Source organism: Pseudomonas sp. Irchel s3b5, assembly GCF_900187435.1.
Classification (GTDB): Bacteria; Pseudomonadota; Gammaproteobacteria; order Pseudomonadales; family Pseudomonadaceae; genus Aquipseudomonas.
The window spans coordinates 1-56691 of record NZ_FYDY01000028.1 but is presented as its reverse complement, the minus strand read 5'-3'; the positions used below and the strand labels follow the sequence as shown (position 1 = coordinate 56691).

54 protein-coding genes and 3 pseudogenes (1 of these 57 only partly in view) are annotated in these 56691 nt (G+C 59.7%); 25 read left to right on the top strand and 32 right to left on the bottom strand.

Annotation, left to right across the window (positions count from 1 at the left end; genetic code table 11):
• A protein-coding gene (locus CKW15_RS23100; RefSeq protein WP_095058777.1) for a potassium transporter Kup crosses the window boundary here: on the bottom strand, positions 1–668 show its 5' end (the start). The gene continues 1234 nt to the left of window position 1, outside the view; the window shows 668 of its 1902 coding nt (coding positions 1–668); the start codon lies at positions 666–668; its stop codon lies beyond the left edge, outside the window.
• A 291-nt stretch (positions 669–959) separates the two neighbouring features.
• On the opposite strand from CKW15_RS23100, the gene rimO reads away from it, so the two are divergent.
• The 5 genes from rimO to CKW15_RS23070 all read left to right on the top strand — a co-directional run bounded on the left by rimO (position 960) and on the right by CKW15_RS23070 (position 5183).
• The gene (gene rimO / locus CKW15_RS23090) at positions 960–2297 is read left to right on the top strand and encodes a 30S ribosomal protein S12 methylthiotransferase RimO (protein ID WP_095058778.1); all 1338 of its coding nucleotides are present in this window, start codon (positions 960–962) and stop codon (positions 2295–2297) included.
• A gap of 111 nt (positions 2298–2408) precedes the next feature.
• Positions 2409–2882, top strand: a complete 474-nt coding sequence (locus CKW15_RS23085) for a GNAT family N-acetyltransferase (RefSeq protein ID WP_095058779.1) — start codon at positions 2409–2411, stop codon at positions 2880–2882.
• A gap of 96 nt (positions 2883–2978) precedes the next feature.
• On the top strand, positions 2979–3689 hold the full coding sequence (locus CKW15_RS23080) for an rRNA pseudouridine synthase (RefSeq protein ID WP_095058780.1): 711 nt from the start codon (positions 2979–2981) through the stop codon (positions 3687–3689).
• 75 nt (positions 3690–3764) lie between these two features.
• Positions 3765–4235, top strand: coding sequence for a DUF1456 family protein (locus tag CKW15_RS23075; RefSeq protein WP_095058781.1), 471 nt, complete (start codon positions 3765–3767; stop codon positions 4233–4235).
• A gap of 177 nt (positions 4236–4412) precedes the next feature.
• Positions 4413–5183 carry an SDR family oxidoreductase gene (locus CKW15_RS23070; RefSeq protein ID WP_095058782.1) on the top strand — a complete coding sequence of 257 codons (771 nt, stop codon included), beginning with the start codon at positions 4413–4415 and terminating at the stop codon, positions 5181–5183.
• A gap of 25 nt (positions 5184–5208) precedes the next feature.
• Here the strand turns inward: CKW15_RS23070 and CKW15_RS23065 are convergent, their stop codons facing one another.
• From CKW15_RS23065 to CKW15_RS23055, 3 genes are all read right to left on the bottom strand, one after another.
• Complete coding sequence (locus tag CKW15_RS23065) at positions 5209–6444, bottom strand: RNA polymerase sigma factor (protein WP_095058783.1); 1236 nt, start codon at positions 6442–6444, stop codon at positions 5209–5211.
• A 1-nt stretch (position 6445) separates the two neighbouring features.
• Entirely contained in the window at positions 6446–6790 is a 345-nt protein-coding gene (locus CKW15_RS23060; protein ID WP_057713581.1) for a YciI family protein, read from the bottom strand.
• Between the two features lie 78 nt (positions 6791–6868).
• A complete protein-coding gene (locus CKW15_RS23055; RefSeq protein ID WP_095058784.1) occupies positions 6869–7294 on the bottom strand; it encodes a nuclear transport factor 2 family protein in 426 nt (141 codons plus the stop codon).
• Positions 7295–7435: 141 nt separating this feature from the next.
• On the opposite strand from CKW15_RS23055, the gene CKW15_RS23050 reads away from it, so the two are divergent.
• Positions 7436–7921, top strand: coding sequence for a GNAT family N-acetyltransferase (locus tag CKW15_RS23050; protein WP_095058785.1), 486 nt, complete (start codon positions 7436–7438; stop codon positions 7919–7921).
• A 28-nt stretch (positions 7922–7949) separates the two neighbouring features.
• Here the strand turns inward: CKW15_RS23050 and CKW15_RS23045 are convergent, their stop codons facing one another.
• From CKW15_RS23045 to CKW15_RS23035, 3 genes are all read right to left on the bottom strand, one after another.
• The gene (locus CKW15_RS23045; protein WP_095058786.1) at positions 7950–8438 is read right to left on the bottom strand and encodes a GNAT family N-acetyltransferase; all 489 of its coding nucleotides are present in this window, start codon (positions 8436–8438) and stop codon (positions 7950–7952) included.
• A gap of 97 nt (positions 8439–8535) precedes the next feature.
• A complete protein-coding gene (locus tag CKW15_RS23040; protein WP_095058787.1) occupies positions 8536–9021 on the bottom strand; it encodes a GyrI-like domain-containing protein in 486 nt (161 codons plus the stop codon).
• A 66-nt stretch (positions 9022–9087) separates the two neighbouring features.
• On the bottom strand, positions 9088–9750 hold the full coding sequence (locus CKW15_RS23035) for a LysE family translocator (RefSeq protein WP_095058788.1): 663 nt from the start codon (positions 9748–9750) through the stop codon (positions 9088–9090).
• Positions 9751–9889: 139 nt separating this feature from the next.
• Here CKW15_RS23035 and alaC point away from each other — a divergent pair, with 139 nt between their 5' ends.
• Entirely contained in the window at positions 9890–11107 is a 1218-nt protein-coding gene (gene alaC, locus CKW15_RS23030) for an alanine transaminase (protein ID WP_095058789.1), read from the top strand.
• Positions 11108–11262: 155 nt separating this feature from the next.
• Here alaC and CKW15_RS23025 read toward each other — a convergent pair whose 3' ends face one another.
• Both CKW15_RS23025 and CKW15_RS23020 read right to left on the bottom strand, forming a co-directional pair.
• Complete coding sequence (locus CKW15_RS23025) at positions 11263–12615, bottom strand: GntP family permease (RefSeq protein ID WP_053155456.1); 1353 nt, start codon at positions 12613–12615, stop codon at positions 11263–11265.
• A gap of 81 nt (positions 12616–12696) precedes the next feature.
• Entirely contained in the window at positions 12697–13230 is a 534-nt protein-coding gene (locus CKW15_RS23020) for a gluconokinase (RefSeq protein WP_095058790.1), read from the bottom strand.
• A 214-nt stretch (positions 13231–13444) separates the two neighbouring features.
• On the opposite strand from CKW15_RS23020, the gene CKW15_RS23015 reads away from it, so the two are divergent.
• Complete coding sequence (locus CKW15_RS23015; RefSeq protein WP_095058791.1) at positions 13445–14476, top strand: LacI family DNA-binding transcriptional regulator; 1032 nt, start codon at positions 13445–13447, stop codon at positions 14474–14476.
• A gap of 56 nt (positions 14477–14532) precedes the next feature.
• Positions 14533–15168, top strand: coding sequence for a glutathione S-transferase family protein (locus CKW15_RS23010; protein WP_095058792.1), 636 nt, complete (start codon positions 14533–14535; stop codon positions 15166–15168).
• Positions 15169–15291: 123 nt separating this feature from the next.
• Here CKW15_RS23010 and CKW15_RS29180 read toward each other — a convergent pair.
• A pseudogene (locus CKW15_RS29180) lies at positions 15292–15705 on the bottom strand (methyl-accepting chemotaxis protein); the annotation flags it as partial.
• Positions 15706–15837: 132 nt separating this feature from the next.
• A pseudogene (locus CKW15_RS29175) lies at positions 15838–16506 on the bottom strand (PAS domain-containing protein); the annotation flags it as partial.
• Positions 16507–17368: 862 nt separating this feature from the next.
• On the opposite strand from CKW15_RS29175, the gene CKW15_RS23000 reads away from it, so the two are divergent.
• A complete protein-coding gene (locus tag CKW15_RS23000) occupies positions 17369–17779 on the top strand; it encodes a GNAT family N-acetyltransferase (protein WP_095058828.1) in 411 nt (136 codons plus the stop codon).
• 48 nt (positions 17780–17827) lie between these two features.
• Here CKW15_RS23000 and def read toward each other — a convergent pair whose 3' ends face one another.
• The 3 genes from def to CKW15_RS22985 form a co-directional block, all read right to left on the bottom strand.
• A complete protein-coding gene (def, locus tag CKW15_RS22995; protein WP_095058794.1) occupies positions 17828–18367 on the bottom strand; it encodes a peptide deformylase in 540 nt (179 codons plus the stop codon).
• Positions 18364–19326 (bottom strand): YihY/virulence factor BrkB family protein, encoded by a 963-nt coding sequence (locus CKW15_RS22990; RefSeq protein ID WP_095058795.1) that lies wholly within the window; start codon positions 19324–19326, stop codon positions 18364–18366. Before CKW15_RS22990 ends, def begins: the two co-directional genes overlap by 4 nt.
• A gap of 177 nt (positions 19327–19503) precedes the next feature.
• Positions 19504–19695, bottom strand: coding sequence for a CsbD family protein (locus tag CKW15_RS22985; RefSeq protein ID WP_095058796.1), 192 nt, complete (start codon positions 19693–19695; stop codon positions 19504–19506).
• Positions 19696–19893: 198 nt separating this feature from the next.
• Here CKW15_RS22985 and CKW15_RS22980 point away from each other — a divergent pair, with 198 nt between their 5' ends.
• Positions 19894–20271, top strand: a complete 378-nt coding sequence (locus CKW15_RS22980) for a hypothetical protein (protein ID WP_095058797.1) — start codon at positions 19894–19896, stop codon at positions 20269–20271.
• Positions 20272–20479: 208 nt separating this feature from the next.
• Here the strand turns inward: CKW15_RS22980 and fadD1 are convergent, their stop codons facing one another.
• Together fadD1 and fadD2 are read right to left on the bottom strand one after the other, a co-directional pair.
• Positions 20480–22180, bottom strand: coding sequence for a long-chain-fatty-acid--CoA ligase FadD1 (gene fadD1, locus CKW15_RS22975; RefSeq protein ID WP_095058798.1), 1701 nt, complete (start codon positions 22178–22180; stop codon positions 20480–20482).
• A 281-nt stretch (positions 22181–22461) separates the two neighbouring features.
• Positions 22462–24150: a long-chain-fatty-acid--CoA ligase FadD2 gene (gene fadD2 / locus CKW15_RS22970; protein WP_095058799.1), complete on the bottom strand. Its 1689-nt coding sequence runs from the start codon at positions 24148–24150 to the stop codon at positions 22462–22464.
• Positions 24151–24395: 245 nt separating this feature from the next.
• Here fadD2 and CKW15_RS22965 point away from each other — a divergent pair, with 245 nt between their 5' ends.
• Positions 24396–25340 (top strand): alpha/beta hydrolase, encoded by a 945-nt coding sequence (locus CKW15_RS22965; protein ID WP_095058800.1) that lies wholly within the window; start codon positions 24396–24398, stop codon positions 25338–25340.
• Positions 25341–25381: 41 nt separating this feature from the next.
• Positions 25382–25852, top strand: a complete 471-nt coding sequence (locus tag CKW15_RS22960) for a MaoC family dehydratase (protein WP_007974451.1) — start codon at positions 25382–25384, stop codon at positions 25850–25852.
• A 72-nt stretch (positions 25853–25924) separates the two neighbouring features.
• On the opposite strand, the gene CKW15_RS22955 is transcribed toward CKW15_RS22960, so the two are convergent.
• The gene (locus CKW15_RS22955; RefSeq protein ID WP_095058801.1) at positions 25925–26392 is read right to left on the bottom strand and encodes a PA2169 family four-helix-bundle protein; all 468 of its coding nucleotides are present in this window, start codon (positions 26390–26392) and stop codon (positions 25925–25927) included.
• 202 nt (positions 26393–26594) lie between these two features.
• On the opposite strand from CKW15_RS22955, the gene CKW15_RS22950 reads away from it, so the two are divergent.
• Positions 26595–26831 (top strand): DUF3820 family protein, encoded by a 237-nt coding sequence (locus CKW15_RS22950; RefSeq protein ID WP_003227425.1) that lies wholly within the window; start codon positions 26595–26597, stop codon positions 26829–26831.
• A gap of 28 nt (positions 26832–26859) precedes the next feature.
• Positions 26860–28041 carry an aminotransferase class V-fold PLP-dependent enzyme gene (locus tag CKW15_RS22945; protein ID WP_095058802.1) on the top strand — a complete coding sequence of 394 codons (1182 nt, stop codon included), beginning with the start codon at positions 26860–26862 and terminating at the stop codon, positions 28039–28041.
• 2 nt (positions 28042–28043) lie between these two features.
• On the opposite strand, the gene CKW15_RS22940 is transcribed toward CKW15_RS22945, so the two are convergent.
• The 4 genes from CKW15_RS22940 to zwf form a co-directional block, all read right to left on the bottom strand.
• Positions 28044–28769, bottom strand: coding sequence for an intradiol ring-cleavage dioxygenase (locus tag CKW15_RS22940; RefSeq protein WP_095058803.1), 726 nt, complete (start codon positions 28767–28769; stop codon positions 28044–28046).
• A gap of 265 nt (positions 28770–29034) precedes the next feature.
• Positions 29035–29700, bottom strand: a complete 666-nt coding sequence (locus CKW15_RS22935; RefSeq protein ID WP_095058804.1) for a bifunctional 4-hydroxy-2-oxoglutarate aldolase/2-dehydro-3-deoxy-phosphogluconate aldolase — start codon at positions 29698–29700, stop codon at positions 29035–29037.
• Between the two features lie 17 nt (positions 29701–29717).
• On the bottom strand, positions 29718–30431 hold the full coding sequence (gene pgl, locus CKW15_RS22930) for a 6-phosphogluconolactonase (protein ID WP_095058805.1): 714 nt from the start codon (positions 30429–30431) through the stop codon (positions 29718–29720).
• Positions 30418–31887, bottom strand: a complete 1470-nt coding sequence (gene zwf, locus CKW15_RS22925) for a glucose-6-phosphate dehydrogenase (protein WP_095058806.1) — start codon at positions 31885–31887, stop codon at positions 30418–30420. The genes pgl and zwf overlap by 14 nt, the downstream gene beginning before the upstream one ends.
• 228 nt (positions 31888–32115) lie before the next feature.
• On the opposite strand from zwf, the gene CKW15_RS22920 reads away from it, so the two are divergent.
• Positions 32116–32976 (top strand): MurR/RpiR family transcriptional regulator, encoded by an 861-nt coding sequence (locus tag CKW15_RS22920; protein WP_177408821.1) that lies wholly within the window; start codon positions 32116–32118, stop codon positions 32974–32976.
• A gap of 151 nt (positions 32977–33127) precedes the next feature.
• Here CKW15_RS22920 and CKW15_RS22915 read toward each other — a convergent pair whose 3' ends face one another.
• From CKW15_RS22915 to edd, 11 genes are all read right to left on the bottom strand, one after another.
• A complete protein-coding gene (locus CKW15_RS22915; protein ID WP_095058807.1) occupies positions 33128–33982 on the bottom strand; it encodes a D-hexose-6-phosphate mutarotase in 855 nt (284 codons plus the stop codon).
• A 125-nt stretch (positions 33983–34107) separates the two neighbouring features.
• Positions 34108–35454, bottom strand: coding sequence for a carbohydrate porin (locus tag CKW15_RS22910; RefSeq protein ID WP_095058808.1), 1347 nt, complete (start codon positions 35452–35454; stop codon positions 34108–34110).
• A 195-nt stretch (positions 35455–35649) separates the two neighbouring features.
• The gene (locus CKW15_RS22905) at positions 35650–36810 is read right to left on the bottom strand and encodes an ABC transporter ATP-binding protein (RefSeq protein ID WP_095058809.1); all 1161 of its coding nucleotides are present in this window, start codon (positions 36808–36810) and stop codon (positions 35650–35652) included.
• Between the two features lie 3 nt (positions 36811–36813).
• A complete protein-coding gene (locus tag CKW15_RS22900) occupies positions 36814–37659 on the bottom strand; it encodes a carbohydrate ABC transporter permease (RefSeq protein WP_095058810.1) in 846 nt (281 codons plus the stop codon).
• The gene (locus CKW15_RS22895) at positions 37652–38560 is read right to left on the bottom strand and encodes a carbohydrate ABC transporter permease (RefSeq protein WP_008032969.1); all 909 of its coding nucleotides are present in this window, start codon (positions 38558–38560) and stop codon (positions 37652–37654) included. The genes CKW15_RS22900 and CKW15_RS22895 overlap by 8 nt, the downstream gene beginning before the upstream one ends.
• A gap of 166 nt (positions 38561–38726) precedes the next feature.
• Positions 38727–40025, bottom strand: coding sequence for an ABC transporter substrate-binding protein (locus tag CKW15_RS22890; RefSeq protein ID WP_095058811.1), 1299 nt, complete (start codon positions 40023–40025; stop codon positions 38727–38729).
• 118 nt (positions 40026–40143) lie between these two features.
• Positions 40144–41403: an AGE family epimerase/isomerase gene (locus CKW15_RS22885; RefSeq protein WP_095058812.1), complete on the bottom strand. Its 1260-nt coding sequence runs from the start codon at positions 41401–41403 to the stop codon at positions 40144–40146.
• Between the two features lie 220 nt (positions 41404–41623).
• A complete protein-coding gene (locus CKW15_RS22880) occupies positions 41624–43093 on the bottom strand; it encodes an ATP-binding protein (RefSeq protein ID WP_095058813.1) in 1470 nt (489 codons plus the stop codon).
• A complete protein-coding gene (locus tag CKW15_RS22875) occupies positions 43083–43814 on the bottom strand; it encodes a response regulator (protein WP_095058814.1) in 732 nt (243 codons plus the stop codon). The genes CKW15_RS22880 and CKW15_RS22875 overlap by 11 nt, the downstream gene beginning before the upstream one ends.
• 173 nt (positions 43815–43987) lie before the next feature.
• On the bottom strand, positions 43988–44938 hold the full coding sequence (locus tag CKW15_RS22870; protein ID WP_095058815.1) for a glucokinase: 951 nt from the start codon (positions 44936–44938) through the stop codon (positions 43988–43990).
• A complete protein-coding gene (edd, locus tag CKW15_RS22865; RefSeq protein ID WP_095058816.1) occupies positions 44935–46761 on the bottom strand; it encodes a phosphogluconate dehydratase in 1827 nt (608 codons plus the stop codon). The genes CKW15_RS22870 and edd overlap by 4 nt, the downstream gene beginning before the upstream one ends.
• Positions 46762–46981: 220 nt before the next feature.
• Here edd and gap point away from each other — a divergent pair, with 220 nt between their 5' ends.
• The 9 genes and pseudogenes from gap (at position 46982) to CKW15_RS29165 (ending at position 56551) form a co-directional block, all read left to right on the top strand.
• On the top strand, positions 46982–47983 hold the full coding sequence (gene gap / locus CKW15_RS22860) for a type I glyceraldehyde-3-phosphate dehydrogenase (RefSeq protein WP_095058817.1): 1002 nt from the start codon (positions 46982–46984) through the stop codon (positions 47981–47983).
• Positions 47984–48118: 135 nt separating this feature from the next.
• The gene (locus tag CKW15_RS22855) at positions 48119–48583 is read left to right on the top strand and encodes a methylglyoxal synthase (protein WP_095058818.1); all 465 of its coding nucleotides are present in this window, start codon (positions 48119–48121) and stop codon (positions 48581–48583) included.
• 77 nt (positions 48584–48660) lie between these two features.
• Positions 48661–49179 carry an RNA polymerase sigma factor gene (locus CKW15_RS22850; protein WP_095152731.1) on the top strand — a complete coding sequence of 173 codons (519 nt, stop codon included), beginning with the start codon at positions 48661–48663 and terminating at the stop codon, positions 49177–49179.
• Positions 49180–49300: 121 nt separating this feature from the next.
• Complete coding sequence (locus tag CKW15_RS22845; RefSeq protein ID WP_095058820.1) at positions 49301–50266, top strand: FecR domain-containing protein; 966 nt, start codon at positions 49301–49303, stop codon at positions 50264–50266.
• A gap of 122 nt (positions 50267–50388) precedes the next feature.
• Positions 50389–52953, top strand: a complete 2565-nt coding sequence (locus tag CKW15_RS22840) for a TonB-dependent receptor (protein WP_095152730.1) — start codon at positions 50389–50391, stop codon at positions 52951–52953.
• 111 nt (positions 52954–53064) lie between these two features.
• Positions 53065–53667, top strand: coding sequence for a biliverdin-producing heme oxygenase (locus CKW15_RS22835; protein ID WP_095058822.1), 603 nt, complete (start codon positions 53065–53067; stop codon positions 53665–53667).
• 153 nt (positions 53668–53820) lie between these two features.
• Entirely contained in the window at positions 53821–54210 is a 390-nt protein-coding gene (locus CKW15_RS22830) for a YbaN family protein (protein WP_095058823.1), read from the top strand.
• A 136-nt stretch (positions 54211–54346) separates the two neighbouring features.
• Positions 54347–55645: pseudogene (locus CKW15_RS29170) on the top strand (chemotaxis protein); the annotation flags it as partial.
• 150 nt (positions 55646–55795) lie between these two features.
• Positions 55796–56551 carry a methyl-accepting chemotaxis protein gene (locus CKW15_RS29165; RefSeq protein ID WP_371856317.1) on the top strand — a complete coding sequence of 252 codons (756 nt, stop codon included), beginning with the start codon at positions 55796–55798 and terminating at the stop codon, positions 56549–56551.
• Positions 56552–56691: the final 140 nt, after the last annotated feature.

The following is a 56691-nucleotide window of genomic DNA, read 5'->3' as shown; positions in this document are numbered from 1 at the left end:
CCAGGATGCACGATGAAGAAGCGCACGCCCCACACCGGGTTCATCGCTTGCAACACTTCCGGGTGCTGAATGATGCCGTAGACGCCCAGTGCGCCCAGCACCAGAAACCAGGTGACCATGATCGGCCCGAACAGAATGCCGATCCGCGCCGTGCCGTGACGCTGGATCAGAAACAGCGCGACCAGCACCACCAATGACAGCGGCACCACCCAATGATCGATGCCATCGAATGCCAGCCCCAGGCCTTCAATCGCCGATAGAACGGAAATCGCCGGGGTGATCATGCTGTCGCCATAGAACAGCGCCGCGCCGATCAGCCCGCAAACCACCAGAAAGCCGCGCAATTTGGCATGCCCCGCCGCCGCCCGCCGGGCCAGCGCGGTCAAGGCCATGATCCCGCCTTCGCCCTGGTTGTCGGCACGCAGCACAAACATCATGTACTTGATCGACACGACCCAGATCAGCGACCAGAAAATCAGTGCCAGAATCCCCAACACGCCGTCATGGTTGACCGGCACGCCATAGGCGCCGGAAAACACTTCCTTGAGGGTGTACAACGGACTGGTGCCGATGTCGCCATATACCACCCCGACTGCAGCGACCAGCATGCCGATCGGTTTTGCCGCCGAATGCTCGGCCCCCGCCGCCTGACTACTTGCCTGACCCATCCACCCCCCCTACTACCCAGACCCGGGCTTCTTTGAAAGAAGCACTATGCTTTGACGCGCAGCATGCGCTGTTTTACTTCACGTTACAGACGATTTGTTGACAGTAAAAAATCAGTAAAGGCCAACGGCGCGAAGCATAGCGCAGCACTCGTCGTATTTCCCTGCATAAAGCTGGTCAAGTGAACGACTCATCGCTAGAATTGCGCACTTTTTGATCAGAGGCGCACTTCAAGCGCCCGTCCGTCGGTTTGCCCTACGCGGCAGCGGCGTCACAAAACACCGAGGTTAGACATGTCCACCACTCCTGCGCCGGCCAATCCAAAGGTTGGCTTCGTATCCCTGGGTTGCCCCAAAGCACTGGTCGACTCCGAGCGCATCCTGACCCAGCTGCGCATGGAAGGTTATGACGTGGTGTCCACCTATCAGGACGCCGACGTCGTGGTGGTCAACACCTGCGGTTTCATCGATTCGGCCAAGGCCGAGTCCCTGGAAGTGATCGGCGAAGCCATCAAGGAAAACGGCAAGGTCATCGTGACCGGCTGCATGGGCGTCGAAGAAGGCAACATTCGCAACGTACACCCGAGCGTGCTGGCCGTGACCGGTCCGCAGCAGTACGAGCAAGTGGTCAATGCCGTGCACGAAGTCGTGCCGCCGCGTAAGGATCACAACCCGTTGATCGACCTGGTGCCGCCACAAGGGATCAAACTGACCCCGCGCCACTACGCCTACCTGAAGATTTCCGAAGGCTGCAACCACAGCTGCAGCTTCTGCATCATCCCGTCGATGCGCGGCAAACTGGTCAGCCGTCCGGTCGGTGACGTACTCGACGAGGCCCAGCGCCTGGTCAAGTCCGGCGTCAAAGAGTTGCTGGTGATTTCGCAAGACACCAGCGCCTACGGCGTCGACGTGAAATACCGCACCGGTTTCTGGAACGGCGCGCCGGTGAAGACCCGCATGACCGAACTCTGCGAAGCCTTGAGCACCCTCGGCGTCTGGGTTCGTCTGCACTACGTTTACCCATACCCGCACGTTGACGAGCTGATCCCGCTGATGGCCGCCGGCAAGATCCTGCCGTACCTGGACATCCCGTTCCAGCACGCCAGCCCGAAAGTGCTGAAGTCGATGAAGCGCCCGGCCTTCGAAGACAAGACCCTGGCGCGCATCAAGAACTGGCGCGAGATCTGCCCGGACCTGATCATCCGTTCGACCTTCATCGTCGGCTTCCCCGGCGAAACCGAAGAAGACTTCCAGTACCTGCTGAACTGGCTGACCGAAGCGCAACTCGACCGCGTTGGCTGCTTCCAGTACTCGCCGGTAGAAGGCGCTCCGGCCAATGATCTGGACCTGGAAGTCGTCCCGGATGACGTCAAGCAGGACCGTTGGGACCGCTTCATGGCGCACCAGCAAGCCATCAGCTCGGCGCGCCTGCAAATGCGCATCGGCCGTGAGATCGAAGTGCTGGTCGATGAAGTCGACGAGCAAGGCGCCGTTGGCCGCTGCTTCTTCGATGCCCCGGAAATCGACGGTAACGTGTTCATCGACAACGGCAGCAACCTCAAGCCAGGCGACAAAGTCTGGTGCAAGGTGACCGACGCCGACGAGTACGATCTGTGGGCTGAACAGATCTAAACGAAAAAAACACGAAAAGCCCCGCTCTATTGACGAGATGCGGGGCTTTTTTACGGCTATCGTTTGAGGTGGAAAGGACTCTCATCACTCACGCATAAAGGGCAGACAGGCATGCGCCAGCATTCGGTCATCCACACGCCGAAACAAAGCGATTACGAAGAACTGACCCGGGTCTGGGAGGCTTCGGTGCGCGCCACCCACGACTTCCTGCCAGACAGCTACATCAAGCTGCTGAAAGACCTGGTGCTGACCCATTACCTCGATTCGGTGATGTTGATCTGCACCAAAGATTCGAGCCAACGCATCACCGGGTTTGCCGGGGTTGCGGCGGGCAAGATCGAAATGCTCTTCATCGACCCGGCGTATCGCGGCCAGGGCCTTGGCAAGCGCTTGTTGCGCTATGCCCTGGAAAACCTCAACGCCGATGAACTGGACGTCAACGAACAGAACCCCCAAGCCCTCGGTTTTTACTTCAAACAGGGCTTCGAGGTCATCGGTCGCTCTGAAGTCGATGGCATGGGCCAGCCGTATCCGTTGTTGCACATGCGTATGCGCCAGCCGCAACTATTGACGCGCAATGGCTGACACGCACCTACAAAAAACTCTACGGTGCAAATGGAACCGGGATTAACCGGCGCCAGGCAGGTACAATGCCCACCCCCTTTTTGTTACGGCCCTGACATGACTGACCCGATTCGTCTCTCCAAACGCCTCATCGAACTCGTCGGCTGTTCCCGTCGGGAGGCTGAGCTGTTCATTGAGGGCGGCTGGGTCACCGTCGACGGCGAGGTCATCGACGAACCGCAGTTCAAGGTCGACAACCAGAAAGTCGAACTGGACCCGGAGGCCAAGGCCACTGCACCGGAACCGGTGACCCTGCTGCTCAACGTGCCTGCCGGCATGGACGCAGACACCGCCATGGCCAGCATCAGCGCCGAGACCCTCAGCGAAGAGCACCGCTACGGCAAACGTCCACTCAAGGGCCACTTCCTGCGCCTGACCGCCAGCACCGACCTGCAGGCCAATGCCAGCGGTTTGCTGGTGTTCACCCAGGACTGGAAAATCCTGCGCAAACTCACCGCCGACTCGAACAAGATCGAGCAGGAGTACGTGGTCGAAGTCGAAGGCGAAATGGTGGCTCACGGCCTCAACCGCTTGAACCACGGCCTGACCTACAAGGGCAAGGAGCTGCCGGCGGTCAAAGCCAGTTGGCAAAACGAAAACCGTCTGCGCTTCGCCATGAAAAATCCGCAGCCGGGCATCATTGCCCTGCTCTGCCAGGCTGTCGGCCTGAAGGTCATCGGTATCCGCCGCATTCGCATCGGCGGCGTGTCCATCGGCAAAGTGCCGCTGGGACAATGGCGCTACCTGTCCGGCAAAGAGAAGTTCTAAGGCTGCTCTTGCCGCCACACATTTCGGCGCCGTGCCTGGCCGCGACGCCCACAGCTGAATATCAGGACTGCCCACATGATTCATAACGACGTACTGCGCAGCGTGCGCTACATGCTCGACATCAGCGACAAGAAAGTCATCGAGATCATCAAGCAAGGCGGCATGGACGTGACCCTGCCGGACCTGCTGACCTACCTCGACAAGAAAGAGGAAGACGAGGAAGGCTTCGTACGTTGCCCGGACGAAGTCATGGCGCATTTCCTCGACGGCCTGGTGATCTTCAAGCGCGGCAAGGACGAAAGCCGTCCGCCGCAGCCGATCGAAGTCCCGGTGACCAACAACATCATCCTGAAGAAGCTGCGCGTCGCCTTCGAACTGAAGGAAGACGACATGCACGCGATCCTCAAGGCAGCCGAATTCCCGGTGTCCAAGCCTGAGTTGAGCGCGCTGTTCCGCAAGTTCGGCCACACCAACTATCGCCCGTGCGGCGATCAGTTGCTGCGCAACTTCCTCAAGGGCCTGACCCTGCGCGTTCGCCCGCAGTAATCGCCCATCCCTTGTAGGAGCCGGCTTGCTGGCGATGGCAATTCTCAAAACGCCATCGCCAGCAAGCCGGCGCCGACAAGGGCGGCTGTATGAATCCCCATTCCGCGCAAAAATAGTGGCTCCGCTTCCGACGACTGACGGCTAGGGTGTAATAACCATCAGCTCTCAGGACTTGCCATGCACCCCTACTTTTCCCTGCAAGGCCGCACCGCCCTGGTGACCGGCGGCACTCGTGGTATCGGCAAAATGATCGCCAAGGCCTATGTCGAAGCCGGCGCGACCGTGTACGTCTGTGCCCGTGATGCCGAAGCCTGTCAGCAAACGGCCGATGAACTCGGTGCACTCGGACGCTGCCACGCCATAGCGGCCAACCTGGCGACAGAAGAAGGCGTGCAGCAGTTGGCCACGCGCTTAGGCGAACAGATCACCCACCTCGACATTCTGGTGAACAACGCCGGCACCACGTGGGGCGCGCCGCTGGAGAGTTACCCGATCAAGGGCTGGGAAAAGGTCATGCAGCTCAACGTGACGTCGGTATTCAACTGCATCCAGCAGTTCTTGCCATTGATGCGCAAGGCCGGTTGCGAAGCCAACCCGGCGCGGATCATCAACATTGGTTCGGTGGCCGGGATTTCATCCTTCGGCGAACAGGCTTATGCCTACGGCCCGAGCAAGGCCGCCCTGCATCAACTGTCGCGGATTCTGGCGCGAGAGCTGGTCGGCCAGCACATCAACGTCAACGTCATCGCCCCGGGGCGCTTTCCGAGCAAAATGACCCAGCACATCGGCGATGATGAGCAAGCGCTGGCGCAGGATACGGCGCTGATTCCGATGAAGCGCTGGGGTCGAGAGGAGGAAATGGCTGCGCTGGCAATTAGCCTGGCGAGCACGGCGGGGGCCTACATGACTGGCAACATCATTCCGCTGGACGGAGGGTTCAGTCTCTAGCGGCGATGAGGCGGCTTGAGCCAGGTCACTCCAGTGTCTTGAGCCGCCCTTCGATAAACCGCCGCTCGGGTGCCTGCTGAGTCAACTCCAGCGCCCGCTCCCACGCCGCCCGCGCCTCGTCGAAACGCCCCAGTTGCCGACAAAACTCCGCCCGCGCCGAATGCGCCAGGTGGTAATCCTGTAAATCTCCCCGAGCCAGAATCCGCTCGACCAGCGTCAGGCCCGCCAATGGCCCATCACGCCGCGCCAAAGCCGCCGCCCGGTTCAACTCGACGACCGGTGACGGCACCGCTCGCAGCAGCACGTCATACAGACCGACGATCTGCGGCCAGTCGGTTTGCTCAGCCGTCGATGCTTCGGCATGCACTGCCGCAATCGCTGCCTGCAGGCAGTACGGCCCAAAACGCCCAAGGGTCAGCGCCCGTTCGATCAGCGCGCAGCCTTCGGCAATCAGTTCGGCGCTCCATAACGATCGGTCTTGTTCGTCCAGCACAATCAGCTCGCCACTGGCGGAGGTTCTGGCCGGCCGCCGCGATTCGTGCAGTAGCATCAACGCCAGCAACCCCATCACTTCAGGCTCCGGCAGCAACTCCATCAACAATCGGCCTAGACGGATGGCTTCGCGGGTCAGATCCTCGCGAATCAACGTCTCGCCGACAGACGCCGAATACCCCTCGTTGAACACCAGGTAAATCACCCGCAACACGTTGTCGAGGCGCTCGGGCAGTTCGGCGAGGCTGGGGACCTGATAAGGGATTTTCGCGTCGCGGATCTTCGCCTTGGCGCGCACGATGCGCTGGGCAATGGTGGCCGGCGCCGACAGAAACGCCCGGGCGATTTCTTCTGTCGTCAGGTCGCAGACTTCCCGCAACGTCAGCGGCACTTGCGCATCCGAGGCCAGGGCCGGGTGACAGCAGGTGAAGATCAAACGCAGTCGATCGTCTTCCACGTCTTCTTCACTCCAGTCGGCCTGCTCCAGCGCTTCCAGTTGCGCCACCAGCAACGGTTGCGACGCGGTAAAACGTGCGCGTCGGCGCAAGGCATCAATGGCCTTGAAGCGCCCGGTGGAGACCAGCCAGGCGCGGGGATTGGCCGGCACGCCGTCGCGCTGCCAGCGCTCGACCGCGATGAAAAACGCCTCGTGCAAGGCCTCTTCCGCAAGGTCGAAATCACCCAGCAAACGAATCAGGGTCGCCAGAATGCGCCGCGACTCTTCGCGGTAGACCCGCTCGACCTGCGCCTGAACCGGCAGCCCTGGCATTTTAAGGATTCAACTGCCGAACGGGGCGCACTTCGACACTGCCGACCCGGGCCGCCGGAATGTTCCCGGCGACCTGGATCGCTTCGTTGAGGTCCTTGGCATCGATCAGGTAAAAACCGGCCAACTGCTCCTTGGTTTCAGCGAATGGGCCATCGGTGATCGACATCTTGCCGTTGCGCATACGCACCGTGGTAGCGGTCTGCACCGACTCCAGCGCTTCGGCGGCGACCATCCGGCCGCTGCCCTGGATCGACTCGGCATAGGCCATGCACTCCTCGTCCTTCGGGCTTTCCGGCAGCGAATGCAGCAGGCGCTCATCGCTGTAGACCAGGCATAAATACTTCATGAACGTCTCCTGATTCGAACGGATCAACTATGGGCGTGGATTGGCCATTTGGCGCGGCGCCCCGACAAATAACATCGATCAGGGTTTCAGATCGAACAGGACGGTGCCGCTCATCATGTCGAACGGCGCCGACCAGTGCTCATGGACGATCTGCCACAACCCGCCTTCCTGGCGATAGCACGCACTGCCGCGCATCCAGCAGGCCTGGGTTTCGCCCTTGTCGTTGGTGCCGCCGCAATGGGCCAGCCAATGGGCGAAGGCGATCTCCTGGGACGCCTCGATGCGGATGTCCTGGAACTCGAAAATGTGCGGGCCGGGGCACATTTTCATGCAATCTTCCCAATGCGCGCGATACGCCTCTTTGCCCTTGAATTGCAACGCCTTGACCGCGTCGAAGGAGACGATGTCGTCGGCATACAGGGTCATGATTTTATCGACGTCCTTGGCCATCATGGCCTGACGATAGGTTTCGATCAGGTTCTGGATCTGGGTGTGCGAGTTCATGGTGGTTCTCCGTGGTTTTTATTGGAAGACACCCTTAGTCGTCTGGCGATCCGGCGAATCGACAGAAGAAATAAAAATAATCCATATCGCCAGACTCGCTAGAATCCGAGACTCATTTTCCGTTGGAAACAGGACACGCCAGTGACAGCCCGACTCGTGCCTTATGAAAGCCTGAACACGCTGCAGCGCCAACAGGTCGAGGCCATCGAAGTGCATTCGGAACAGATCAAATTCTCCGGCGACATCCACGGTGCGTTGCACACGTTGTTGTCCAAACCCGGCCCGGGGGTCAAGGGGTTCGCCTTGCTGGCCGAAGACGTTCCCGTGGCGTTCCTGCTGCTCAAGCGCCCGCCAGTGCTGCCAGCCTGGGCCGATGAACACAGCGCGACCCTGCATGCGCTGCAAGTCGATCAACGCGCTCAGGGCCAAGGCTTCGGCAAGGCCTGCCTGCAAGCACTGCCCGAGGTAGCGCGCCAGGCCTGGCCGGAAATCAAAGGGCTGGAGCTGTCGGTGGATGCGGATAACGCTGCGGCGATTGCGCTGTATGCCAAGTATGGTTTTGTCGACAGCGGCGAAGCGTACAAGGGCCGGATCGGTTATGAGCGGCGGATGGGGTTGTTATTTTAATTGCGCGCCGATGAACCTTCGTAGGAGATTACAGCGTCAAAACCATCTCATGCCACGCCATGCCGCCATGGTCGGATGCTGACGGTTTGATGTAGGCAAAACCAAACCCGGCATACAACGGAATATGCCGTTCCTTGCACATCAAATGGATGGTTGCCTTGTTCATCCCGCGCATACGCTCGATGAATTCACCCATCAAACGCTTGGCCAAACCCTGCCCCTGGTAATCCGGGTGCACCACCACCGACATGATCACCACGTTCGGCCCGGCCGGGTCGTGGCCGATAAGCTCCTTGAACGCTTCGTCCGACATTTCCACCTGAAACGCCGCACCGGAATTGATGAAACCGGCTACAACGCCGTCCACTTCGGCCACGATAAAGCCTTCGGGCCAGGTGGCGATGCGGGTGGCGATTTTCTCGCGGGTGGCGGCTTCGTCGCCTTCGTAGGCAACGGTTTCGATGGCGTAGCAACGGTCCAGATCAGCAGACGTGACGTGGCGGATGACGGTGTTCATGGCAGCTCGGGGTCAGCGTGGGAAAGGCGTGAATCATAAATCAGCCGCTGTGTGACATCGAGAAACGAATCGAGCGATCCGTCTCTCGATGCGGGGCTCAAGCCTTGAGCGGCAGCCAGATTTCCAGCTTGCCGGTATTGAGCTTTGGGTTGAAGTCTTCGCTGTAACGCTCAAACTCCGGGGCGTTGAGCAGTTCACGCCCGGACTGCGGCAGCCATGTGCCATGGATGTATTGGAAGGTTTGCGCCAAGGTGTCCAATGAGCCTTTGTGCTCGAACACCACGTATTGCTGCGGCTGAATCTCGACCCAGCGGTACGTCTCCGGCAAATCGTCGAGTTTGCTGATCTCGACCCCGGCGATGTAATCAAAGCCGCCCTGGCCGTCGAAATTGCAGCAGACGCCGTAGGTCACTTCGCCTTTTTGACCCGGGACATGGCCGATGTGGGGCACGAACTTTTCCCAGAGCTCGGGAATGCCTTTTACGGTTTGTTGGGTAAATTTGCCGCCAAGCCCTGCAATCAGCAGGAAGTGTCCATGTACAAACCGTGGCTCGGACACCTCAACGCGTGTTTGCTCATCCATGACTCGACTCCTGGAACTAAAAATGGGTTCGGCTGGGAGTATAGAAGCCAAACCCGATTCGCCCAATTACAGGGCGTGCAACTGCTCGACGGCGCCCGCCCCCACAAACTCGTTGTAACCCGATAGGATCACGTAGATCGCGAAATAGCAGAAGATCGCAGCCGATGCCATATAGGAATAACGCAACAACTTATCGCCCAGCAACTTGCCGCCGTGGCTCGCGGCGAAGCACAGGCCGGCTGACCAGAGCAAACCCGCGCAGAGGAAACCGCCGAGAAACAGTGCCGAGCTGAGCGGGCCACCACCGCCGGAACGGGCGATCAGCGTGCCGCCAACGGCCGCGAACCAGAGAATCGCGCTGGGGGAGGACATGGCGAGAAAAATACCGCGCAAGAACTCCTTGCGATGGGAGTTGTTTCCCACCTCCGCCGTCTGGGCGAGCACTGCCTCGTGGTGAATCGCCGAATAGATCATCTTCGCCGCGAAGTACACCAGCAGCGCCGAACCACCGATCCACAGCACCCAACGCACGGTTTCGTACTGCAGCAACACCGTCATGCCGGCCAGCGCCAGCACGGCGTAGATCAGGTCACCCACACAAGTCCCCAACCCCAGCGCAAAGCCTTGAAAATAGCCGCGCTGCATGGCCAGCGTGATCATCGCAATATTGGCCACGCCAATGTCCAGACACAGCGACAGGCTCAACAAGAAGCCACTGGTAAATTCCATCGAACCCTATCCTTCGGACACATTTGTTTGATTTGAGGCTGGACAGTCTGCCACAGCTGACCGTACATTCCGCCACAGGTCACCGCAGTGACCAGCGTCGCTCGGACGGTTCCGGGCGCTTACGTTATCCGAGGCAACAATGGCCGAACAAGGTTCGCCGCGCCGCTTTGCGCGCATAGATCGACTCCCCCCTTACGTTTTCAACATCACTGCCGAGCTGAAGATGGCCGCCCGTCGTCGTGGCGAAGACATCATCGACTTGAGCATGGGCAACCCCGACGGCCCCACGCCGCCGCACATCGTCGAAAAACTTGTGCAGGTCGCTCAGCGCGAAGACACCCACGGTTACTCCACGTCCAAGGGCATTCCGCGCCTGCGCCGGGCGATTTCCAACTGGTACAAGGAACGCTACGAGGTCGACATCGACCCGGAAAACGAAGCCATTGTCACCATCGGTTCCAAGGAAGGCCTGGCGCATTTGATGCTGGCCACCCTCGACCAGGGCGACACCGTGCTGGTGCCCAACCCGAGCTACCCGATTCACATCTACGGTGCCGTGATTGCCGGCGCCCAGGTGCGGTCGGTGCCGCTGGTGCCGGGTGTGGATTTCTTCGCGGAACTGGAGCGAGCCATTCGCGGGTCGATTCCGAAGCCGAAGATGATGATCCTCGGTTTCCCGTCCAACCCGACCGCACAGTGCGTGGAGCTGGATTTCTTCGAGCGTGTCATCGCCCTCGCCAAGCAATACGACGTGCTGGTGGTGCACGACCTGGCCTACGCCGACATCGTCTACGACGGCTGGAAAGCCCCGTCGATCATGCAGGTGCCAGGCGCCAAAGACATTGCGGTGGAGTTTTTCACCCTGTCCAAAAGCTACAACATGGCCGGCTGGCGCATCGGCTTCATGGTCGGCAACCCGGAACTGGTCAACGCCCTGGCGCGGATCAAGAGCTACCACGACTACGGCACCTTCACCCCGCTGCAAGTCGCGGCGATCGCGGCGCTGGAAGGCGATCAACAATGCGTGCGCGACATCGCCGAGCAGTATCGCCAACGCCGCAACGTGCTGGTCAAAGGCCTGCATGAGCTGGGCTGGATGGTGGAAAACCCGAAGGCATCGATGTACGTCTGGGCCAAGATTCCCGAGGCTTACGCGCATTTGGGCTCGCTGGAGTTCGCCAAGAAACTGCTGGCCGAGGCCAAGGTTTGCGTCTCACCGGGTGTTGGGTTTGGTGAGTATGGCGATGATCACGTGCGATTCGCCCTGATCGAAAACCAGGACCGGATCCGCCAGGCCGTACGTGGGATTCGCGGGATGTTCCGGGCAGATGGCCTGGCCACCAAGTCCACCACCTGACCTGGCTTGTAGGAGCCGGCTTGCTGGCGATGCAGGCGACTCGGTTTAACGTATAACCGCGTCGATGCGATCGCCAGCAAGCCGGCTCCTACAGGGGTTTGCATCAGACACAAAAAAACCGCATCGCTGCGGTTTTTTTGTGCCTGTCGATTCGCTTAAACGAACAGCGACAACAACAGAATAAAGCCCAGGGCCACCACGGAGAGGATGGTTTCCATCGCAGTCCAGGTCTTGAAGGTTTCAGCCACGGTCATGTTGAAGTACTGCTTGACCAGCCAGAAACCGGCGTCATTCACGTGCGACAGGATCAACGAACCGGCACCGGTGGCCAGCACCAGTAGCTCACGGTTCACACCCGGAATCATCCCCACCACCGGCACCACGATGCCGGCACCCGTGATAGTCGCCACGGTCGCCGAACCGGTGGCGATACGGATCACCGCCGCCACCAGCCAGGCCAGCAGGATCGGCGAGATCTGTGCGTTCACTGCCATGTGGCCGATCACGTCGCCCACACCGCTGGTCACCAGCATCTGTTTGAAGCCACCACCGGCACCGATGATCAGGATGATCGCGGCGGTCGGCGCGAGGCTCGCATCCAGCCATTTCATCATTTGGCTGGAACCGATGCCCTGCTTGTAGCCGAAGGTATACAGCGACAGCAGCAATGCCAGCAGCAACGCCGAAATCGGGTGACCGATCAGGTCCATAAAGGCGCGGAAAATGTTGCCGTCCGGCAGCACCACGTCGGCAAAGGTTTTTAGCAGCATCAGGAACACCGGCAGCAGCACGGTCACCAGGGTGATGCCGAAGCTCGGCAGCTCAGCCGAATCGGTTTCGCGCGCCAGTTGATCCACCAGTTCCTGGTTCGGGTGACCGGGAATGTGCTTGGCGATGAACGTACCGAAGATCGGGCCGGCAATGATGGCGGTTGGCAGCGCTACGATCAGGCCGTACAGAATGGTTTTACCGATGTCGGCACCGAACACGCCGATGGCCAGCAGCGGCCCCGGGTGCGGCGGCACCAGGCCATGTACGGCGGACAGACCGGCCAGCAGCGGGATACCGATCTTGATGATCGACACGCCGGTACGGCGGGCCACGATGAACACCAAAGGAATCAGCAACACGAAGCCGATTTCGAAGAACAGCGGAATGCCGACCAGGAACGCGGCGAACATCATTGCCCACTGCACCTTGTCCTTGCCGAAGGCGCGGATCAACGTCTGTGCAATCTGATCCGCACCACCTGATTCGGCCATCATTTTGCCGAGCATCGTACCCAGCGCCAGGATGATGCCGACGAAACCAAGCACGCCACCGAAGCCGTCCTGGAACGCCTTGATGATGGTGCCGATCGGCATGCCGGAGGTCAGGCCGAGGAAGGCAGCGGCGATGATCAGTGCGAGGAACGGGTGCAACTTGAACTTGGTGATCAGGACGATAAGCCCGATCACCGTGACCACTGCATCGAGCAGCAGGAACGTCTCGTGGGACATGCCAAACATTGGGGGTGTCTCCTGGTTGTTGTTGTTATTAAAGCGGGTTAATCAGAAGTGGTGAGGACAGCGCTGTCTTTGCAAGCACAGTCATACCGCCTGTTTCAGGCCGTTCGCCTGCCACCACGCATGAGCCTGCGCCGCCAGTTGCCCGACACTGTTGGTCGAAGCATCCAGCGCCAGGGTCAACGGCTCGCCCACAGGCGATTCGAGGGTGGCGAACTGGCTGTCGATCAGGGTCGACGGCATGAAATGACCCGGCCGATGGGAGACGCGGTCGGCAGCGACTTCAGGGGTCAACTCAAGAAACACGAAACCCAGGCCCGGCAAGGCACTGCGCAGACGTTCGCGATAAATGTGTTTGAGGGCCGAACAGGTCAACACCGGGCGCTCGCCCCTGGCATCGATACGACGCAGTTCATCGCACAGGCTGTCGAGCCAGCCGGCACGGTCTTCGTCGTTCAGGGGGGTACCCGCGCTCATCTTTTCAATGTTGGCGGCAGGGTGAAAGGAGTCGCCTTCAATGGCAGTGGCGCCGCTCAGATGGCACAGGGCCTCGCTGACGCACGTCTTGCCGCAACCGGCAACGCCCATGATGACCAGGGCGGTGATGGGATGATTCATGTAACACCTCAGCGCGCAGACAGCGCTACCTTTGCCGGTTATGACACTCGATCAAAAGCAGAAGTTGCCGACGCCTTTCTTGTCATTTTGTGGGTTGCAGCTGGTTAAGTCCCGACGCCAAAAAGCGAGGATCAGGCGAACCCTCGCTCACGCATTGCAGCTGCATCGAGACAGCGCTACCTTAGTGCCTTGAATTTTGTTTGGCAAGCCGTCGATGACCCCAACTAAAAACGATAAAAATACCCGCACCACTGGCCGCCCTACCCTGAACGAAGTGGCGCGACTGGCTGGCGTCAGCCCGATCACCGCTTCCCGCGCCCTGCGCGGGGTCAGCACGGTGGCCACCGAACTGGTGGAAAAAGTCCAGAAGGCCGCGCTGGAACTCAATTACGTGGTCAATCCTGCCGCCCGCGCCCTGGCCTCGGCCCAGAGCCATTCGGTGGTGGTATTGGTGCCGTCGTTGTCCAACCTGTTGTTCATCGACACCCTGGAAGCCATTCATCAGGTTTTGCGCCCCAAGGGCTTCGAAGTGCTGATCGGCAACTTCCATTACTCGCGCGATGAAGAAGAAAACCTGCTGCGCAATTACATGGCGTATCAGCCGCGCGGCCTGTTGCTGACCGGTTTCGACCGCACCGAAAGTTCGCGTCGGATGATCGAAGCCAGCAACATTCCGTGTGTGTACATGATGGAACTGGACAGCGCCGCCGGGCTCAATTGCGTCGGTTTCTCGCAGTTGGCGGCCGGTGAAACGGCGGCCGAGCATTTACTGTCACGCGGGCGCAAGCGCCTGGCTTACATCGGCGCGCAGCTGGATCAACGCACGTTGCTGCGCGGCGAAGGTTTCCGCAAAGCGCTGAAAAAGGCCGGCCTGTATGACCCGGATCTGGAAGTGCTGACGCCCCGCGCCTCCTCCGTCGGCCTCGGCGGCGAGCTGTTCCTGCAACTGCTGGCCAGTCAGCCGGATGTCGATGCGATCTTTTTCGGCAACGACGACCTGGCCCAGGGAGCTTTGCTCGAAGCCATGCGCTGCGGGATCAAGATTCCGGAACAGGTGGCGATTCTGGGTTTCAACGATTTGCCGATGTCAGAACACATGGTTCCGCGCCTCAGCAGCATCAACACCCCCCGCGAAGCCATTGGTCGTCGAGCGGCGGAGCAGATGCTGACGCTGATGGCCGGCAACACCGTGGCCAAACCGGTGCAGGACATGGGGTTTGAGTTGATGGTGCGCGAGAGCACATAGTTTCCCCGTCGCAGCTCCTACACTTGCATATACGCCATTCTCGATGGAGTAGCCCAATGGAACATGCACTGAAGATTCTCGGCAAAGCCTCGTCCATCAACGTCCGAAAAGTGCTGTGGACCTGTGAGGAACTGGGTATTGCCTACGAACGCGAGGACTGGGGCAGTGGTTTTGCATCCACCCACAGCCCCGAGTTCCTGCGCTTCAATCCCAACGCACAGGTGCCGGTGATCATCGATGAGGCTGGCGTGTTGTGGGAATCCAATACCATCTGCCGCTATCTGGCCGGCAAATACCAACACCAGCATGAGCTGCTGCCTGGCGAACCGGCGGCACGCGCCCGGGTTGAACAGTGGATGGACTGGCAAGCCATCGAGCTCAATGCGTCATGGAGTTACGCGTTCATGGCATTGGTGCGCAAGGATCCGGAATTCCAGGACGCGCATCGTACCGACGTCAGCGTGCGTGGCTGGAACCAGAAGATGGGAATCCTTGAACATCAACTCGCAACCACCAAGGCCTACGTGGCCGGTCCACGATTCACCCTGGCGGATATTGTCATCGGTTTGTCGGTCAATCGCTGGCTGATGACGCCGATTGACCGCCCTGATTACCCGGCAGTCGATGAGTATTTCCAACGCCTGGCGCAGCGCCCCGGATTCCTCAAATACGGCTGCAACGGCTTGCCGTGAACGGAAACGAACCCCCTGTGGCGAGGGAGCTTGCTCCCGCTGGGCAGCGAAGCGGCCCCCAAAAAGGAACTGCTGCGCAGTTCAACGGGAGCAAGCTCCCTCGCCACAGGTTCAGCGTTGCGGCTAGTTCAGCTGCAACGTCGAGTTGAACTGGCTGATCGCATCCACCACATGGCGCGAGCCCTGCTGGATTTCCAGAATCACCTCCCCCGCCTCGTTCGCCAACTCCACACCGAGCCCGGTTCGACTCAAACTTGACTGCATGCTCGACACCGCACTCAACGACAAATCGTGGTTCTTGCGCACCACCTCGACAATTTCCAGCGTCGCCTGGCTGGTGCGCGCCGCAAGACTGCGCACTTCATCGGCCACCACCGCAAACCCTCGTCCGTGCTCCCCGGCGCGAGCCGCTTCGATGGCTGCGTTGAGTGCCAGCAAGTTGGTCTGATCGGCAATGCCGCGGATCGTCTGCACAATGGTGCCGATGATGTCGGACTGCTTGCTGACAGCGTCGATGCTCACTGCCGCTTCGTTCAAGTCCTTGGAAATGTCCTGGATGATCTGCACCGTTTGCTGCACCACCTCGGACCCTTTGCGCGCACAAACATCGTTTTGCACGGAGGTGCTGTGGGCCGATTCAGCGGCGGTTTGCAGGGTCGTCATCTGGTGAGTGATGTCGCTGGCAAACTTGACGACTTTGTACAGGCGGCCCTTCGCGTCGAACAACGGGTTGTAGGAGGCTTCGAGAAAGATCGTCTGACCTTGCTTGTTTTTGCGCTCGAAACGATGGGAGTGATATTCGCCGCGATTGAGCGAAGCCCAAAAATTCTTGTAACCCTGGGACTCGGCTTCAGCACGATGACAAAACAGACTGTGGTGTTGCCCCACCACTTCGTTGAGCGTGTACTGCATGGTTTTCAGGAAGTTTTCATTGGCGGTGATCACGCGGCCCTCAGGGGTGAACTCAATCACCGCCATCGAGCGTCCGATCGCTGCAAGCATGCTTTGGTTTTCATGTTCCTTGTTGACCCTGGCAGTGACCTCGGTCGCGACTTTGATCACGCTCCTGACCTGGCGATCGGGGCCCATCACCGGCATGTAACTGGCTTCGAGCCAGATTTCCCTGCCGGCCTTGTCCAACCGCAAAAACGTGCCGCTCAGCGGCTCGCCACGCGCCAGATCACGCCACAACTTGGTGTAGGCGTCGCTGCGGTAATACTGTTCTTCACAAAAAATGCGGTGATGCTTGCCGCGCACTTCATCGGCGCTGTAACCCATGGCGCTGCAGAAATTCTCATTGGCCTCGATCACGAAGCCATCCGGGGTGAATTCAATCATCGCCATCGAACGACTGACCGCCGCCAACTTGGCATTGGCCTCGGTCAGTGCACAACTGAATCGTTCGATTTCCAGCAGGTCAGCCTTGTGATGTAGGTTGAACATAGTCGTATCACCTTCGGCGCGTTCTTTTGATTAATGAAAGTTGCTGGTCTTTCACATCCACCACTACGTTCCACGGAACAGGCACACGCGTTCCTCCAATAAGAAGGAATTGTCAGGTGATAAATGATGATCAATCGGAGGGTCCCTATACCGGCACTCTCATCAAGACATCCTTCTCTTGATAGCCCGCACGCGGGCCAGCCCTAACAGACTCGTCAAGTAACTCCATTTAACGCAAGGCTCCTTTGGTCAAGTGTGGGTGCCTTGAATTGCGCACTCTGACCGCCAATATCGACCTGTCCAGCATGGTCGATATCGTTAGTTACACGTCAGCATAGCCAGCAGCGCCCCTCTTGCAAGGCCACTAATCGGCCATCATGGGGACAAAATCGGTTCAGCGTCCGCAGGGCCGTGAGAAAAATGTATTTCGGTACCGACGAACGGTAAAAAAAGACCCTCAATTCAGCGGTTTACAAGGGAAGTCCTGCAGATTGTTTTCAGCGAATCGCTCCCACATTGCATGGGAGCGATCAGTCAACGCGGGCTCAGTGACCGAACACGTCAACCTTCTTGGCTTTTTTATCAGCACGTTTTTCGATGGCGGTTTTCGCCGGTTTCTTTTTCGCCGCTTTCTTTGAATCCATACCTTTGGACATGACACGTACTCCACACACTGGGATGTGAGATCAGGTATACACCTATCCCCTCGCGCATGTTCTTTTATAATCGCCCGTTTTGCGCACCGACAGTCGAAGACATGCCCAGCACTCAATACAGCCGACTCGACGAGCCGTTATGGCCGTTGATGAACAAGTTCTATCGCGCCCACCAGTCGTCAATGAAAGCCGTCCGTGACGCTCAGTTATGGGTGGCCCGGCGTGACGAAATCGTTGCCGTGCTGTGTCTGCGCCCGGTGTCCGGCGGGCATTGGCTGACGGGGCTGTTTGTCGATCCGGGCTGTCGCGAGCAAGGGATTGCGGCGGGACTGATCGAGGCGGCGGTGAAGGATTGCGAACTCCCGGTGTGGTTGTTCTGTCATCCGGATCTGCGGGGGTTTTATGAGCGTCGCGGCTTTACGTTCGATCCGCAGATGCCTTACGCGATGGTTGAGCGTTTGACGCGCTATGCGCGCAGCAAGCCGATGATTGCGATGGGATTGACCCCATAAACAATTGTGGGAGCGAACATGCTCGCTCCCACAGGGTTTGGGGTGGTTTTATTCGTCCGCGTTGGGATCAAGATCCGGGAACATCACCTCGGTAAACCCGAACTTGCTGAAGTCCGTAATCCGCGAAGGGTACAGGCGGCCTATCAAGTGATCGCACTCATGCTGCACCACCCGCGCGTGGAACCCCGAGGCAATGCGCACGATGGGTTCGCCCTTGGGGTCGACACCTTCGTAGCGAATATGCTGGTAGCGCTGTACCTCGCCGCGCAGGCCGGGCACTGACAAACAACCTTCAAAGCCCTCCTCAAGCGTCGGGCTCAGCGGCGTGATCAACGGGTTGATCAGAATCGTCTGCGGCACCGCTTCGGCGTCCGGATAGCGCTCGCTGTGCTCGAACCCGAAAATCACCAATTGCAGGTCGACGCCAATCTGCGGTGCGGCGAGGCCGACTCCGCCGACACTTTCCATGGTCTGGAACATGTCGTCGATGAGTTGCCACAGCTCGGGGCTGTCGAACATCTCGGCGGGTACGGGCGGAGCAATGCGCAGCAGGCGCTCGTCGCCCATTTTCAGAATGTCACGAATCATGTTTGGGCTTCGTCAGTGGTCGGCTTGAGCGAGTGATCCCGGCCCAGCCCCGACACGTGGTGCTTTTCCTCATGGCCCGGACCGTGTTCGCCGGGGACCTTTTCGCCGGGGTCCTTGCCCTCTCGCGACATGTGCTCGATCACTGCATTCATTTCCGCGCCGAGCAACAGCACCGCGGCGGAAATGTAGAAGTACAGCAACAGCACGATGATCGCGCCGATACTGCCATACATGGCGTTGTAGTTGGCGAACTCCTTGACGTAGAAGCCGAAGCCCAGCGACGCGATGATCCATACCACCACGGCCAGTACAGAGCCGGGCGTGATGAAGCGAAACTCCTGTTTGACGTCAGGCATGACGTAGTAGATCAACGCCACTGCGACCATCAACAGGATCACGATCACCGGCCAGCGTGCGATGGTCCAGAGTGTGACGATGAAATATTCGAGGCCGACTTGCGATGCGATCCAGCTCATCACTTGAGGACCGAGCACCATCAGCGCGGCGGCGATCAGCAACATACCGGCGATGCCGACCGTGTAGATGATCGACAGCGGAAAACGCTTCCACGCAGGACGACCTTCCACCACGTCGTAGGCAGCGTTCATCGCGCTCATCATCAAGCGCACACCGGCTGAAGCGGTCCACAAGGCAATCACAATACCCACCGACAGCAAACCACCCTTGGACTGCTGAAGCTGGTCAATGACCGGGTTGACCTGTTCCAGGGCCTGGGGCGGCAGCACGAGTTCCGATTGCAGGCGCAGCCACGAAAAAAAATCAGGCAGGTGCAAAAAACCGATCAAGGCAATCAGAAACAGAATGAACGGAAACAGCGAAAACAGCATTTGATAGGCAAGCGCCGAGGCATAGGTCGACATCTCGTCGTCGACGAACTCGGTGACCGTGCGCACCATCACACGGTGCAGGGGCAAGCCTCTCATGTCCGGGAAAATCATTAGCGTCTCCATCCGCCGCAAACAGATTCGGGTTCAAGTTGTGGCGACTCAGGGGCCGTTTTCTTCCATCAAAGTAGCGCACTTCGCGACTTTGAAACAATTTCAGTGATCAAGTTCAGGCTGACACAAAAACGGCCATCTGAAGATGGCCGTTCCTTACCGTCATCCAAGGCCGAATCAGGCCTCGTCGACGCTTTTCTTGACCGCATCCTTGGCTTTGCCTATGGCTTGTTGTGCTTCGCCTTTCTTTTCCTGCACCACGCCTTCGGCGCGCATTTTGTCATTACCGGTGGCCTTGCCAACGCCTTGCTTGACGTTGCCCACGGCTTCATTGGCCATGCCTTTCACTTTATCGCCTGTGCTGCTCATGGTATTTCTCCTGTGAACATCGGGATGGAAAAGTGGTTACACAAGGTTGACCGGGGGCGTTTGCGCGGAGTTTCATTTATTTTCACCGCGTCATTTCATCGCTCGATGCAGGTTGGGCTTTATGTTTGCCCGGCAACCCCCGAGAATGTGCAACACTTTCAGGCCATGGCGCTGAAGATCCAATCCCGTAGGAATGTTATGAAACTCGATAAAAAGCAGGCCATTGCCCGCAGAAACCAGGAACTCGGCGGTGCTGTGCTTGGCGTCAACAACTGCCACTTCGCCGAACTGAACCGTAACCGCAACATCTGGTGGTTCGACCTCCCGGTCGCGCGCCTGGCGATTGGTCAGTACGAGTGGATTCACCTGCTGATGCACACACCGGACACCGACGAACTGCTGCACCTGAAAGTGCCGACCGTGTTCCTGCGCGAGAAACTTGAAGGCCTGGTGATACGCAACGAAGGCAAGCGCAAGGCGGCCCTGAGCCTGGAACTGAGCGCCGACAAGGACTCGTACCTGCAGGACATGCGTCCGACAGGGACCAACGTCAACTTCGCGCCGTTCCGCTTGTAATACACAAAATCGTTGTGGCGAGGGGGCTTGCCCCCGTTCGGCGGCGCAGCCGTCGTAAATCAGATGAGTATGGTGTGTCAGGCGAATGGCAACTGCTGGTTTTGGGGCCGCTTCGCAGCCCAGCGGGGGCAAGCCCCCTCGCCACAAAAGCACTTTGACCAGAAAGTCTGCGCCAACAAAAAGCCCCGCATTTGCGGGGCTTTTTGTATTACGCGGTGGCTTTCTTCGCGTTGATCTTTTTCAGCTCTTCATCGCGCAATTCACGACGCAAGATCTTGCCGACGTTGGTGGTCGGCAGTGCATCGCGGAACTCCACGGCGCGCGGGACCTTGTAGCCGGTGACGTTGGCGCGCATGTGCTCCATCACCTGTTCCTTGGTCAGGGTCACGCCCGGTTTGGCAACGATGAAGATCTTGATCGCCTCGCCCGACTTTTCGTCAGGCACGCCGATGGCTGCGCATTGCAGCACGCCCGGCAGAACGGCGAGCACGTCTTCCAGCTCGTTCGGGTACACGTTGAAACCGGAGACCAGGATCATGTCTTTCTTGCGATCGACAATGCGCAGGTAACCATCCGCCTGAATCAGCGCGATATCACCGGTTTTCAGCCAGCCTTCGCTGTCGAGCATTTCATCGGTCGCGTCCTGGCGCTGCCAGTAACCTTTCATGACTTGCGGGCCCTTCACGCACAGCTCGCCGATCTCACCCATTGGCTGTTCAACGCCCGCATCGTCGATGACTTTGCACAGGGTCGAGGGCACCGGAATGCCGATGGTGCCGATCTGAATGTTCTGGATCGGGTTGACCGTCGCGACCGGGCTGGTTTCGGTCATGCCGTAACCTTCGCAGATGGCGCAACCGGTGACCGCTTTCCAGCGTTCGGCCGCGGCCAGTTGCAGGGCCATGCCGCCGGACAACGTGACTTTCAGCGCCGAGAAATCCAGCTTGCGGAAGCCTTCGTTGTTACACAGGGCCACGAACAGCGTGTTCAGCCCGACGAAACCGCTGAACTTCCACTTCGACAGTTCCTTGACCATCGCCGGCAGGTCGCGCGGGTTGCTGATCAGGATGTTGTGGTTGCCGATCAGCATCATCGCCATGCAATGAAAGGTGAACGCATAGATGTGGTACAGCGGCAGCGGCGTGATCAGGATCTCGCAACCTTCATTCAGGTTGGAACCCATCAGTGCCTTGCATTGCAGCATGTTGGCGACGAGGTTGCGGTGGGTCAGCATCGCGCCCTTGGCTACGCCCGTGGTGCCGCCGGTGTATTGCAGCACCGCGACATCACCGCTGGCGGGGCTGGCTTCCGCGACCGGTTGGCCCATGCCTTTGCTCAGCACATCGTTGAACTTGACGGCTTTGGGCAGGTGATACGCCGGGACCATCTTCTTCACGTATTTGATGACGCTGTTGATCAGCAGGCGCTTGAGCGGCGGCAGCAGGTCGGCGACTTCGGTGATGATGACGTGCTTGACGCCCGTCTTCGGCACGACCGTTTCAGCCAGGTGCGCCATGTTGGCCAGGCAGACCAACGCTTTGGCACCGGAGTCATTGAACTGGTGTTCCATTTCCCGCGCGGTGTACAGCGGGTTGGTATTGACCACGATCATGCCGGCGCGGATGGCACCGAAGACGGCAACCGGGTACTGCAACACGTTGGGCAGTTGCACCGCGATTCGATCGCCGGGCTGCAAGTCGGTATGCTGTTGCAGGTAAGCGGCAAAGGCACCGGACAATTCGTACAGTTCACCGTAGGTGATTGTCTTGCCCAGGTTGCTGAATGCCGGCTTATTGGCGAAGCGTTGGCAGGATTGCTTCAACACTGCCTGAATATTCGGGTACTCGTCTGGATTGATGTCGCAAGCAATCCCAGCTGGGTACTTATCCTTCCAAAAGTCTTCGTTCATGGAAGCCCACTCCTCAGCAACGCGAATTCAGCACCGCATTTGATGCGATTATTATTGGTGTTTGGTCATTGGTGAATCTGGCTGACAGAAGGCCGAGAAGTCACAAAGCGCGCCGAGAGTAGCAGCTTTGCCAAGGGTCGCCTAGAGCCAAAAGCGGCCTCTACAGTCACAATTGTGACTCAAGAATAACAAGCAGTCATTTTAGAGCAAAAAACCTATTAGTCTCTGAAACCCACGGATTTCGGGGCTCAAAGCAAAAGATCGCACCGATTTACGAAAATTTACGCGATATCACGCAACTCCCGCCGCAGAATCTTGCCCACCGGCGTCATCGGCAACGACTCACGCAACACAATGTGCTTGGGTACCTTGTACGCCGTGAAGTTCTCCTTGCAGTAGGCCTTCAGCTCTTCAAGGCTGACACCCGCTTCGCGAGCCACCACAAACAGCTTCACCGCCTCTCCCGACCGTTCGTCTGGCACGCCGATGACTGCGCAGTTAGCGACATTCGGGTGAGCCATCACCACGTCTTCGATTTCGTTCGGGTACACGTTGAAACCAGAGACGATGATCATGTCTTTCTTGCGATCGACGATGCGCACGAAACCGTCCGGATCGATCACCGCAATGTCGCCGGACTTGAACCAGCCCTCGGCGTCCAGCACCTCGGCGGTGGCCTCGGGTTTCTGCCAGTAGCCCTTCATGATCTGCGGACCTTTGATGCACAGTTCGCCGCGCTCGCCCAAGGGCTGTTCGACGCCGTCATCACTGATCACTTTCAACGTGGTGCCCGGCACCGGCAGGCCGACGGTACCGATCCGCGACTGGTCGCCGTAAGGGTTGGTGCAGGCCACCGGCGAGGTTTCGGTCAGGCCGTAGCCTTCGGTGATGCGGCAGCCGGTCATCTGCTCCCAGCGTTCGGCGGTCGCCTTGACCAGCGCGGTGCCGCCGGAGTTGGTGAGCTTGAGCGTCGAGAAGTCCAGGGTCTTGAAGTCCGGGTGATCCATCAGCGCGACGAACAGCGTGTTAAGCCCCAGCAGTGCCGAGAACCGCCAGTTCTTCAGCTCTTTGATGAAGCCACCGATGTCCCGTGGATTGGTGATCAGCACGTTGTGATTGCCCGACACCATCATGCACATGCAATTCGCCGTAAATGCATAGATGTGGTACAGCGGCAGTGGTGCAATCATCACCTCCTGCCCTTCGCGCAACAGCGGTTGACCGTCGTTGCCGAACTGCTCCAGGCATGCGCGCACCTGTTGCATGTTGGCGACCAGGTTGCCATGGGTCAGCATCGCGCCCTTGGCCAGACCGGTGGTGCCGCCGGTGTATTGCAGCACGGCGATATCATCGAGGCCGACGTTCAGCGGCTTGATGCCCAGGCCTCGGCCCAGCGCCAACGCGCTCTTGAAGGAAACGGCCTGGGGCAAGGCATACTCCGGGACCATTTTCTTGACCTTGCTGACCAGGGTGTTGACCAGCCAGCCCTTGGCGGCAGGCATCAGGTCGCCCATCTTCGCTTCGATCAGGTACTGGATATCGGTGTCGGGAAGTACTTCCTGGACCTTCTGGCCGAACATGTTCAAGTACACCAGCGCCCGGGCACCCGAGTCCTTGAACTGATGACGCATCTCCCGCGCGGTGTACAGCGGGTTGGTGTTGACCACGATCAGCCCGGCGCGCAAGGCACCGAATACAGCGATCGGATAATGCAGGACGTTGGGCATCTGCACTGCGATGCGATCCCCGGCGACCAGATCGGTGTGCGATTGCAGGTAAGCGGCAAAAGCGGCGCTATGGCGTTCCAGTTCGGCGTAGGTCAGGGTCACGCCCATGTTGCTGAAGGCCGGGCGATCAGCAAATTTCTTGCAGGAACGCTCGAACACCTCGATCACCGATTTGTAAGCCCCAACGTCAATATCCAGGGGTACGCCGGCCGGGCGTTTGTCATTCCAGAAATCAGGTTGCATTGTTCTTGTCCTCTTTACCTGAGCCTATCCGAGGCCACTTTTCTGTCATTTCAAAAACAAACTACGAAAAGCGGAGCTTCACGGACACTAGCAGCAATGGCGATTCAGGCAAATATGCCCACAACCGTCATTGATCGTGTGAATCTTCGTGCAGTGGCGTGGCCTGATCAGACGCCCGACGCAGGATGCGCTATAAAATGCAACGAGCTGTTTCCGATCCGGCAGCCCCATGCAAAGGAACCGCAATGATCCACGATACGTTCTGGTTGACCACGAGCGACCACAGCCGCCTCTTCGTTAACCAGTGGCTGCCAGACGGCAGTCTCAAGGCAGTGATTCTGCTAGCCCACGGCATGGCCGAACACAGTGGTCGTTATGCGGATCTGGCGGAAAAACTCACTGAACACGGCTACGGCGTCTGTGCGCCGGACTTGCGCGGACATGGCAAAACTGCCGAAAACGGGACCCTTGGCCATTTCGCCGACGACGACGGCTGGTGCAAAGTCGTCAGCGACCTGGCGAGCCTCAACCAGCACATCGGCCAGGAGCATCCCGGCGTGCCGATCGTGTTGCTCGGTCACAGCATGGGCAGTTACATCGCCCAGGCTTATCTAATGCACCACAGCGCCAGTCTGCACGGGGCGATTCTCAGCGGTTCTAACTTCCAGCCCGTGACGCTTTATCGCGCGGCGCGGCAGATCGCCCGTCTGGAAAGGCTGCGCCAAGGGCCGAAGGGACGCAGCGCACTGATCGAATGGCTGTCGTTCGGCTCGTTCAACAAAAAATTCAAACCGGCGCGCACCCGATTCGACTGGCTCAGCCGCGATCCGGCGCAGGTCGATCGGTATGCCAATGATCCGCTGTGTGGCTTTCGCTGCACCAATCAACTGTGGATCGATTTGCTCGGTGGGTTGCAGCAAATCAGCAAAGCGTCCAATCTCGCGCAGATCGATCCGGGCCTGCCGCTGCTGGTGATTGGCGGTGAATGTGATCCGGTGAGCGAAGGCAAGCGTCTGACTGATCTGGCCAACGCCCTGCGCGCGGCCGGCAACCAGCACCTGCAACTGACCATTTACCCGCAGGCGCGGCACGAACTGTTCAACGAGAGCAACCGCGATGAAGTCATCGCCGATGTGCTGAACTGGATCGCACAGGCCTTGAGCAGCCCCCGGCCGCCCAGGGCCGAATAGCTTTTTGTGAATTTTCTAATTCGTCACAGGAATTGAGACAGATGACCCAGGTTACCAACACGCCATACGAAGCCCTTGAAGTCGGCCAGACCGCCAGTTTCAGCAAGACTGTCGAAGAGCGCGACATTCAGTTGTTCGCCGCGATGTCGGGCGATCACAACCCGGTGCACCTGGATGCCGAGTACGCCGCCAGCACCATGTTCAAGGAACGCATCGCCCACGGCATGTTCAGCGGCGCGTTGATCAGTGCAGCGGTTGCGTGCGAGTTGCCTGGGCCGGGGACCATATACATCGGCCAGCAAATGAGTTTTCAGAAGCCGGTGAAGATTGGCGACACCCTGACGGTGCGTCTGGAAATCCTCGAAAAACTGCCGAAATTCCGCGTGCGCATTGCCACCCGTGTATTCAACCAGCGCGATGAGCTGGTGGTGGATGGCGAGGCGGAGATTCTGGCGCCACGCAAGCAACAGAGCGTGACGTTGACCGAGCTGCCCGCCATCAGCATTGGTTGATCGCTAAAAAGATCGCGCCTGCGATCTTTTGATCTAGAAAAACGCCAGCCCTGCTGGCGTTTTTAATACGCGTTACGAACGGGCACGGGCCTGGTTACGCAGGGCTTTTACCTGATCGTGGTTGCGCTGCACACCATGGTACTGACGCTCAACCAGGTCACGAATACCAATCAGGTTGTTCTTGTTGATTTTCTCCATGGCATCCCGGTATGCCTTCAATGCATGGTCCTCACCACGCTCGGCTTCATTCAGCACAGCCTCCTCGTCCTTGCCGGTGAACATCGACTTCACATCGACCCAACGACGATGCAGATCGCCGGCGACACTGCTGGAGGTTTCCGGGTCGCCGCCCAGCGAACGAACGGCGGCCTGCAGTTCGGCCGCGGCCGTGGCGCAGTCGGAGGAGCGTTGAACAAACAGGGATTTGAGTTCAGGGTGTTTGATGTCTTCAGCGCAAGTCTTGAACCCTTTCTGACCGTCCTTGCTGGTTTCAATCAGGTCGTTGAGTACAGAAATGGCTTCTTTATTCATGTCGGTCATTTTTCAATTCCTTGCCGTGATGGAAGATGCAATGAACAGTGCACCCTGCATGCCAGCCTGAAACTGTTTATTTAATCGTTATATTTCAAATACTTATCAATAACCTAAAAATCTGTATCCGTTTTTTTTGCATGATCTGTCAATTGGCCTGCATGCAGAATGCCTGTATTTTCTCCACTGACTGAATCAAGACGACTGATCGATGAACCCTGAAAAGCTTGAACTGCTGATCACCCGCGAAATGCCCTTCGGCAAGTACAAGGGACGAATCATTGCCGACCTGCCCGGCCCTTACCTGAATTGGTTCGCCCGGGAAGGTTTCCCCCATGGCGAGCTCGGCGGTCTGCTGGCCCTGATGCAGGAAATCGATCACAACGGCTTGTCGGATTTGCTCGAGCCGTTGCGCGCCAAACACGGCAAACCAGCCCCGCGTCACTGACTCACCCGGCCCCCGACTGAGTACCCCCATGCCTGACAATACGCTCCGTGCCCGTGATGAAGCTTTCTGGCAGACCTTCGCCGACCGATACGAGGTCGAACCCGGCCCGATCAACCTTGAAAACGGTTACTTCGGGCGCATGTCGCGCACGGTGGTTGAGGAGTATCAGCGCAACATCGAGCTGATCAACCGCAGCAACTCGGTCTATGTGCGTCAACGGTTTGAACAGGGTGACAGCCTGAAGATTCGCGCGCAGTTGGCCCGTCTGATTGGCGTATCGGCCGATAGCATCGCTCTCACCCGCAATGCAACGGAGGGTTTGCAGTCGTTGATCCGCAACTACAACCTGCTCCAGCCCGGTGATCAGGTTCTGATCAGCGACCTGGAGTACGACACGGTCAAAGGCGCCATGCGCTGGCTGGCGCGCCATCGCGGCGTTGAAGTGATCGAGATCGAACACACGCACCCGGCAAGCTACGACAGTTTGCTCAGCACCTACCGTGACGCCTTCATCCGTTATCCGCGGCTCAAGTTGATGGCCCTGACCCACGTCACTCATCGCACCGGCCTGGTGATGCCGGTGCAGGCAATTGCAGCCGCCGCCAGGGAACACGGCATCGATGTGATCCTCGACGGTGCCCACGCACTCGGCCAGATCGAATTCGACCTGACCGAGCTGGGTATCGCGTTCGCCGGTTTCAACCTGCACAAGTGGATCGGTGCACCGTTGACGCTGGGTTTCATCTACATCGCCCCCGAACGCCTGGCTGATATCGACCCGGACATGGGCGAGGTGCATTACCCGGTGACCGACATCCGTGCCCGCACCTCCTACAGCACGCCTAATATTCCGGCACTGCTGACCCTGCCGCTGGTGCTCGAAGAACATTGGGCCATGGGCGGTGCCGGGGCCAAGGGTGCACGACTCAACTACCTGCGCAACCGCTGGGTCGGTGCGGTTCGCCAGTTACCGGGGATCGAAGTCATGACCCCGGATGATCCGCGGCTGTATTGCGGCATCACCTCGATGCGTTTTTCCCGCCACACCGACCAGCAACTGATGGTCGAACGACTGCTCAAGGAATACAACCTGTTCACCGTCACGCGAAGCGGCGCGGCGTGTGGCCCCTGCATTCGCATCACCCCCGGCCTCATCACCACCGCTGACGATATCGATGCACTGAGCAAGGCACTGACCGAACTGCGCTGACGTCAGACGGTGTACTTGTCGAAGTCTTCAGGCTTGATCTGTGTCGACGCCGCGAAGGTGTCGATGCCGATGGTCATCTGCCCGAAGAACCCGTCTTCATTCGAATCCCGTCCCAGTGTGTGCACGTTCAGGGTCGAGGCATCACCGCCCATGGTGGTGTAGAAAAAATCCTCGGGATTGGTCAGTCGCACTGTGCTGCGCCGTTCGTACTGACGGGAGCAGAGCACCGCACGCGAAGCGACTTCAGGCAGGTAAAGCTGCCCGACCCAGGCGACATGCCGCTCCTCCAGATAATTGTTGCCCGAGGTAATGCGCACGGCGACGTGAATGTGCAGCGCACGTCCGGCGTAGAACCCTGGATAGATGGTGGTGAAACGCACGATGCCCGATTTGTCGCTGAACTGCGCACCGCGCAGGTAGGTGTCGTCGTCGGTCCGGGCGATTGCGCCGATGTCGGCGGAATCGACCTCAACGTCCGGATTGACTTTGCTCCAGCCCGAATAGGCGCCGCGCGCATTGCAGTGCCAGATGTCCACCAGAGCATCCGGGACGGGTTCACCGGTCATGGCATCGACGATGGTCAGCCGCAGCACCAGCGGAATGCCGTCGGCGCCTTCGCTGATGTTCCTGCGGATCAGTTTCGGGTTGCGGAAATACGGGCCGGCAATTTGCTCGGGGGACAACAGGCAAACGGGGCTTGCGGGTGCAACTGAGGTATGGGCGTCCATGACGTTCTCTCTTCCATAAGATGAACGCAGGCTAGCATCGGTCGATTTTCAGGATGCGGTAACTATGTATCGCATGATGTCGATGATTTCATGCAAGGAGCTGCCGCAGGCCGCGATCTTCTTCGGCTCTGGACACATTTTCCGAGAAGCAAAAGATCGCAGCCTTCGGCAGCTCCTGCGTTTTCCTTCAGGCAAAAAAAAACGGTGCACCGACCAAGCGCACCGTAAAGCCGTAGAACACACAACGAAGTGTCGGGTGAAGCAATCAGTCCAGCAGCGCCAAAGCCTCGGCGGTGCACTCCTGAATGCGGGCCCAGTCGCCGTTCTTGATCCACTCCGGATCAAGCATCCAGCTACCGCCCACGCACATGACGTTTTTCAACGCCATGTAGCTCTTGATGTTGGCAGGACCGACGCCGCCGGTCGGGCAGAATTTCACTTCGCCGAACGGGCCGCCCAATGCCTTGATGGCCGCGACGCCGCCGCTGACTTCAGCCGGGAACAGCTTGAAACGGCGATAACCCAGGCCGTAGCCTTCCATGATGCCCGAGGCATTGCTGATGCCTGGCAACAGCGGAATCGGGCTGGCAACGCTGGCTTCCAGCAAGTCGCGAGTGATGCCCGGCGTGACGATGAACTGCGATCCTGCCGCTTCGGCCGCTGCCAGCATGGTGCGGTCGAGCACGGTGCCGGCACCGGTCATCAGCTCCGGGCGCTGCTCACGCAGGATCTGGATCGCCTTGAGGCCGAACTGCGAACGCAGGGTCACTTCCAGGGCCGTCAGCCCACCGGCCGCGAGGGCATCGGCCAGCGGCAGAACGTCCTGCTCGCGGGCGATGGTGATCACCGGCAGGATCCGCGCCTTGGCGCAAAGGCTGTCGATCAGGGCAACTTTATCCGCCATGGAAACGGTCGGGGATGGGTTTGTCATAGCGGCTGTTCCTTGGCTCATGGGCACCAGTAAATCTCTAACGTAGGTTGCAGAAACGCGCGAATCGGCATTGCGGCGACATCGTCACCGGCCAGTGCGGTACTCAGGGTGGTCAGCTTGGACTGACCGGAAATCGACAGGACTTTGTGCTTGGCCGAGGCCAGCAGTGCACGGCTCATGGTCAGGCGCTGATGCGGCACGGTCGGCGCCAGCATCGGCCAGCAGCGACGTATGCCATCGGCCTGCAAGGCCTCGGCAAGGTTCGGGCTATTGGGAAACAGCGAGGCGGTGTGACCGTCATCACCCATGCCCAGCACCAGAACGTCGATCACCGGCAGTTCGGAAAGCAGACGATCAGCCTGCTCGGCCGCCTGTTCCAGGTTGGCGCTGGCGCTGTACAGACTCAAAAACTGAGCCTTGGCCGCCGGGCCTTGCAACAGATAGCGCTTGATCAGGCCGGCATTGCTGTCGGCATGCTCGACCGGCACCCAACGCTCATCGGCCAGGCTGATGACCACGTTCGACCAGTCCAGCCTTTGCTTGGCCAGGTGCTGGAAAAACGCCACCGGGCTGCGGCCACCGGACACCACCAGGGTCGCCGAGCCTTGGGCCTCAATGGCATCGCTCAATTGCTTGGCCACGTTCAGCGCCAAACCTTCGGCCAGCAACACCGCGCTCTTGAACGCATTCGCGCTGACGCCCTGCGGCAGTTTCAAATCAGATATCGCCATACCACGACCTCCCGTCCCGCGTGATCAGAGCAATGGAGCTCATCGGCCCCCAGGACCCGGCCGCGTACGGCTTGGGCGCATCACCGGACTTTTTCCACCCGGCGATCAACTGGTCACACCACTTCCACGCGGCTTCGATTTCATCTTTACGGACAAACAGGTTCTGATTGCCGCGCATCACTTCCAGCAACAACCGCTCGTAGGCATCGGGAATCCGTGCGCTGCGCCAGGTGTCGGAAAAATTCAGCTGCAACGGACCGCTGCGCAGCTGCATGCCTTTGTCCAGGCCTTGCTCTTTGGTCATCACGCGCAAGGAAATGCCTTCGTCCGGTTGCAGGCGGATAATCAGCTTGTTGCTGATTTGCAGGCGCTGCTCGGGAGCGAAAATGTAGTGCGACGGTTCCTTGAAGTGGATGACGATCTGCGACAACTTCTGCGGCATGCGCTTGCCGGTTCGCAGGTAAAACGGCACGCCGGCCCAGCGCCAGTTACGGATGTCGGCACGCAGGGCGACGAAGGTTTCGGTGTCGCTCTGGGTGTTGGAATTCGGCTCTTCCAGATAACCCGGCACCGGCTTGCCTTCGCTGTAACCGGCAATGTACTGGCCGCGCACCACCTGAGTGGTCAGGCCTTCCGGGCTGATCGGCGCCAGGGCCTTGAGCACTTTGACTTTCTCGTCGCGGATGCTGTCGGCGGACAGGTCAGCCGGTGGGTCCATGGCGATCAGGCAGAGCAATTGCAGCAGGTGATTCTGGATCATGTCCCGCAGCTGACCGGCCTTGTCGAAGTAGCCCCAACGGCCTTCGATCCCGACCTTCTCGGCGACGGTGATTTCCACGTGGGAAATGTAGTTCTGGTTCCACTGGGTTTCGAACAGGCTGTTGGCGAAACGCAGCGCGATCAGGTTCTGGACGGTTTCTTTACCCAGATAGTGGTCGATGCGGTAAGTGCGGTTTTCCGGGAAGAACTGCGCGACGGCATCGTTGACCTTACGCGAGGATTCCAGGTCCGAACCGATGGGTTTTTCCAGCACCACGCGGGTGTTTTCCGCCAGGCCGACTTTCGCCAGGTTCTCGCAGATCGCGCCGTAGACCGCTGCCGGGGTAGCAAAGTAAGCAATGACTCGCTGTGCGCTGCCAGCCGCCTCCGCCAGGGCCACATAATCATCCGCTTTGAGGAAGTCGACGTGCAAATAGCTCAGGCGCGCCAGAAACCGCTCGAGCACGGCTTCGTCCAGCTCTTTGGCGCCCACGTAGCGACGCAGCTCGGAAGCGATGAACGCCAGGTGTTCCGGCTCGCTGCCCGCTTCACGGGCCAGCCCGATGATTCGCGTGTCCTCGTGCAAGAGGCCTGCACCATCGAGTTGATAGAGGGCAGGAAACAGCTTGCGCAAGGCGAGATCGCCAAGGGCGCCGAACAAGGCAAAGGTGCACGGTTCAACCGTAATCGAGAGCATGATGTTTGTTCTTTTATCAAGTTAAGCTACAAATACCTTTTTTCAAGGCATCACTCAAGGGAAAATGTAGTAATAACCACAACATTTTCGCAAAATACAGATTCCGAGTGGTGGTCGGTCGGAGCCATCAGTAGGATAGGCCACCGTTACGGGCCTCAACAAAGGCCCTTTTTGCATTAGCCGCGCGCCTATCGGCACCGGTGAATCAAGGAAATCCATATGGACCGCGTGCGAAATTTACTGGAACAGATCCAGAATCGCCTTGAAGACCTGAACAAGGCCGAACGCAAAGTCGCCGAGGTGATCCTGCTCAACCCGCAGCAGGCCACCCGCTTCAGCATCGCCGCCCTCGCCCAGGCTGCTTCGGTCAGCGAGCCGACGGTCAACCGTTTCTGCCGTTCATTCGGCGTCAGCGGCTATCCCGAACTCAAGTTGCAACTGGCCCAAAGTCTGGCCAGCGGCGCTGCTTACGTCAGCCGTGCTGTTGAGGCCGACGATAATCCCGAGGCCTACACGCAGAAGATCTTCGGCAGCGCCATTGCGTCGCTGGACAGTGCTTGCCAGGCCCTCGACCCGAACCTGATCAGCCGCGCCGTCGATCTGTTGATCCAGGCCCGGCAGATCCACTTCTTCGGCCTCGGCGCCTCGGCCCCGGTGGCGCTGGATGCACAGCACAAGTTCTTCCGCTTCAATCTCGCTGTCACCGCCCATGCCGACGTGCTGATGCAGCGCATGATTGCTTCGGTGGCGCACACCGGCGAATTGTTCGTGATCATCTCCTACACCGGCCGTACCCGCGAACTGGTGGAAGTGGCGCGCATCGCTCGAGAGAACGGCGCTTCGGTTCTCGGCCTGACTGCCGAAAACTCGCCACTGGCCAAGGCCAGCACCCTGAGCCTGAACATTCCGCTGCCGGAAGACACCGACATCTACATGCCGATGACCTCGCGGATCATTCAACTGACCGTGCTCGATGTGCTGGCGACCGGCATGACGCTGCGCCGGGGCGTGGATTTCCAGCCACATTTACGCAAGATCAAAGAGAGCTTGAATGCGAGCCGGTATCCGGTGGGTGATGAGTTCAATTGAAACCGGCTTGAATCTGCATTGAAGAACCGGCCTCTTCGCTGGCAAGCCAGCTCCTACAAAGTTTGTGTCGAGTACAAAAAAGCGACCGACCGCGAACCTGTAAGAGCTGGCTTGCCAGCGAAAGCGTCATCCGCAACACCTTGCCTTTTCGCTAAGCCCCCACCCGCGCCTGCAAACTCAAATGCGCCCGTTCCCCAGGCTTCAGGCACAGGCTGTCGGTGCCGCCGCTTGCGGCTTCCACGCAAACGAATTCGGATATCTCGTTCCAGGTCACGCCGAGCAACGGTCGCGAACCCGGATGCCAGACCACCGTATCCGCCGTCTCACCCGTATCGATGCACAACGCCCGGTCCCAGGCATGGTCGTTCAGCTGTAACTCGCCGTCATGCTGGAACACCCGCTGGCACCCGCCATCAACGCGTAACTCACCTTCCTGCTGACAAACCTGCCGACTCAATTGGTCGTAACCCTGCGCGCCTTCGAGCCCAGACAGCGCTATCTCACTGACATCGCCAATACGCCAGTAAGCATGCAAAGCCTGGCTCAACTGGCACGGCATGTCGTCCTGATGTTCGGTGCTCAGGCGCAGATCCATGCTTTCGCCCAAGTGCGCGTGCAGGTCAACTTGCCAGTCGCACAACTTCAGCTGCCAGTGCAGATGCACGCCATCGTCGTCATGGCTGCTGTCGAGCAGTTTCCAGTCGAGCAATCGCGCCCAGCCATGGGACGGCCAGGCATTCTCACTCGGATGCCGGCCATACCACGGCCAACACACGGGCACGCCACCGCGAATCGCACCGACCTGCGGCCACTTCGCCGCACACCACAGCCACGGTTTCTGGCCTTGAGGCTGGAAGTGCAGCAACTGCGCACCCTGCCGACTGAACACCGCCTGACACAGCGGATGATCGATCACCAGCACATCGCGCATCTGATAGCGCTCCCACGCAAACACCGGACGCTCGCGCAAGGATTTGAAGAAGCGTTGTAGCGGATGCTCAAGCATGGACTACGGTCCTGAAAAACATGGGGGAACTCATCTCTCTAAACAGCTTGTCGCTGCAAAAAAAAGCGGACAGCCATGGCTGTCCGCAAACATGCGCACATAGAGAGGAGCTTATCGCAGACGCTTCAGAACACCGACTGAATTTTCAGGCCAGCTACCAGCGCGTCATCGACTTCATTCACACCACCAGGGTGAGTGACGTATTGCAGGTTGGGACGTACGGTCAGCCAGTTGGTCACGTGGAAACCGTAGTTGAGTTCATAGTTGTACTCGGTGTCGCGCAGAGGTGAGAACAGTGGATCGCTGTAGTCGCTGACACCATTGGCGGCGTTGGTCAGTTCAGCGTTTTTCTTCACGTCTTCGTTGACATGGATACGAGCAAAACCGATACCGACGTCATCTTTTGGACGTGCATCGAACGGGCCCTTGTACACAAACATCAGCGACTGGTAGTTGTCGACGATGTTGGTGTCCTTGTCGTGGAACGTAGCGTTGGCGGCAATGTTCAGACCGCGGCTGGCGTCGCCGTTATGGCTGGTGAGTTGCTGCTGCGCAACGAACCAGTAGCCGTGCTTGCTGCTGTGGCTGCGATAGGCGTTGCCGCTGGTGGCGGCATCATCGCCATTGTCGTCTTCGCGAACGTCATCGGCGCTGGCCGTGCTTTTGTAGTAACCGACACGGTATTCGCCCGGCAAGGTGTTGACCTTCGGCGACCAGACCAGCTCAACCGGCAGGACGGTGCCTTCGGTGCCGCTACCGCTGAGCTTGAAGCCGTTGCCGTGTTCCAGTTGCGACGGGTTCTGGTTGTACGCACCGATCTGAGCGTAGAGCTCGTCATTGATGTTGTACTTCACGCGAATCGCGGCCTGCATGACCGGCCAGTTGTACCAGATGTTGGTGGCCCAGTTGCCCACCTGGGAGCCGCAGAACGCCAGGTTCTGGAATTCGCACGGGAAGGTGTTGAAGTCTTCGCCTTCACCGAAGTAACCGGCCTTGACGTCCAGCTTGTTGTCGAAGAACTGGTGCTGGATCCACAACTGGGTCAGACGGACCATATGACCACGACCGTAGACTTCTTGAGACGAACTCAAGGTGCCGGCACGCGGGTCGCCGATACGGTCGTTGGAGATGTTCTCGCCGTTACGGTTGGTGAGCTGGATCTTGGCCTGGGTGTTGTCCCAGCCGAACAGTTTTTCCAGGTCCAGCGCCGCGCCCAGGCCAAACTGGTCGGCGTAGCGTGCGGTCTTGTCATCGTTGAAACCGCCATGGAGGTTAGCGCCGACTTCACCGACGTAATCCATCTTGATGTCGATGCCTTGCTCGATCAGCTTGGTGCGCGCGCCACCCCAGTCACCCGTCATCCACTTGGAGTCGGAGCTGAACGCTTCATCGGCCATCGCGTTGCCGGCCAGCACCAGTACTGCCGCTGCTGAAACCTGGCAGATCAACCGGGCGTTGTTCTTCACTTTCATCCCTACATCCTCGTTTTATTGTTATTAACTTTTCTTTTTTTTAACGCGGTTACATCCGGTGCAATGCGCGACAGGCCGCGCATTGCGAATCCCCCTGCAGGAGCCGGCTTGCTGGCGATGGCAATCGGACTGTCGACATCAATGTTGAATGTCAGACCGCAATCGCCAGCAAGCCGGCTCCTACCGTTTTGATCTTCAGCGGCCTTTGAATTGGGCGACGTTGTCAGCGTGCAATTCGGTTTTCGCTACTCCAGCAACCCCCAGACGCTCACCCGTTTTGGCATCGAACAGCAGCACTTTCGCCGGATCGAATTGCAAGGTCAGGGTCTCGCCCACCTGCGGCGCCACGTCCGGAGCCAGGCGACAGCAGACCTTGGTGTCGTTGAGGTTGACGAACACCAGGGTGTCGGGACCGGTCGGTTCGGTGACCTGGACTTCGGCGCGAATGGTCGGCAAACCATTGGCTTCGCCGTTCGCCAGAACGATCTGCTCCGGACGCATGCCAAGGATCACTTCGCGGTCTTCGAGACCGGCGTCCTGCATGCCCAGCGGCAACTCGCAACGGGCCTGGCCGCTGTCGAGAAGTGCCAGCAGACGACCGTCCCTGCGCTGCAAACGCAGGGGGATGAAGTTCATCGGTGGCGAGCCGATGAAGCTCGCCACGAACAGGTTGGCCGGATCGTTGTAGATCTGCTTCGGCGTACCGAACTGCTGGATGATCCCGTCCTTCATCACTGCCACTTTGTCGCCCAGGGTCATGGCTTCGATCTGGTCGTGGGTCACGTAGACCGTGGTGGTTTTCAGGCGCTGGTGCATCAGTTTCATTTCGGTGCGCATCTCGACCCGCAGCTTGGCGTCGAGGTTGGACAGCGGTTCGTCAAACAGATAAATCTTCGGCCGACGCGCCAGGGCACGGCCCATCGCCACACGCTGTTGCTGACCACCGGAGAGTTGGCCCGGCTTGCGGCTGAGCAGGTGTTCGATCTGCAACAGTTTGGAAACCCGTGCGACTTCTTCGTCGATGTCCGCGGTCGGCATTTTGCGAATCTTCAGGCCGAAGGCGATGTTGTCGCGCACGCTCATCGTCGGGTACAGCGCGTAGGACTGGAACACCATGGCGATATCGCGATCTTTCGGGCTCATGCCGCTGATGTCGGCGTCGTCCACCAGAATTGCGCCGCCGCTGATGGTTTCCAGGCCCGCGATGCAATTCATCAACGTCGACTTGCCGCAGCCCGACGGGCCGACCAGGATCAGGAATTCCCCGTCATTGATCTTAAGTTCGATGTTTTTGAGGGTGTCCGGCAAACCGGCGCCGTAGGTCTTGTTGACGTTGCGTAATTCGAGAGTTGCCATGTTCTACCCCTTGACCGCGCCGGACGTCAGCCCACGCAGGAAATACTTGCCAGCGAATATGTAGACCAGCAGTGTCGGCAGCCCGGCGATCATCGCGGCGGCCATATCAACGTTGTATTCCTTGGCCCCGGTGCTGGTGTTGACCAGGTTGTTCAGGGCCACGGTAATTGGCTGGGCATCGCCACTGGCGAAGACCACGCCGAACAGAAAGTCATTCCAGATCTGGGTGAACTGCCAGATCAGGCAAACCATCACGATCGGGATCGACATCGGCAGCAGGATCTTCCCGAAGATCGTGAAGAAGCCCGCGCCATCGAGCCGCGCAGCCTTGACCAGCGCATCCGGAATGCTCACGTAGTAGTTGCGGAAGAACAGCGTGGTAAACGCCAGGCCGTAGACCACGTGCACCAGCACCAGGCCAGTGGTGGTGTTGGCGAGACCGAACTTGCCAAGGGTGAACGAGGCCGGCAGCAGCACGGTCTGGAACGGCAGGAAGCAACCGAACAGCAGCAAACCGAAGAACAGTTGCGAACCACGGAAGCGCCACATCGACAATACGTAGCCGTTCATGGCGCCGACGAAGGTTGAAATCAGCACCGCCGGTACGGTGATTTTCACCGAGTTCCAGAAGTAGCCGCCGACCACGTCCCAGGCCTTGATCCAGCCGATGCCGTCGATCACGGTCGGCCAGCTCAGCAGGTTGCCGGTGCGAATGTCTTCCGGGGATTTGAAGCTGGTCAGCAGCATCACGATCAGCGGGATCAGGTACACCGCGGCTGCCAAAATCAGGGTGGCGTAGATCGCGATGCGGCTGAAGCTGACACCACGCTTTGCGAATTGATCAGTCATGGCGTTTGCCTCGCAGCTCGGAGTACAGGTACGGCACGAGGATGGTCAGCACGGCACCGAGCATGAGCATGGCGCTCGCCGAACCGATGCCCATCTGGCCACGGCTGAAAGTGAAGGAGTACATGAACATCGCCGGCAGGTCGGACGAGTAACCCGGACCGCCCGCCGTCATCGCTGCGACCAGGTCGAAGCTCTTGATTGCGATGTGCGCGAGGATCATGAAGGCGCTGAAGAACACCGGGCGCAGGCTCGGCAACACGATCTTCAGGTAGATGGTCGGCAGGCTCGCCCCGTCGACTTGCGCGGCACGGATGATCGACTGATCGACACCGCGCAGGCCGGCGAGGAACATCGCCATGACAAACCCGGAGGCCTGCCATACGGCAGCGATCACCAGGCAGTAGACGACGCGATCCTGATCCACCAGCCAGTCGAGACGGAAGCCTTCCCAGCCCCAGTCACGCAGCATTTTGTCCAGGCCCAGGCCAGGATTGAGCAGCCATTTCCACGCCGTACCGGTGACGATCATCGACAGCGCCATCGGGTACAGGTAGACGGTGCGGATGAAGCCTTCCTTGCGGATGCGCTGGTCCAGCAGCACCGCGAGGAACACGCCCAACACCAGGCTGATGCCGATGAACATGCCGCCGAACAGCGCGAGGTTCTTGCTCGCGACCCACCAGCGGTCGTTGTCCATCAGCCGCATGTATTGCTGCAGGCCGACCCACTTGTAGCTCGGCATGAAGCTGGAGTTGGTGAAGGACAGAATGAACGTCCAGATGATGTAACCGTAGAAACCAACCAACACGATCAGCATGCTCGGCGCGAGTACCAACTTGGGTAACCAGCGTTGCAGCGCATCGAACGGTGAGGCTTTGCTGAAAACCGCCACAGAGCTCATCGGGATAATCCAGTGTTAGAAATGAAGATCAAACCTGTAGGAGCCGGCTTGCTGGCGAACCAGACGACGCGGTGTGTCAGGCACACAGCTTTCGCCAGCAAGCCGGCTCCTACAGTTGGCAGATCATCGATAGATGCCGCAGGCCTGGCCTGCGGCGGCCGTGGTATTACTGGGCAGCTTTGACAGCCGACGCCAGTTGGGCGCTGGCCTTGGCCGGGTCAGCATCCTTGTCGTTCATGAAATTGGTGACCACGTCGAAAATCGCGCCCTGCACCGCCAGCGAAGTGGCCATGTTGTGCGCCATGCTCGGTTGCAGGCCGCCGGACTTGTCGTCCGCGATGAAGTCGTTCGCCGACTTCTGGGCGCACTCGTCGAAGCCGAGCTTGTCCATTTCCTTCAGCATGTCGTTGCGCACCGGGATCGAACCCTTGTTCATGCTGAAGACTTTCTGGAAGTCGGTACCCAATGCGACCTTGGCCAGGTCTTGCTGGGCAGCGATGTCGCCTTTGCGATCAGCCTTGAGCTTGAACACCGCAAGGGAGTCGATGTTGTAGGTGAAGGCTTTTTCGGTGCCCGGGAACGGCACGCACTGGTAGTCCTTGCCCGGGACTTTCTTCGCGGCGGTCCACTCGCTTTTCGCCCAGTCGCCCATCATCTGCATGCCGGCCTTGCCGTTGATGACCTCGGCAGCCGCGATGTTCCAGTCACGACCGGCACGGTTCGGGTCCATGTAGGTGGTGATTTTTTTCAGCTCGGCGAACGACTGGGTCATCTGCGGGCCGGACAGGGTTTTCTGATCCAGGTCGACCAGGGCTTTCTTGTAGCCATCGACACCCATGACCGACAACACGATGTCTTCAAACACGGTGCTGTCCTGCCAAGGCTGACCGCCGTGGGCGAGCGCGATGAAGCCGGCGGCTTTCAGCTTGTCGCCGGCGGCATAGAATTCTTCGAGGGTGGTCGGGGCTTTTTCGATCCCGGCTTTCTTGAACACTTGCGGGTTGATCCACAGCCAGTTCACGCGGTGAATGTTCACCGGCACGGCCACGTAATCGCCTTCGTACTTCACGGTGTCGGAGACTTTCTTCGACAGCAGACCGTCCCAGTTTTCCGCTTTGGAAACGTCTTTCAACGCGTCGGTGCTGAGCAGGCCAGTGCTGCCCCACTCCTGGATGTCCGGACCTTTGATTTGTGCAACGCCCGGCGGGTTACCGGCCACGGCGCGGCTCTTGAGCACGGTCATGGCCGTGGAACCGCCACCGCCGGCGACTGCGCCATCCTTCCAGGTGAAGCCGTCTTTTTCGACTTGGGCCTTCAGGACATCAACCGCTGCTTTCTCACCACCGGACGTCCACCAATGCACAACTTCCACGGAACCTTTGGATTCGGCGGCCAGGACACTGAGAGGGAGCGCAGACAGGGAAGCGAGAGAAATGACAGTAGCGAGGCGAGAAATCGCATTCATCTAGGAGTACCTTTCTTGTTGTTATGCATTGCAAGTCTGGTGCTTGCGCTGCATAGGATTCTAAACAGGGGATATCCCTTCGCAGGTAACGAAGGGACGTGCGAATGTCACCGCATGGTTACATAGAAGCGCTCTGGGACGACTTCGCCAGCGCGCTGGCCATGCTCGGCGCCAACGGCAGGCGCGGAATCAGCACGGCTTGCCAGGCGTGATAAAGGTCCGGTTTTCCGGCCCATATGTCGGCGCTCGGGCGGTTCAAGGGATCGAGTTCATGGTGCCAACTGCCCTCGCAACGGTCGATGAAATGACTGTCACAGAATTCCCAGAATAGCCGGTACCAATGTTCGTACTGCGCGTCGCCGGTGCGCTTGAGCAAAGCGCTGGCGGCGGCGCTGGCTTCGCAATGAGTCCAGTGCAGACGATGGCGAACCACCGCCCGATTGGCCCAATCGAGGGTGTAGACAATGCCCGGCGCGCCATCGACGTCCCAACCGTGACGGCAGTTGTGCTCAAAGAGTTTTTGCGCGTCGGTGACCAGCCAGCCCGGCGTGAGCATGCCGGCTCGTACCCGTGAAGCTTCGAGGTGCAGCACCAGCCGTGCCCATTCGAAACCATGGCCCGGCGTGGTGCCGTAAGGACGGAACCCGTCAGCCGGGTTGTCATGGTTGTACTCGCGCAGCGGCTGCCAGTCGCGGTCAAAATGCTCGATCACCAGGTAGTCGTTGGCGGCGGCGTGATTGTGGATCACCCGTTCGACGATGCGTTGGGCGCGACCCAACCAGCGGTTGTCGTCGGTGACATCGGCCAGGGCGAGGAAGGCTTCGGTGGCGTGCATGTTGCTGTTGGCGCCGCGATAGGCTTCTTCGCAGCTCCAGTCGCGGTTGAAGGATTCGCGCATGGCGCCCTCCTCCTCGCTCCAGAAATACGTGTCGATTATGTCAATCGCATCATCGAGCAAGGCCTGCGCGCCGGGGCGTTGCGCGACCACCGCAGAACTGGCGGCCAGCGCGACGAAAGCGTGCAGATAGGCGTTCTTGCCGGTGTTGCCATCGCGATGCTCGGCGCTCGCGAACCAGCCACCGTGCACGGCATCGCGCAGTGGTCCGCGCAAGGCATGGATGCCGTGATCGACCAGTTCGGCAAAACCCGGCAGCCCTTGAATGTGAGCCATTGCAAAGCTGTGGGTCATGCGTGCGGTGTTCATGGTTTCGGCTTGGGCGCCGGCCGGCAGATGGCCGCGCTCGTCGAGATTGCCGAAGCCTTGAGGTAACTTTGAGGCCTTGGCAAATGCCAGGAGTCGCAGGCCTTCAGCGGCAAGCCATTGCTGATGGGCGGGTGCATTCAGCCAACTGCTGAAGGCGGGTTGATCGGAGTCCATGGGGTGCCTTTTTTGTTGTTATGACTGAGGGGCAGCATAAACAACGGACGAAGACGGGCTTGTAACGAAGGGGGTGGGTTATGTCACCGAGCTGTGACATTTGGATGGTGAGTGATGTTTGTGGCGAGGGAGCTTGCTCCCGCTGGGGTGCGAAGCGCCCCCAAAAGAGGGACCGCTGCGCAGTCTAGCGGGAGCAAGCTCCCTCGCCACAGGGTCGATGTCAATCCGCCGAGCGCGGCAGCTGCAACGTCACCCGCAACCCACCTTCACGCAAATTCTGCAAAGTGACCTCACCACCATGGCTGTGGGCAATGTTGCGCGCAATCCCCAGCCCCAACCCATAACCCTGCTGCTGCCCGGCCAGGCGGAAGTGCGGTTCGAAGACTTGCTCCAGCCGCTGCTCCGGAACCCCCGGTCCTTCGTCGTCGACATGCAGCACAAACGCGCTGTCGTCGTCATCAATGTGCAGGTGAGCGTTCTGTCCGTACTTCAGTGCGTTGTCGATCAGGTTGCCGATGCAACGCTTGAGCGCCAGCGGCTTGCCGGGATACGCGGCCAGTGCACGTCCCTGCTGGGTCACGCGACCGTTGCCGTTGGGCGCCAGGTACGGTTCCACCAGACAGTCGAGTACGTGATTGAGATCCACCGGCTCGATGTTTTCGTGGATGTCGGTGTCTTTCACGCATTGCAGCGCGCCTTTGACCAACAACTCCAGCTCATCCAGATCGCGGCCGAACTTGGTTTGCAGCGTCTCGTCTTCGAGCAGTTCAACCCGCAAACGCAAGCGGGTGATCGGTGTGCGCAAGTCGTGGGAAATCGCGCTGAATAACTGGCTGCGCTCGGTCAGGTAGCGGCTGATGCGTTCGCGCATGGTGTTGAATGCGCGTCCGACTTCGACGACTTCGCTGCCACCGCCCTCGGCCACCGGCTCGACATCGGCGCCCAATGACAGATCCCGCGCAGCCCGCGCCAGGCGCTTGAGCGGACGACTCTGCCAATGCACCAGCAGGCCGATGAACAGCAACAGAAAACTGCTGGTCAGCACGATGAACCAGACTTGCTGTGCGGGCAGACCTTGCTCTTCAAGACTGGTGTAGGGCTCGGGCAACAGCGAGGCGATGTACAGCCATTCACCCGGAGCCATCTGGATCTGCGTGACCAGCACCGGTGGGTTCACTGGTTCCAGGGTCAACGCATAGTGCGCCCAGGAACGCGGCAGCTCATCGAGCTTGAGGCCGCCGTTGAAAATCCGCAGGTCCTCGGGGCTGACGAAGGTCACCGAGATATCCGTGTCGTGACCGAGGGAGTCACGCAGCACTTGGTCCACCGCGTTGATCACCGCCGCTTTGCGCGGGGTCACCGGCAACACTTCCATGCCCAGGGGTTTGTCGTTGAGCGTGACCACGAACCGGGTGCCGCCCATGCTGCGCAACTGATCCAGCACCAGCGGTCGATACGCCACCGGCAACGAACGGAAATAACTGACGCTGGCCGTCATCGAATGGGCGAGGCTGCGGGCGCTGGTGACCAGGCCCTCCAGTTGTGTGGCGCGCAGTTGCGAGACCCAGATCACGCTCGACAACGCCTGGGCGAACAGCACCGCGAGCAGCGTCAAGAGCAACATCCGCCCCAGCAGCGAACGCGGCACCGGCACCCTGGCGGCGAGTTTGCGAAGAGACTCAGTGACCATTGCCGGCAACCACGTTGGCAGCCAGTTGGTAGCCGCTGCCGCGCACGGTGCGGATCAGCCGTGGCGGTTTTTCGGTGTCGCGCAGACGTTGCCGCAAACGGCTGACCGCCATGTCGACGATGCGGTCGAGTGGCATCAGGTCCCGCCCACGGGTGGCGTTGCCGATGGTGTCACGGTCGAGGATTTGCTGCGGGTGATCGAGAAAGAGTTTGAGCAGGGCGAAATCGGCACCGGAGAGAATCACCTCCTCGCCGTCGGTGTGGAACAGCCGATGGCTGACCATGTCCAGGCGCCAGTCATCGAAGGCCAGCACTTCACCGCCGCTGCGCTCCTGACCGAACTGCGCGCGACGCAGCAACGCCTTGATCCGCGCCTGCAATTCACGCGGGCTGAACGGTTTGCCGAGGTAGTCGTCGGCCCCAAGTTCAAGACCGATCACCCGGTCAGCTTCATCGGAGCTGGCGGTGAGCATGATGATCGGCACTTGCGCCCGGCGTGGGTGCTGACGAATCCAGCGACACAAACTGAAACCGTCTTCGTCCGGCAGCATCACATCAAGGATCACCAGATCGCTCGGTGCCTCGTTCAGGGCCTGGCGAAAACCGGCGCCATCGGGCGTGGTCCGCACCTGAAACCCGGCGCGGGTCAGGTAGGTGTCCAGCAACTCGCGTATCTCTTGATCGTCATCGACCAACAAAATCGACTTGTTGACTGAGCTCACGGGGCGGCGTCCTTGTTGTTTGAATTGGGCGGATTATGCCTGATGCACCTTGAATAGTTGTTGCCTGTCCTGGCCCCATCGCTGGCAAGCCAGCTCCTACAGAGTTCGTGCCAAACGCAAGAACACCACAAACCTGTAGGAGCTGGCTTGCCAGCGATGAAGGCGACTCGTTCTCAAGCCTGTTCGAGCGCTACACCGGCACCAACAAGACCCGAATACGGCGCCGTCACCAGCCACACCGGAATGCCCTTGAAATAATCGCTCATGCAACCCTTGTCAGCGAAGCAGCGGGCGAAACCGCTTTCAAGGAAGAAATCGGCAAACCGCGGAATCACCCCGCCCACGATATACACGCCACCGCGCCCACCGCTGGTCAGCACGTTGTTGCCCGCCACGCGACCGAGCCAGCAGCAGAATTGCTCAAGCACTTCCAGGGCAATCGGATCGCCTGCCAAACCGGCAGCGGTAATCGCTTCCGGCGTTTCGAGCACCGGCGTGTGACCGTCCACCGCGCAAATGGCTCGATAGAGGCGCGGCAGGCCGCCGCCGCTCAACGCGGTTTCGGCGCTGACATGGCCGATCTCGTTGAAGATGTGCTGCCAGAGTTGGGTTTCACGCGGGCTGCTCAATGGCAGATCGACGTGACCGCCCTCACCCGGCAGCGCGGCAAACCGCCCTTCGCCCAGATCGAGCAAAGTGCCGACGCCCAGGCCAGTGCCCGGCCCGATCACCACCGCCGGGCGCAACGGCTCGGGCGTACCGTCGCAGACCACGCGGAATTCGCCGGGCTGCAAACGGGTCATGCCCAACGCCATGGCCGAGAAGTCGTTGACCAGCAACAGCTGATCGACCTGCAAGGTCTGGCAGAAGCCCTTGCGGCTCAGGCGCCAGTGATTGTTGGTGAACTTGAATTCGTCGCCGCTGACGGGCCCGGCCACCGACAGGCAGACCGAACCGATTGAACCCGGCGCCAGACCGAGCCCGCTCAGATAGAGACTTATCGCCTCTTCCGGGCTGGAAAAATCGGCCGTTGCCAGCACCTGGACCGATTCCAGCTGCTGGTTTTTCCACAACGCGAAACGTGCGTTGGTCCCACCGATGTCACCGACCAAAGCCAGTTTCAATTAAGCGTCTCCAGGGCAGAAGTAAAGGCGCTGGCGCCCTGCTCCGCCGAGCTGAAGGCCATGCGCATGAATCCAAACAGTTCGCGACCGGTGCCGATGTTGTTGCCCAACAGGCCTTTGGCCGGCGTGCGCGCTGCAAATTCTTCGGCGTCCACCTTAAGCTCCAGGGTGCCTTTGACGCCATCGACGCGGATGATATCGCCCTCTTGCACCCGGGCCAAAGCGCCACCGACATAAGCTTCGGGGCTGACGTGAATCGCCGCAGGGATTTTCCCCGATGCGCCGGACATGCGCCCGTCGGTGACCAGTGCGACTTTAAAGCCGCGATCCTGCAGCACACCGAGAAACGGCGTCATCTTGTGCAGTTCCGGCATGCCGTTGGAACGCGGGCCCTGGAAGCGCATCACTGCGACGAAATCCTTCTCCAGCAAGCCGGCCTTGAACGCATCCGCCAGGTCTTGCTGATCCTGGAACACCATGGCCGGTGCTTCGACGATCTGGTTTTCCACGGCCACGGCGGAGACTTTCATCACGCCACGACCGAGGTTGCCTTCCATCACGCGCAAGCCGCCCTCTGCCGAGAATGCACGTGCGACCGGACGCAGGATGCTTTCATCAAGGCTGTCGGTCACGCCTTCGCGCCAAACCAGTTCGCCGTTATCGAGGAACGGTTCCATGGTGTAACGACTCAGGCCATGGCCGAGCACGGTGTTGACGTTTTCGTGGAGCAGCCCGGCTTCCAGCAGTTCGCGGATCAGGAACGACATGCCGCCCGCCGCCTGGAAGTGGTTGATATCAGCCTTGCCGTTCGGGTAGACGTGGCTCAGGGTCGGCACCACCTCGGAGAGGTCGGCCATGTCCTGCCAGGTCAGTTGAATACCCGCCGCCATGGCGATGGCCGGCATGTGCAAGGTGTGGTTGGTCGAGCCGCCGGTGGCATGCAGGGCCACGATGGAGTTGACCAGCGAGCGCTCGTCGACGATTTCGCCGATCGGCATGTAGTCGCCATTTTGCTTGGTCAGGCGCGTGACCTGATGCGCGGCTTCGCGGGTCAGGGCATCGCGCAGCGGCGTGTTCGGGTTGACGAAAGAAGCGCCTGGCAAGTGCAGGCCCATGACTTCCATCAGCAACTGGTTGGTGTTGGCGGTGCCGTAGAAGGTGCAGGTGCCGGGGCTGTGGTAGGAATTCATTTCCGACTCCAGCAGCTCTTCGCGGCTGGCCTTGCCTTCGGCATAGCGCTGGCGCACATCGGCTTTCTGCTTGTTGGAAATGCCGGAGACCATCGGCCCGCCCGGCACGAAGATCATCGGCAGATGACCAAAACGCAGCGCCCCCATCATCAAGCCCGGCACGATCTTGTCGCAGATGCCGAGCATCAGCGCGCCGTCGAACATGTTGTGGGACAGCGCCACCGCTGTGGACAGCGCGATCACTTCACGGCTCGGCAGGCTCAGTTCCATGCCCGGTTCACCCTGGGTCACGCCATCGCACATGGCTGGCGTGCCACCGGCGAACTGGCCGACGGAGCCGATCTCGCGCAGGGCTTTTTTGATCTGTTCAGGGAAGACTTCGTACGGCTGGTGCGCCGAGAGCATGTCGTTATATGACGAAACAATCGCAATGTTCGCGGAGTTCATCATCCGCAGGCTGTTCTTGTCGTCGCTGCCGCACCCGGCCACGCCGTGGGCGAAGTTGGCGCATTGCAGTTTGCCGCGCATCGGACCGTCGCTGGCCGCACCGCGAATCAATGCAAGGTAAGCCTCACGCGTGGCGCGGCTGCGGGCGATAAGCCGTTCGGTGACCTCAAGGACGCGGGGATGCATGTGTAGAACTCCAGGCTAACGGATGTGGCGACCTGATTGTCTATGCTGATCAAAGACCGGTGTCGATGGGATGACAGACGGTTTTCTTGATCGGTCGGACCAGTTGGTTCAGGTCACTCGTTGTAGATTGAACAAAATATTGCCATTAAAAAGGCTTGTTTTCTATTTTTTTGCGAATAATCTTGTAATTCCAACAACAAAACGACGGTAGCGCAGACAAATGACTCTTCGAATCGCAATCAATGGCTTTGGCCGCATCGGCCGTAACGTACTGCGCGCACTCTATACACAGGGCTACCGTCAGGATCTGCAGATCGTCGCCATCAATGACTTGGGCGACAGTGCAATGAACGCACACTTGCTCAAGTACGACACCGTTCACGGCACGTTCGACGCCGATGTCTTGCACGATCAGGAAAGCCTGACCGTCAACGGTGACCGTATTGCGGTCAGCGCCATCCGCAACCCGGCCGACCTGCCCTGGGCCGCGGAAAAAATTGATGTCGTATTCGAATGCACCGGCCTGTTCACCGACCGGGCCAAAGCCGCCGCGCATATTACGGCGGGTGCACGAAAAGTCATTATCTCAGCGCCAGCCAAAGGTGCCGACGCCACGGTGGTGTATGGCGTGAACCACGACATTCTGCGCCAGTCGCACCAGATTATTTCCAATGCTTCGTGCACCACCAACTGCCTGGCGCCGGTGGCCCAGGTGCTGCACCGGGAGTTGGGCATCGAAAGCGGTTTGATGACTACGATCCACGCCTACACCAACGACCAGAACCTGACTGACGTCTACCACACCGACCCGTACCGCGCCCGCTCGGCCACCCAGAACATGATCCCGAGCAAGACCGGTGCTGCCGAAGCGGTCGGCCTGGTGCTGCCGGAACTGGCGGGCAAGCTCACTGGCATGGCGGTGCGCGTTCCGGTGATCAACGTGTCACTGGTGGACTTGACCGTGCAGGTGAAAAAAGACGCCAGCGCCGAGGAAGTCAACGCGCTGATGAAAGAAGCCAGCCAGCATTCGAAAATCCTCGGCTACAACACCCTGCCGCTGGTTTCCAGCGACTTCAATCACAACCCGCTGTCGTCGATCTTCGACGCCAACCACACCAAATCCAGCGGCAAGTTGCTCAAGGTGCTGGCCTGGTACGACAACGAATGGGGCTTCTCCAACCGCATGCTCGATAACTGCCTGGCGCTGTGCAACGCGGAATAATTCTGCGTCTGCAAAATTGCTATCGCCAGCAAGCCGGCTCCTACAACAATCGTGTACGACTCAACCTTGTAGGAGCCGGCTTGCTGGCGATGGCGTCCTCCGAATCACCCTCGCAAATCGCCTGTGGAACCATCCATGATCGGTATCAGCTTTACGCAAAAGAACCTGACGGCGCGCAAGCGTATCGCCCTGGTTGCCCACGACCACTGCAAGGTGTTTTTGCTCGACTGGGCCGCGCGGCACAAAGACACACTGGCGCAACACAACCTGGTCGCCACCGGCACCACCGGGTTGTTGTTGCAACAACGTCTCGACCTGCCGGTGGAAAGCATGATCAGCGGCCCATTGGGCGGTGATCAGCAGCTCGGCGCGCAAATCGCCGAGCAACGGGTCGACATGCTGGTGTTTTTCTGGGACCCCTTCGAACCGCAACCACACGACCCGGACATCAAGGCGTTGCTGCGGGTTGCTGCGGTCTGGAACATCCCGGTGGCCTGCAATGAATGCAGCGCCGATTACCTGCTCAGCAGCCCGATGATGGATCAGGCGCATGCGCATCGGATTCCGGATTACGCGACTTATTTGCAAGCCCGGGTGTAATCCTTCACAAATCAGTACTTGACCATTTGAGCGGATGATAAGCATTATCATTCGCTTGAAATGGATCAGGTCCTCCCGTGAGTCAATCGCGCTTCAACGACGTCTTCATCACCCAGCGGGTCTCTCTGCTGCGCACGCTGGAGCGGATGGTCAACAATCACAGCACCGCCGAAGACCTCCTGCAGGAAACCTACCTGCGGGTGACCCGGGCGCTCAGTGAGCGGACCATCGATCATCTCGAACCCTTCGTGTTCCAGACGGCCCGTAACCTGGCGCTGGACCACTTGCGCGCGCGGCGTATTCATTCGCGCACGATGGTCGACGACGTTCCGCAAGAGGTCATGCACAGCGTCGCCGCCCCTACCAGCAGCGCCGAAGATGCTGCCCATGCCGAACAATTACTGGAGCGCCTGAACGTGAGCCTCGGTGAACTCAGCAGCCGACAGCAGCGGATTTTCATCCTCAGTCGCCTGCACGGGCACAGCTATCAGGAAATCGCCGACGAACTGAGCGTGTCCCTCAGCACGGTTCAGAAAGAACTCAAATTGATCATGTCGATCTGCATCGGTGTCGCCGACCGGCTAAACGCCGATTGAGGCCGTTAGACTTTTTTCAAAGCCTCATCGACTGCGCTGATCATCGGCCTTTGCTACCCTTGGCCCACTTTTTACGCTTCACTAAAAAAACAGTCGTGCACAGACACGCCGAGGAAACACCGTGACGGACAACCACCGCTCCCCTGCGCCTTCACCGGCACAGGACGCCGCCACTGCAATGGACCAGGCCCTGGACTGGCTCATCGTGCTCGGCTGTCCTGATGAGGAGCAGAGCCGTCAATTCCACGCATGGCTCGACGCCGACCCGCTGAACGCCCAGGCGTTCGCCAAGGCCCAGGCGATCTGGGACGGTCCGCAAGTGGCGCAGAGCGCGCAAAGCCTGGCGGCGCGTCCGCCGAAAATCACCGTGCTCACGCGCCTGCGTCCGCACTGGAAACCGCTGGCCACCGCCGCCGTGCTGATCCTCGGACTGTTCAGCTTCAGCAACCTGCCGATGCGCCTGCAAGCCGATCACCTGACCGTGGTCGGCGAGCGCCAGCGTCTGCAACTGGAGGACGGTTCCAAAGTCCTGCTCAACACCAACTCGGCGTTTTCCAGCACCATCAACGACCAACAGCGCGTGGCTCGGCTGTATCAGGGCGAGGCGTTTTTCGAAGTGCAAGCCAATCGCGGCCAGCCATTGGAAATCGACGCCGGCCCGGTCAAGGCCAGTGTCCGCGATACTGCGTTTGCCGTGCGCTACCTCGACGGCGTGGCGCAGGTGCGGGTGCAGCGCGGCAACGTCGACTTGCGCGCCACCCGCAATGACGCGCGGGTGCGCTTGTCCGCCGGGGAAAGTATCCGCATCGGTCCCAACGGGTTCGACCGCCCGGCCAAACTCGATGCTGCCACCGACCTGGCGTGGGTCCAGGGACGGCTGGTGTTCGAAAACTGCCCGTTGAACCAGGTGCTGGCGGAGCTTCGTCGGTATTACCCGGGCTGGATCATCAACAACAACGAGCAACTGGCCGATATCACCGTGACTGGCAACTATCGCCTCGACCAACCGCTGGACGTGGTTCGGTCCCTCGCCCACATCACCTCGGCACGGCTCCAGGAATTCCCGGTGCTGGTCATCCTGAACTGAATGAGAATTATTTTTACTCGATAGCCAAATCCCGTACGTCTCGTTATAGCCAATGCAATTGATTCGCATCTCACTATGCCAATCAGCACCTATAAAGATTCGTGCGACACGGAGCGCTATCGATGTCCTCTCGCCTTACCCGCCCAGCCTCTTCACCTTCCCGCGTGCTGTCGCTGTTGACCGCCGCCATCCTGATGGCCGGCGCTGCACCGCTGATGGCCGCCAACGCCGCCGAGCAGTCGACACGCAAAATGGGCGATTACGCGTTCGCCATTCCCCAGCAGTCACTGGTGTCGGCGCTCAATGCCTTTACCGCCGTCACCGGCTGGCAGGTCGGCGTGTCGTCGGAGCTGGCGCAAGGCGTAGCCTCGCCGGGCGTGAGCGGGTCGCTGTCGCCAGAGAAAGCGCTGGATCGCCTGTTGGTGGGGACCAACCTGAGCTATCGCAAACTGGGCAACAACAGCATCGTCCTGGAAAAGCGCACCACCAACAGCGCGCTCAATCTGGATCAGGTGACCATCAGCGCCACCCGTAACGAGCAGGACGTGAACAGCGTGCCGAGCACGGTCTCGGTCTACACCCGCGAAGACCTGGACCGCAACAACGTCAATACCATCAAGGAACTGGTGCGCTACGAGCCCGGTGTTTCGGTCGGCGGCGCAGGCCAGCGTTCCGGTATCACCGGCTACAACATTCGCGGCATCGACGGTGACCGGGTCCTGACGCAGATCGACGGTGTGCAGGTCCCCGACGGTTTCTTCAACGGCCCGTACGCCCAGACCAACCGCAACTACGTTGACCCGGAAATCGTCAAGCGCGTGGAAATCCTCCGCGGTCCGGCGTCAGTGCTGTATGGCAGCAATGCGATTGGCGGCGCTGTCAGCTACTACACGCTGGACCCGGACGACATCATCAAACCGGGCAAGGATGTCGGTGCACGCCTGAAAACCGGCTACAGCTCCGCCGACGACAGCTGGCTGACGTCCGGCACCGTCGCGGGCCGCACCGGCGAGTTCGATGGCCTGTTGCACCTCAGTCAGCGCAACGGTCATGAAACAGAGTCCTACGGCGAAACCGGCGGCACTGGCCTGAACCGCACGCAAGCCAACCCCGAGGATGTGCGCACCACCAACATTCTGGCCAAGCTTGGCTGGAACTATGCCGACGACGCGCGCCTGGGGCTGACCTACGAGCATTACAAGGACGACCGCGACACCAATCAACTGAGTGCTGTGGGCGGCCCGTTCAACGCCGGACGCGGTTTCGGCTTCTACAAGGCCCGCACCGGCAACGACACGATCACCCGCGAACGTTTTGGCATCGAACACAGCTTCGGTCTGGACAGCGCACTGGCTGACAACATCAAGTGGTCGCTGAACTACCAGATCGCCAAGACCGACCAGAGCACCGAGGAAATCTACGCGCCGTCGCGCACCGTGCTGCGTAACCGCGATACCACCTACAAGGATCGCCAATGGGTCTTCGACGCCCAGGCTGACAAGTCGTTTGCCGTCGCCGACACAGAGCACCTCGTCACCTATGGCACCACCATCAAGCAGAACAAGGTCACCGGCCTGCGTACCGGTTCCGGCACCTGCCTGACCGTCGCCGGTGCTTGCCGTGTCATCGGTGCCCCGAGCGCCGCCGACACGCTTAAACCCGCCAGTGACTTCCCGGACCCGACCATCAATAGCTACAGCCTGTTCGCCCAGGATCAGATCAGCTGGGGCAACTGGACGTTCCTGCCCGGCGCTCGCTATGACTACACCGAACTCAAGCCGCACGTCACCGATGAATTCCTGGTCACCGCCGACCAGAGCGGTAACGGCGACGTAAGCGAAGAGACCAAGACCTGGCATCGCCTCTCGCCGAAGTTCGGCACCACCTACAGCTTCAACGACCATTACACCTGGTACGGTCAGTACGCCGAAGGATTCCGCACCCCGACCGCCAAGGCCTTGTACGGTCGCTTCGAAAACCTTGCCGGCGGCTATCAGGTCGCGCCGAATCCGGACCTGGAACCAGAGAAGAGCAAGAGCTACGAGACAGGCTTGCGCGGCAACTTCGAGCAGGGCTCGTTTGACGTGGCGGTGTTCTACAACAAGTACCGCGACTTCATCGACGAGAACGCCATCACGCCCGGCTACACCGAGACCACGTTCCAGAGCAACAACATCAAGCACGCGACCATCAAGGGCGCGGAGATCAAGGGCCGCCTGAACCTCGACGCCTTCGGCGCGCCGCAAGGCCTGTACACCCAAGGCTCGGTGGCCTATGCCTACGGACGCAACGACGACAGCGGCGAACCGCTCAACAGCGTCAACCCGCTGACCGGCGTGTTCGGCCTCGGCTACGACCAGGACAACTACGGTGGTGTGCTCAACTGGACCCTGGTGAAGAAGAAGGATCGCGTCGACAGCACCAACTTCAAAACCCCGGACGGTACCAGCACCCAGTTCAAGACCCCGGGCTTCGGCATTCTGGACCTGAGCGCGTTCTACAAAGTGACGGACGATGTGACCGTCAGCGGCGGCGTCTACAACCTGACCGACAAGAAGTACTGGCTGTGGGATGACGTGCGCGGCTACGACAGCGTCGGCGAAGCCTCGGTGACACAACCGGCCAACCTTGATCGCCTGACTCAGCCGGGCCGCAACTTCGCAGTCAACCTGATCTGGGATATCTGATCCGGGTCGCCTCGCCGGGATTCATGCAATCACCCGGCGAGGATTTTTTACTGTCAGGCGTCTTCCTGTTCGTCTCGTTACCAAGCGCCTCTTCTTTCCCAAGGATTTGCCATGAATACCCAGGACACTGCTCAACGCCCCAACCTGCGTTCGCAACGCTTGAACCAGATCACCCACGAGCCGCACACCAAGCTCGATGCCCTGGTCAAAGCCCACGCGCCGTTCGAAACCCAGGCCAATTTCGCTCGTTTCGTGGTCGCGCAGTACCTGTTCCAGTCGGAACTGGTGTCGCTGTACAACGATGCCGAGCTGACCGCCATTGTTCCGGACCTGCCGGCCCGCTGCCGCGCCGATGCGGCCAAGGCTGACTTGGCGGACCTCGACACCGAAGTGCCGGCGCCAGTTGCCGGTGCCCTGAGCAACCCGACCAAAGCCGAAGCCCTCGGCTGGATTTTCGTCTCCGAAGGTTCCAAGCTCGGCGCGGCGTTCCTGATCAAGCGTGCTGTGGGCCTGGGCCTGAGCGATACCTTCGGTGCCCGTCACCTGGGCGAACCGGCCGGTGGCCGCGCTGAAGGCTGGAAGAGCTTCGTCAAAACCCTCGACGGCCTGGAGCTCTCTGCGCAAGAAGAAGCCGAAGCGGAAAAAGGCGCCATCGACGCGTTCAACCGCTTCACCGTGTTGCTGGAACAGGCTTACGCTACCGAAGTAGCCTGACCCATCCCCTGTAGGAGCGAGCTTGCTCGCGAAGCGGAGTGCCAGACTATTCAAATGTTGAATGTTTGACCGCCATCGCGAGCACGCTCGCTCCTACAGGGGACGCCGCCAGTCTGTTAGATTTCGATCCGCCTCACGTGCTGTCTTGAGCCCATGCCCGCCTCCTCCAAACTCTCTCGTTTCCTCTTCGGCCTGCTGGCCTACGTCAGCCTGGGCATCGGCCTGATCGCCATCGTCATCCCCGGCCTGCCCACCACCGAGTTCATCCTGCTGGCCGCCTGGGCCGCCACGCGAAGTTCGCCGCGCTTGAGTGCCTGGCTGGAAAACCATCGACTGTTCGGCCCCATCCTCTTCAACTGGCGCAACGGCAAGATCATCGCTCGCCGGGCCAAAATCAGCGCCACGGTCAGCATGCTGTTATGTGTGAGTCTCATGCTGGTGATGCTCGATCATGGCTGGCCGGTCTATTTGGCGATTGCCGGGATGGCCCTGGGCAATCTGTGGATCTGGTCACGTCCGGAATCACTGCGGCAAACAGCCTGAACCCGCCCGCGATTTACTCTCGTTTTTAATCCGATCTTCGCGACATTCTTCCGCGCAAACGTTCAACCACTACCGTTCGTCGGAGTGCCATTCATGAAACCTCGACGCCACGCCGATGTGCATTGAATGGCGCTAAATGGATTTAGCGAGTCGAGCCGCCAAGGCTCACAGCCAACACTTCATCCATTCGCGAGTTCGCCCTATGTTCGACTCACTGTCCATCCGCCTGAAAATCGTCCTGCTGTCTGGTCTGTGCCTGCTGGGTGTAGTCGCATTGATCGTCGGCATGAACATCTACCAGACCAATCAGAACGATGATCTGGTCAGCGATTCCAGCAGCAAAATGCTCACCGCCAGCGTGCAGGACCTGCTCCAGGCCAAAGCGGCCGAGCAAGCGGTGCGGGTGCAGAAGACGTTCGGCGAAACCCTGACGGTGGTCACCGGCCTTGCCGATCAGATCATGGACATGCGCACCCTGGCCGCCAAGCGCGCGCTTGAGCCCGGCGCGCTGCGTGAGGACCTGAACCAGAGCCTGAAAACCGCCTTCGAGCGCAACAGCAAAGTGCTGGGGATCTGGCTGGCGTTCGAACCCAATGGCCTGGATGGCAAGGACAGCGAGTTCGTCGATGACGCGGCCCGCCAGTCCAACGAGGCCGGTCGCTTTGCCACCTACTTCAGCCGTGCCGGTGGTGAAACGCTGAACACGATCATGGTCGAAGAGGACATGACCAAAACCACCCTGAACCTCAGCGGTACGCCTTACAACGTCTGGTACACCTGCCCGCGGGACAGCAAACGCATCTGCTTGCTCGACCCCTACGCTGATACTGTCGGCAGCAAGGAAATGTTGATGACCACCATTTCCGTGCCGCTGCTGATGGACGGAAAATCCATCGGCGTGGTCGGTATCGACATCGCCCTCGACGCTTTGCAAGCGGCCGCGGTTGATTCCCAACGTGAACTGTTCAACAGCGCCGGGCACATGCTGATTGTGTCCGGCACCGGCGTAGTGGCCGCCTACAGCGTCGATGCAACGAAAGTCGGCAAGAGCATCGGCGATACGCTCGGTGCGGACGGCAAAGACATTCTGCAATTGCTCGGCAACGGTGCACCGAAGGTTCTCGAACAAGGCGACCTGATCCGCGCGGTTTATCCGGTCAGCCCGATTGCCGACGCCAAGGCCTGGGCCGTGGTGATCGACCTGCCCAAGCAAGTGTTGCTGGCCGACTCGGTCAAGCTGCAAACCGTCCTCGACGACGCCCAGCAAAGCGGCACGATCAAAGCCCTGTTGGTGGCGGTGATTGCCGGCGTGGTTGGCCTGTTGCTGATGTGGCTCACCGCCTCGGGCGTGACCCGGCCGATCGACAGCGTGGCGCAAATGCTCAAGGCGATTGCCAGCGGCGACGGCGACCTGACCCAACGCCTGCACTACAGCAAGAAGGATGAACTGGGCGAACTGGTCAGCTGGTTCAACCGCTTCCTCGACAAGCTGCAACCGACCATTGCGCAGATCAAACAGAGCATCACCGACGCCCGCGGCACGGCCGATCAGTCGTCCGAGATCGCCCGCCAGACCAGCGAAGGCATGCAGGTGCAGTTCCGCGAAATCGACCAGGTCGCCACCGCGTCCAACGAAATGAGCGCCACCGCCCACGACGTCGCCAACAGCGCGTCGAACGCGGCCAATGCCGCCAAAGGTGCCGATCAGTCGGCCCGCGACGGCATGCAGATCATCGAGCGCAGCACCCGCGACATCAATCAACTGGCCGAGGAAGTCAGCAAGGCCGTGACCGAAGTCGAAGCCTTGGCGGTGAACAGTGAGCAGATCGGCTCGGTGCTGGAAGTGATCCGCAGCATCGCCGAGCAAACCAACCTGCTGGCGCTCAACGCGGCGATTGAAGCTGCCCGTGCCGGTGAAAGCGGTCGCGGCTTTGCGGTGGTGGCCGATGAAGTACGCAACCTGGCCAAACGCACCCAGGACTCGGTGGAGGAAATCCGTTCGGTGATCGAGCGCATCCAGAGCGGCACGCGCGGCGTGGTCGCGACCATGCATTCGAGCCAGACCCAGGCCCACAGCAACGCCGGGCAGATTCAGCAAGCGGTGCAGGCCTTGGGCAAAATCAGTGACGCCGTGACCGTGATCAGCGACATGAACCTGCAAATCGCCAGCGCCGCCGAGCAACAAAGCGCCGTGGCCGAAGAGGTCAACCGCAACGTCTCGGCGATCCGCACCGTCACCGAAACCCTGACCGGCCAAGCCACTGAATCGGCGCAAATCAGCAGCCAACTCAACTCCCTGACCACTCACCAGATGAAACTGATGGACCAGTTCCGCGTGTAATCGAGATTCCCCTTGTAATTGGATGGACTCGCCCACGCCGAGGCGTCAATGCGCCACGGTGGCAGTCTAAGAAGCCAACGGCAGCGAGGGCGAGTCCATGAAAAAGAATACGACGCTTAAACAGTCCCTGTCTTCAACCG

Excerpts from the sequence above, each read along its gene's own strand:
- rimO (WP_095058778.1), top strand. The coding sequence starts at position 960 with ATGTCCACCACTCCTGCGCCGGCCAATCCAAAGGTTGGCTTCGTATCC.
- CKW15_RS23085 (WP_095058779.1), top strand. The coding sequence starts at position 2,409 with ATGCGCCAGCATTCGGTCATCCACACGCCGAAACAAAGCGATTACGAA.
- CKW15_RS23080 (WP_095058780.1), top strand. The coding sequence starts at position 2,979 with ATGACTGACCCGATTCGTCTCTCCAAACGCCTCATCGAACTCGTCGGC.
- CKW15_RS23075 (WP_095058781.1), top strand. The coding sequence starts at position 3,765 with ATGATTCATAACGACGTACTGCGCAGCGTGCGCTACATGCTCGACATC.
- CKW15_RS23070 (WP_095058782.1), top strand. The coding sequence starts at position 4,413 with ATGCACCCCTACTTTTCCCTGCAAGGCCGCACCGCCCTGGTGACCGGC.
- CKW15_RS23065 (WP_095058783.1), bottom strand. The coding sequence starts at position 6,444 with ATGCCAGGGCTGCCGGTTCAGGCGCAGGTCGAGCGGGTCTACCGCGAA.
- CKW15_RS23060 (WP_057713581.1), bottom strand. The coding sequence starts at position 6,790 with ATGAAGTATTTATGCCTGGTCTACAGCGATGAGCGCCTGCTGCATTCG.
- CKW15_RS23055 (WP_095058784.1), bottom strand. The coding sequence starts at position 7,294 with ATGAACTCGCACACCCAGATCCAGAACCTGATCGAAACCTATCGTCAG.
- CKW15_RS23045 (WP_095058786.1), bottom strand. The coding sequence starts at position 8,438 with ATGAACACCGTCATCCGCCACGTCACGTCTGCTGATCTGGACCGTTGC.
- CKW15_RS23040 (WP_095058787.1), bottom strand. The coding sequence starts at position 9,021 with ATGGATGAGCAAACACGCGTTGAGGTGTCCGAGCCACGGTTTGTACAT.
- CKW15_RS23035 (WP_095058788.1), bottom strand. The coding sequence starts at position 9,750 with ATGGAATTTACCAGTGGCTTCTTGTTGAGCCTGTCGCTGTGTCTGGAC.
- alaC (WP_095058789.1), top strand. The coding sequence starts at position 9,890 with ATGGCCGAACAAGGTTCGCCGCGCCGCTTTGCGCGCATAGATCGACTC.
- CKW15_RS23025 (WP_053155456.1), bottom strand. The coding sequence starts at position 12,615 with ATGTTTGGCATGTCCCACGAGACGTTCCTGCTGCTCGATGCAGTGGTC.
- CKW15_RS23020 (WP_095058790.1), bottom strand. The coding sequence starts at position 13,230 with ATGAATCATCCCATCACCGCCCTGGTCATCATGGGCGTTGCCGGTTGC.
- CKW15_RS23015 (WP_095058791.1), top strand. The coding sequence starts at position 13,445 with ATGACCCCAACTAAAAACGATAAAAATACCCGCACCACTGGCCGCCCT.
- CKW15_RS23010 (WP_095058792.1), top strand. The coding sequence starts at position 14,533 with ATGGAACATGCACTGAAGATTCTCGGCAAAGCCTCGTCCATCAACGTC.
- CKW15_RS23000 (WP_095058828.1), top strand. The coding sequence starts at position 17,369 with ATGCCCAGCACTCAATACAGCCGACTCGACGAGCCGTTATGGCCGTTG.
- def (WP_095058794.1), bottom strand. The coding sequence starts at position 18,367 with ATGATTCGTGACATTCTGAAAATGGGCGACGAGCGCCTGCTGCGCATT.
- CKW15_RS22990 (WP_095058795.1), bottom strand. The coding sequence starts at position 19,326 with ATGATTTTCCCGGACATGAGAGGCTTGCCCCTGCACCGTGTGATGGTG.
- CKW15_RS22985 (WP_095058796.1), bottom strand. The coding sequence starts at position 19,695 with ATGAGCAGCACAGGCGATAAAGTGAAAGGCATGGCCAATGAAGCCGTG.
- CKW15_RS22980 (WP_095058797.1), top strand. The coding sequence starts at position 19,894 with ATGAAACTCGATAAAAAGCAGGCCATTGCCCGCAGAAACCAGGAACTC.
- fadD1 (WP_095058798.1), bottom strand. The coding sequence starts at position 22,180 with ATGAACGAAGACTTTTGGAAGGATAAGTACCCAGCTGGGATTGCTTGC.
- fadD2 (WP_095058799.1), bottom strand. The coding sequence starts at position 24,150 with ATGCAACCTGATTTCTGGAATGACAAACGCCCGGCCGGCGTACCCCTG.
- CKW15_RS22965 (WP_095058800.1), top strand. The coding sequence starts at position 24,396 with ATGATCCACGATACGTTCTGGTTGACCACGAGCGACCACAGCCGCCTC.
- CKW15_RS22960 (WP_007974451.1), top strand. The coding sequence starts at position 25,382 with ATGACCCAGGTTACCAACACGCCATACGAAGCCCTTGAAGTCGGCCAG.
- CKW15_RS22955 (WP_095058801.1), bottom strand. The coding sequence starts at position 26,392 with ATGACCGACATGAATAAAGAAGCCATTTCTGTACTCAACGACCTGATT.
- CKW15_RS22950 (WP_003227425.1), top strand. The coding sequence starts at position 26,595 with ATGAACCCTGAAAAGCTTGAACTGCTGATCACCCGCGAAATGCCCTTC.
- CKW15_RS22945 (WP_095058802.1), top strand. The coding sequence starts at position 26,860 with ATGCCTGACAATACGCTCCGTGCCCGTGATGAAGCTTTCTGGCAGACC.
- CKW15_RS22940 (WP_095058803.1), bottom strand. The coding sequence starts at position 28,769 with ATGGACGCCCATACCTCAGTTGCACCCGCAAGCCCCGTTTGCCTGTTG.
- CKW15_RS22935 (WP_095058804.1), bottom strand. The coding sequence starts at position 29,700 with ATGACAAACCCATCCCCGACCGTTTCCATGGCGGATAAAGTTGCCCTG.
- pgl (WP_095058805.1), bottom strand. The coding sequence starts at position 30,431 with ATGGCGATATCTGATTTGAAACTGCCGCAGGGCGTCAGCGCGAATGCG.
- zwf (WP_095058806.1), bottom strand. The coding sequence starts at position 31,887 with ATGCTCTCGATTACGGTTGAACCGTGCACCTTTGCCTTGTTCGGCGCC.
- CKW15_RS22915 (WP_095058807.1), bottom strand. The coding sequence starts at position 33,982 with ATGCTTGAGCATCCGCTACAACGCTTCTTCAAATCCTTGCGCGAGCGT.
- CKW15_RS22910 (WP_095058808.1), bottom strand. The coding sequence starts at position 35,454 with ATGAAAGTGAAGAACAACGCCCGGTTGATCTGCCAGGTTTCAGCAGCG.
- CKW15_RS22905 (WP_095058809.1), bottom strand. The coding sequence starts at position 36,810 with ATGGCAACTCTCGAATTACGCAACGTCAACAAGACCTACGGCGCCGGT.
- CKW15_RS22900 (WP_095058810.1), bottom strand. The coding sequence starts at position 37,659 with ATGACTGATCAATTCGCAAAGCGTGGTGTCAGCTTCAGCCGCATCGCG.
- CKW15_RS22895 (WP_008032969.1), bottom strand. The coding sequence starts at position 38,560 with ATGAGCTCTGTGGCGGTTTTCAGCAAAGCCTCACCGTTCGATGCGCTG.
- CKW15_RS22890 (WP_095058811.1), bottom strand. The coding sequence starts at position 40,025 with ATGAATGCGATTTCTCGCCTCGCTACTGTCATTTCTCTCGCTTCCCTG.
- CKW15_RS22885 (WP_095058812.1), bottom strand. The coding sequence starts at position 41,403 with ATGGACTCCGATCAACCCGCCTTCAGCAGTTGGCTGAATGCACCCGCC.
- CKW15_RS22880 (WP_095058813.1), bottom strand. The coding sequence starts at position 43,093 with ATGGTCACTGAGTCTCTTCGCAAACTCGCCGCCAGGGTGCCGGTGCCG.
- edd (WP_095058816.1), bottom strand. The coding sequence starts at position 46,761 with ATGCATCCCCGCGTCCTTGAGGTCACCGAACGGCTTATCGCCCGCAGC.
- gap (WP_095058817.1), top strand. The coding sequence starts at position 46,982 with ATGACTCTTCGAATCGCAATCAATGGCTTTGGCCGCATCGGCCGTAAC.
- CKW15_RS22855 (WP_095058818.1), top strand. The coding sequence starts at position 48,119 with ATGATCGGTATCAGCTTTACGCAAAAGAACCTGACGGCGCGCAAGCGT.
- CKW15_RS22840 (WP_095152730.1), top strand. The coding sequence starts at position 50,389 with ATGTCCTCTCGCCTTACCCGCCCAGCCTCTTCACCTTCCCGCGTGCTG.
- CKW15_RS22835 (WP_095058822.1), top strand. The coding sequence starts at position 53,065 with ATGAATACCCAGGACACTGCTCAACGCCCCAACCTGCGTTCGCAACGC.
- CKW15_RS22830 (WP_095058823.1), top strand. The coding sequence starts at position 53,821 with ATGCCCGCCTCCTCCAAACTCTCTCGTTTCCTCTTCGGCCTGCTGGCC.
- CKW15_RS29165 (WP_371856317.1), top strand. The coding sequence starts at position 55,796 with ATGCAGGTGCAGTTCCGCGAAATCGACCAGGTCGCCACCGCGTCCAAC.